Here is a 56171-nt window from a genome sequence, read left to right on the forward strand (position 1 = left end):
GCCGAAAAACCGTTACGGATACATCGCCAATCCTAAGGGGGCCGCGCAACCGAACACCGGCGCCCGCTTCGCATATCAGCTCACACTGGGACGAACATCACCGCTGGGCGACATCCGTCGGGCGGATCGGGGACGGCAGCGCCGTCTCGCCCTCGAGGAACTTGTCGACCGCGGACGCGCAGGCGCGACCCTCGGCGATGGCCCACACGATGAGCGACTGACCGCGGCCCATATCGCCGGCGACGAAGACGCCGGGAACCGTGGTGGCCCAGTCGTTATCGCGCTTGACGTTGCCGCGCTGGTCGTAGCCCACGCCCAGACCCTCGAGCAGACCGTTCTTCTGCGGTCCGACGAAGCCCATGGACAGCAGCACCAGATCGGCCTCGAGCGTGAAGTCGGTGCCCTCGACCTTCTCGAAACGGCCGTTCACCATCGACACCTCGTGCGCCTGCAACCCGGTGACCTTGCCGTCGGCGCCGACGAAACGCTCGGTGTTGACGGAGAACAGGCGCTCGCCGCCCTCCTCGTGCGCCGAGGCGACCCGGTACATGAGCGGGTAGGTCGGCCACGGGGTGGAACCGGCGCGCTCCTCGGGCGGGCGCGGCATGATCTCGAACTGGTGGACCGACTCCGCACCCTGACGGTGCGAGGTGCCCAGGCAGTCCGCGCCGGTGTCGCCGCCGCCGATGATGATGACCTTCTTACCGCGCGCGTTGATGCGCGGCAGGCCGTCCTCATCGGTGATCGGATCGCCCAGCTGCACGCGGTTGGCCAGCGGCAGGAACTCCATCGCCTGATGGATGCCGTCCAGATCGCGGCCCGGGATGGGCAGATCACGCGCGATGGTCGCGCCACCGGACAGCACCACGGCGTCGAAACGCTCGCGCAGCTGATCGGCGGTGATGTCCACGCCCACGTTCACGCTGGTCTTGAAGACGGTGCCTTCGGCTTCCATCTGCGCGATCCGGCGATCGATGAAGCGCTTCTCCATCTTGAATTCCGGGATGCCGTAGCGCATCAGGCCGCCGATGCGGTCGTCACGCTCGAACACGGTCACGGTGTGACCGGCGCGGGTCAGCTGCTGTGCGGCGGCCAGACCGGCCGGGCCGGAGCCGACGACGGCGACCTTCTTGCCGGTCAGACGGGTCGGGTACACCGGGGTGACCCAGCCCTCGTCGAAACCGTTCTCGATGATCTCGACCTCGACCTGCTTGATCGTCACCGGATCCTGGTTGATGCCCAGGACACAGGACGCCTCGCAGGGCGCGGGGCAGAGGCGGCCGGTGAACTCCGGGAAGTTGTTCGTGGCGTGCAGCCGGTCGAACGATTCCTTCCAGGAACCCTTGTACACCAGGTCATTCCATTCGGGAATCAGGTTCCCGAGCGGACAACCGTTGTGGCAGAAGGGGATACCGCAGTCCATGCAGCGGCTGGCCTGCTTCTGGAGCGTCTCGTGGGAGAACTTCTCCTCGTAGACCTCTTTCCAGTCCAGCAGGCGCAGTTCGACCGGACGGCGCTTCGGCAGTTCCCGACTCGTGTGCTTCAGGAAGCCCTGTGCGTCACCCATTTACGACTCCAACTTTCGCGCCGAACACGGCGCACCCAACAAATGCGGTGCAGGTCATGTCAGCCACGAGCGGCCTCCATGATCGCCGCGTCGACATCGCGGCCGGCCTTCTCGGCCTCCGAGATGGCCAGCAGGACCTTCTTGTAGTCCCGCGGCATGACCTTCACGAAATGGTTCACCTGCTGCGACCAGTCGCCCAGGATGCGTTCCGCGACAGCCGAACCGGTCTCGTCGCGGTGCTGGGAGATGGTGTCCCGCAGCCACGAGGTCTCCTCGGCGGAGAGCTGCTCGAGGTCGACCAGTTCACCGTTGAGGTTCTTCTCGAAGGTGCCGTTCGGGTTGTAGATGTAGGCGATACCGCCGGACATGCCCGCGCCGAAGTTACGGCCGGTCTCGCCGAGGATGACCACCTTGCCACCGGTCATGTACTCGCAGGCGTGGTCGCCCACACCCTCGACCACCGCGGTCGCGCCCGAGTTGCGGACGCTGAAGCGCTCGCCGGCCACACCGCGGATGAAGGCCTGACCGCTGGTCGCGCCGAACAGGATCACGTTGCCCGCGATGATGTTCCGCTCCGCGACGAACTCCTCCGGCACGTCCAGGGACGGCCGCACGATGATGCGCCCACCCGAAAGACCCTTGCCGACATAGTCATTGGTGTCGCCGTGCACGCGCAGGGTGATACCGGCCGGGACGAACGCACCGAACGAGTTACCGGCGGAACCGGTGAACGTGATGTCGATGGTGTTGTCCGGCAGGCCGACGCCGCCGTACAGCTTGGTCACCTCGTGGCCGAGCATGGTGCCGACGGTCCGGTTCACGTTGGTGATCTTGGTGTCGAACTTGACCGGCTTACCGCGCTCCAGCGCATCCGCGGCCTGCGCGATGAGCTGGTTGTCCAGGGCCTTGTCCAGACCGTGGTCCTGGCCCTTGGTGTTGCGGCGGTCCTGCATCATGAACGCCGTCTCGACATCGTCGAGGATCGGGGACAGATCCAGCTTGGCGGCCTTCCAGTGCTCCTTGGCCTGCGTGGTGTCGAGCAGGTCGACGCGGCCGATGGCCTCGTCGAGCGTGCGCAGCCCCAGCGAAGCGAGCAGTTCGCGCACCTCTTCGGCGATGTAGAGCATGAAGTTCTCGACGAACTCCGGCTTACCGGTGAAACGCTCACGGAGAACAGGGTTCTGGGTGGCGACGCCGACCGGGCAGGTGTCGAGGTGGCACACGCGCATCATGATGCAGCCCGAGACCACCAGCGGAGCGGTCGCGAAACCGTACTCCTCGGCGCCCAGCAGCGCGGCGATCATGACATCGCGGCCGGTCTTCATCTGACCGTCGACCTGCACCACGATGCGGTCGCGCAGACCGTTGAGCAGCAGCGTCTGCTGGGTCTCGGCCAGGCCGAGCTCCCAGGGACCGCCCGCGTGCTTGAGCGAGGTCAGCGGCGAAGCGCCGGTGCCGCCGTCGTGACCGGAGATCAGCACCACGTCCGCGTGCGCCTTGGACACACCCGCGGCGACGGTGCCGACGCCGGGCTCCGCGACAAGTTTCACGTGAATCCGCGCCTGCGGGTTCGCGTTCTTCAGGTCGTGGATCAGCTGCGCCAGATCCTCGATCGAGTAGATGTCGTGGTGCGGCGGCGGGGAAATGAGACCCACGCCCGGAGTCGAATGCCGGACCTCGGCGACCCACGGGTACACCTTGTGCGCGGGCAGCTGGCCGCCCTCGCCCGGCTTCGCGCCCTGGGCCATCTTGATCTGGATATCGGTGCAGTTGGTCAGGTAGTGCGCGGTCACGCCGAAGCGGCCCGAGGCCACCTGCTTGATCGCGGACCGACGCCAGTCGCCGTTCTCCTCCGGCTCGAAGCGGGCCGGATGCTCGCCGCCCTCACCGGAATTGGAGCGGCCGCCGAGCCGGTTCATGGCCACGGCCAGGGTCTCGTGCGCCTCGGCCGAGATGGAGCCGTAGCTCATCGCACCGGTCGAGAAACGCTTCACGATCGCGCTGGCGGGTTCGACCTCGTCCAGCGGAATCGGGTTGCGGCCCTTGGACTTGAACTGGAACAGGCCGCGCAGCGAGGCCAAGCGCTCCGACTGATCGTCGACGAGCTTGGTGTACTCCTTGAAGACCTTGTACTGGCCCGAGCGGGTGGCGTGCTGCAGCTTGAACACCGTGTCCGGGTTGAACAGGTGGTATTCGCCCTCGCGCCGCCACTGGTATTCGCCGCCGACCTCGAGCTCGCGGTGCGCGCGCTCATTGCGGTTCTCCAGGAACGCGACCTTGTGCCGGGTGGCGACCTCGGCCGCGATGTCGTCGAGGCCGATACCGTCCAGCGGCGAGCGCAGACCGGTGAAGTACTCGTCCACCAGTTCCTGCGACAGGCCCACGACCTGGAACAGCTGGGCGCCGCGGTAGGAGGCGATGGTGGAGATGCCCATCTTGGACATCACCTTCAGCACACCCTTGCCGGCGGCCTTGTTGTAGTTGTAGACGGCCTTCTTGAAGTCCTCGGCATGATCGCCGGTGCTGCCCGGCATCTGCAGCTGACCGCGCTCCAGCATGTCCTCGATGGACTCGAAGGCCATGTAGGGGTTGATGGCGGCCGCGCCGAAACCGACGAGCAGCGCCATGTGATGCACCTCGCGGGCGTCACCGGCCTCCACGACCAGGCCGACCTGGGTGCGGGTGCGCTCCTTCACCAGGTGGTGATGGACGGCCGCGGTGAGCAGCAGCGACGGGATCGGCGCCAGCTTCTCGTTGGATTCGCGGTCGGACAGGATGATGATGCGCGCGCCGCCGTCGATGGCGGTCGAAACCTGTTGCTGCACAGCCTCGATGGCCTTGCGCAGCCCCTTGCCGCCCTTCTTGACCGGGTACAGGCCGTGCACGACGACCGAACGCAGATCGGGGCGCGAGCCGTCATCGTTGATGTGCACGAGCTTGGAGAGCTCGTCGTTGTCCAGAATCGGCTGGGTCAGGGTGATCTGACGACAGGAGTCCGGGCCCGGGTTCAGCAGATCGTCCTCGGGGCCGATCATGCTGCGCAGCGAGGTGACCACCTCTTCGCGGATGGCATCCAGCGGCGGGTTGGTGACCTGCGCGAACAGCTGCGAGAAGTAGTCGAACAGCAGGCGCGGACGCGCCGACAGCACCGCGATCGGGGTGTCGGTGCCCATCGAGCCGAGCGCTTCGCCGCCGGTCTGCGCCATCGGCGAGATCAGCAGGTTCAGCTCTTCGATGGAGTATCCGAAGATCTGCTGGCGGATCAGCACGCGGTCGTGCGACATGTGCACGTGCGGGCGGTCCTGCAGGTCCGACAGCTTGGTCGGGCCGTTGTCCAGCCACTCCTGGTACGGGTGCTCGTTCGCCAGCGTCGACTTGACCTCGTCATCGCTGATGATGCGGCCCTGTTCGGTGTCGACCAGGAACATGCGGCCGGGCTGCAAACGGGTCTTCTGCACCACGGTGGACGGGTCGATGTCGAGCACGCCGACCTCGGAGGCCATCACGACCAGGCCGTCCTCGGTGACCCAGATGCGGCCGGGGCGCAGACCGTTGCGGTCCAGCACCGCGCCGACGAAGCGGCCGTCGGTGAAGGCCACCGAGGCCGGGCCGTCCCACGGCTCCATCAGGAACGAGTGGTAGCGGTAGAAGGCGCGCTGGGCCGGATCCATGGACTCGTGGCGTTCCCACGCCTCCGGGATCATCATGAGCACGGCGTGCGGGAGGCTGCGGCCGCCCAGGTGCAGCAGTTCGAGCACCTCGTCGAAGCGAGCGGTGTCGGACGCGCCGGGGGTGCAGACCGGGAAGATCTTCTCCAGGCGGTTGTTGCCCTCGGAGTCGATGCCGAAGGCGTTCGACTTCAGCAGCGCCTCGCGGGCCCGCATCCAGTTCTCGTTACCGGAGACGGTGTTGATCTCGCCGTTGTGGGCGACGCGGCGGAAGGGGTGCGCCAGCGGCCAGGACGGGAAGGTGTTGGTGGAGAAGCGCGAGTGCACGATGCCCAGCGCCGACTCCACGCGATCATCCTGGAGATCCAGGTAGAAGGCGCGCAGCTGCGGCGTGGTGAACATGCCCTTGTAGACGAAGGTCTGACCGGAAAGGCTCGGGAAGTACACCGATTCCTTGCCGACGCTGCCTTCACCGGCGCCCGCTTTGCCGAGCTGATGCTCGATGCGCTTGCGGATGACGTAGACGCGGCGCTCCAGATCCATACCGGAGAGCTGCTCGGCGGCGTCCTTCGGCGAGGCGATGAAGATCTGCCGGAAGGTGGGCATGGCGTCGCGGGACAGCGCACCGAGCGAGGATTCGTCGATCGGGACCTCGCGCCAGCCCAGGACCTCGAGGCCCTCTTCGCGCACGATCTTCTCGACGCCGTATCCGGCGCGAGCGGCCTCGCGGCGAGCCTGCGGAAGGAAGGCGATACCCGTGGCGTAGGAGCCTTCGGCGGGAAGGTCGAAGTCGACGATCGCACGGAAGAACTTGTCCGGGAGCTGAATCAGGATGCCCGCACCGTCACCGGAGTTGGGTTCGGCACCCGCGGCGCCGCGGTGCTCCAGGTTCAGCAGGGCGGTAATAGCCTTGTCGACGATGTCGCGGCTACGACGGCCGTGCATGTCGACGACGAATGCGACGCCACAGGCGTCGTGTTCATTCGCCGGGTCATAGAGCCCGCGGGGTCCGTGCCCATAGCCGGCACCGCCGGTGGGGGACCTGTGGCCGGGAAGTTGCGTCATGCCTCTGCCTTCACAAAAAACAGGCCTTCGAAGAATTGCGGCCTTCGTCGAACGCCTCCGTCAGACTGCGCCCAGGCGGTTCGGAGACCAGCGGCGCTGATGGTCGTCCCGTGCAGTCAACTCTCCAGTTGTTTTCACCCGTTTCGATTTTTCGTCGGGTGCTCGGCGGTAACCGAACGCTTACGTGTTAGCTACCAACCGCGCCGTTCTCGCCTATTACGCTGAGCACCGATCGGGCCTCTGGACGGTATGGGGCGATATGCCGAACTTGTCGCATCCGGCGTAAGAGCAAACGATAAGTCAGGACTCGAGCCCAACCAACTTAGGTTGCACTAATACCAGCGTCTAGCTGGGCTTCTTCATCGATCCTCCAGTACCTGCGCGTTGTCCAGTGTAAAGCAGGCATGCGGGGGACCCGCAGTTGACTTGCCCATAGTTCTCCGCGCGCGCGAGGGAGGTGGCCGGGCGCCCCGACGCGGCCCCGGGACAGCCTCCTACCTGCAATGAAACAGACTTCCCCACAAGGGCATCCGGCAAACCGGGCGTGCTGCGGCTAATTCTCCGGAGACCTCCGGGAAGCGGTTCGGAGGTCCGGGCGACAAGCCAATGCAATGATCCGACCGTACGGAATCTTTCTTAAACGTGGGATTTGGCACACGTCTGGCAAACAGTGAATATGCGGTAAGTCACTACTTCAGGGATTCTGCGGCCGATACCTGCGTGATCAATGCCACGTCACGGCTGGGAAGCCGTCAGATGTGAGGCTGGACACATCACAGCCACCACACTCGGTGTAACCGCCCCCTTCCTGTCACGCTGAAACAACGAATCAGCCACGGTTTAGAGAACCCGAATAAGCCTGGGACTTAGAGGATGTGAGCTCCCATGACCGTTCTGCTCACCTGGCTCGGCGGAGCGCACGCGGGGGTCACCGATCGGCACGAGCGCACGGGGTATTCGGTTACCGGTGCCGTGGTGGCGTTGTTCGCGCTGACAGCCGGGGTAATCACCGCACTGGCCACGAGCGCGGCGCAATGGCCCTTGGCCGCAGTGATCGTGGTCGCCCTGATCGCAACCCTGTTGGTGGGGGCGGTATCTCGCACGCTGGCCACCGCGTCGACACCCGCGCGCGGTGAAAGCCGCCGGGCACGAACCGAATTCGGCGCCCGCGCCGGAGTGGCCGTACTCGTCGGCATCGTCATCGCCGAATTGGCCTGCACCGTCCTGTTCGGCGGCACCGTGAACCGGCTACTCGACGAAACCTCCCGGCGCGGAGTCGAATCCGCGCCCGCCGTGATCACCGCGCGCACCGAACTCGACCAGGCCCGCGCCGATCGCAAGGACCTGGATCAGCAGATCGCCAAGGCACAGACCGATGTCGACACCGCACTGGTGATCGCGCGCTGCGAGACCAATCCGGACCCGCAGTGCCCGGCGACCCGCATCACCCGGGTGCCCGGATACGGCGCGGAGGCCCGCACCGCGCTGCAGATGCTCGACGATTCGCGGGCGCAGCTCACCGCCGCGCGCGCCAAGATCGACGGACTCGACACCAAGGTCGGCGATAAGGACAAGGCGCTCGGCACCGCCCGCGCCGACGCCTACACCGACGGCGATCGCGGACTCGGCGCGCGCTGGGTCGCCATGAACGACCACACCACCGATCACGCCGGGCCGTTCGTGCTGCGCCTGGCCGTGGCACTGCTGCTGATCGTGCTCGCGCTACTGCCGCTGCTGCTCCGATTCTGGCGCGGCGAAACGGCTTTCGACCGCGATATCGCCACCCGCACCGCCACCGACCGGGTCGAACAGGCCGCCGAGGTCGCCATCGCGGAAACCCAGGCGCAGGTCCGCGTCGAAGCCGAGAAACTGCGCGCCGAACAACAGCTCACCGCCGCGAAACTGGCGCTGCACGCCGATACCGCCATCGACCGGGAGCGCCAGCGCACCCGCATCATCGCGGCCATCGGCAATTTCCAGATCGGCATCACCGAACCCGCGCAACAGCGCGCCATCGACGAATTCGACCGGGCCGCACAGCATGAGCTTCCGGCCGCGGTCCGAAAGGACGACTCCGTGTCCCAGGAGGGGATTGTGACACCGACGCCGAACCTGCCCGCCCAGCTCGGCCAGGGCGGCGGACTCGCGCCGATCGGCCCGGGCGGGGCACTGGTGCCCGCACCCGCACCGCAGCCCGCACCCGCGAACAAGGGTGGCGGACTGGAACTTCCGATCATCGGGACGGTGCCGTTCACCGATACCGCCGCCCGCTGGATCCGGCCGCTGGTGCCGTCCTTCGTGGCCAATGCCATCGATACCGCCACGCATCCGCTGCGCACCGTGCGGCAGGCGTTCGAGGAGGCGGAGGAGATCACCTTCACGCTCAAGCGGACCCGCAAGGTGACGGTGGATTCCTCGGATTCCGCGGCGCAGGCGCAGCAGCAGATGTATCAGCAGCAACCGCAGTACGGGTACCAGTTGCCGCCGGGTGCGCCGCAGCAGGTGTACGCGCAGCGCGTCGCCTCGCAGGTGGTCGATCAGCCGTATCAGCAGCAGTACCCGAATTACGGTGCGCTGCCGCAGGGTCAGGTCGTCGAGCCCGGATATCCGCTGCCCGCCGCGCCGCATCAGGGCGCGATCCCCGGCCGGTACAACCCGGAACTGGAATATCGCGGCCCGCGCGAACTGCCGCCCGCCAAGGATCAGTAGGACCTGCGAACAGGGCTGTGGCCCGGCATGTTTCACGTTGAACACGGAAACAGCCGGGCCACAGCCTTTTTCAGTTGCTACGCGCCTTGCGCTTGCTCGTCGCGGCACGGTACGTGATGACCGCCGTGACCAACAGGATCAGCGTGGTGCCCGTGGCCGCGAGATGGATGCCGTCCACGAACGCGCCGTGCGCGGCCTCCAGCAGTGAGCTCGACGCCGGTTCGCCGAGGGAGCGTGCGGTTTCCACCGCACCGCCCAGGGATTCCCGCGCCGCATCGGTGTGCGCGGCCGGAACCGCGGACAGGTCCAGGCCGTGCCGGAACGCGGCCATCACACCGCTGCCCAGCACCGCGACGCCAAGCGCCACACCGGCTTCCAGCGCCGTCTCCGAAATGGCTGCGGCATTGCCCGCGCGCTCGGCCGGAGCGGTGGTGATGATCATGTCGGCCGAAACCGTCAGCGCCACACCGACACCCAGGCCGATCAACAGGAATCCGATCATGAACGGCAGCACCGACGCCGACGGATCGGCTTCCAGCAGCCAGAACAGGGACGCACCCGCCGCGGCCGTCACCAGCGCACCGCACAGCACGCTCACCGGACGCCAGCGACCGACCAGCCACGCCGCCAGCAATGAACCGGCCATACTGCCGAACGTGCCCGGGATCAACAGCAGACCCGCCTGCAACGGCGCGCGCCCCAGCACCAGCTGGAGATACTGCGAACCGAAGAACAGCACACCGGCCAGCGCGAAGATGGACAGCAGATTGGTCAGCACCGCGGCCCGGAACGGCGGCAGCCGGAACAGCTCCAGATCGATCAGCGGATCGGTCAGCCCGCGCTGGCGGCGAATGAACACCACACCCGCGACCACACCGATCACACCCGCGATCAGCTGATTCAGCGCCGGTCCGTGCGCGGCGAACTCCTTGACCGCGTACACGATCGGGATCAGGGCCAGCATGGACAGGCCCGCGCTCATCAGGTCGAAGCGGCCCGGATTCGGATCCTTCGACTCCGGCACCAGCAGCGGTCCGAGCACGATGAGCAGCGCCATCACCGGCAGGTTCACCAGGAACACCGAACCCCACCAGAAATGCTCCAGCAGCCAGCCGCCCAGCAGCGGACCCATGGCCGCACCCGAACCCGCCATCGCACCCCAGACCGAAATGGCGAGGGTGCGCTGGCGCGCGTTGGTGAACATGGATCGGATCAGACCCAGCGTGGCGGGCATCAGCGTCGCACCGGCGACACCCTGCAGAACGCGTGCGGCGATGAGCATTTCGGGGCTCACCGACCAGGCCGCGACCGCGGAGGCGAGACCGAATCCGGCCGCGCCGATCAGCAGCAGCCGCCGACGCCCGATGCGATCGCCGAGCGTGCCCATGGTGATGAGCAGACCGGCCAGCACGAACGAGTAGACGTCGATGATCCACAGCAGCTGCGGCGTGGTCGGCGCGAGATCGCCGGAAATGGCGGGCACCGCGAGATCGAGCACGGTGGCATCGACCGAGACCAGCAGCAGGGCCAGCGCGAGCACGCCGAGCCCGGCCCAATCGCGCAGGGACGCGCGATCCGAACCAATCTCGGCCGTGAGCGCCGCAGCCGAATCCGGGGTGGCGGGCATGCCGGAATCCCGGCGCGCGGTGGCGGGCCGGGGGTCGTTGACGCTGGGATCCGCCTCTGATCCGGGTCCGGATCGGGCGGAGGTGTGGGTGGCCATGGGAGCTTTCTCTTCCAGAGTTGAACCGTCTGGACGGTACAGTAACAGACTTACCGTCCGGACGGTACAGTTATGCAGCGTGAGTATGACCAATTCGCCGTACAGTGATGCACCGTGACAACCCCTCGCGATCCGGCGGGCACCCGCAACCGGATCCTCGACGCGCTCGAAACCCTGCTGCTCGACAAGGGCATGTCCCAGGTGACGCTGGAAAGCGTCGCGGCGGCGGCAGGCGTCTCCAAGGGCGGACTGCTCTATCACTTCAAAAGCAAGGACGCGCTGCTCGCCGGATTGGTCCGCCGCCTCGGCGAACGCGCCGACCAGCAGTTGAACAGTGCCGTCGCACAGGGCGAATCGGTCGCCGAGTGGTATCTGCAGACCCCGCACCCCGACAATGACTCCGACGCTCTGGAGCTCGCGCTGTACCGCTCCATGCTGGCCGCCATGCGCACCGTCGACGGCCCCCAGGACACCGCCGCCGACGAGGCGGATCGGGCGCTCGCCGAAATGATGAGCGGCTGGAAAACCGCGCTGGACAATGAAATACGCGATCCGGTCAAAGCGGAAATCGTCCGGCTCGTCGGCGACGGCGTCTACCTGCGCGCACTGCTCGGCATGCCGCCCGTCGACCCCGCCCTGTACCGCCAGGTCGTGGCACGGCTGCTCGGCGCATAAACATGGAGCGACCACGGGGCACCCGGCGGTTACAGTAGGTCCGTGTTGCCCGCCGCCGCCGATTCAGTCGGTCCGTCGGCCGGGTCGGTGGGGGAACCGCACACCGAACCGGCGACGGTCCCGATCCGACCCGTGCAGTTCCGTGAACTGCTGGATCTGCCATTCGCGGTGATCCAGGCGCGGATCGCCACCTTCGCCGCCGTCTTCGGGGTGGCCGTCGCGATCGCGGCCGCTATTTCGGTCGGCGTCACCGTCTTCGTCTCGGTCGCCACCGGTGATTCGGACAGCGGCACCTTCTGGGGCGCACTGCTGACCACCCTGATCGCCGCCTGGGTATTGCGCCTGTTCGTGCGCGGTTTCACCGTGCCGATGGGACTCGCGGTGGTGCACCGGCAGCCGCTGAGCTGGCGGGCGGCGCTGGGCCGGTTATCCGCCGAAGCCGGTCCGCTGCTGGGGTATTCGGCCATGTACACGCTCATCGGGGTCTGCGTGCTCGCGCTGGGCGCACCGCTGATGTTCACCGCGCCGTTCGCGGTGGTCTGGCTGCTGTGGCTGCGGGCCCGCCGATTCGCCACCGTCCCGGCCATTTTCGAGGAAAACACCACGTACCGGATCGCCACGCTGCGCTCGAAACTGCTGATATCCGGCACCGACTGGCAGCTGGTGGGCGTACTGCTCTATCTGCGCGGACTGCTGCTGGTGCTGATCGTGCCGCTGCTCGCGCTGCCGCAATTCGCGGCGGGCATCACCGGCACCCGGCGCTGGGCGGTCACCGTCCTGCTCATCACCGCCGGACTGCTCTTCGTCGCACTCGCCGAAATGGTGGAATCCTCCGCCCAGGTCGTCGCCTACGTCGACCGCCGCTGCCGCCGCGAGGGCTGGGATATCAAGATCCCCGGGGAGGCCCGGCCGTGAGCACTCCCCTGCCGCACAACCACTTCGGACCACCGCCGGAACCCGCGCTCGGGCCTGCTGCCGCGCATCTGGCCGCCGCGGAGGACGCCGCCCGGCGCGCGGATTTCGGCACCGCGCTGCGCGAGCGGTATCGCGCGGTCACCCGCGGTCTGGAACAGCGCGGCATTCTCGAGGAGCAGCGCGCCCGCACCGCCCGCGAGACCGCGCAGGCCGCGACCAGCGCGCTCCCCGGCGAGACCGTCGAATTGCCCGCGGCCGCACACAGTTTCGATGAGATCGTGTACGGCGGCCGCCCCGGCGCGGAGGCCGAGTATCGACGGCTGGAACAGGCCGATCAATTCTCGGTCGCGCCGCCGCCCAAGAACGCGCCCGCCGAGATCACCGAACAGCGCCGCAAGACCAGGAAGCAGCGGGGCGCGCGTGAGAAGAAGGAACGCGAACCCCTCGAATTGCCCGCGCTGCTGCGGGATTGGCGATTCTGGGCGGTGCTGGGCGCACTGCTCGGCATCGTGGTGCTGGTCTATCTGGTGACGCATATCAGTCCGCCGCCGCCCTCGCCGCCGGAGCATCACGACAACACGCCCTACACACCACCGCCGTCGACGTCGAAACCGCCGCCGACACCCCGGCATCCGCCGAACTTCGGCGAAGGCGACGACTCCATCTTCGAACGCCTGCCCGCGTGGGCGGCCTTCGGCGGTGCGCAGTTGCTCATCGCGTGGGGTGCGGTGCTGTGGTGGCGCGGCCGCCGCCGTGGCGCGGTGGTGCGCGAACCGCTGCCCGTGGAAGCGCCCGCCAACGAGGTGCTGGCCGGACAGGCCGGGCTGTACCGCAAATCCCGCGACCACGACCATGTGGCGGCGAAGCTGCGGGCGGCCACCCTGCGGCGGCTGCGCCCGACCCTCGGCATCACCGCCGAAACCCTGCCCGAGCTGGTGATCGCGCCCCTGGCCGCACGCCTGCACGCCGACCCGGCCATGCTGCGGGCCGCACTGTACGACCCGGTCCCGGACCGGGGCACGCTGGAACTCGTGGCCGCACAACTCGAATGGATCGAAGCGGAGGTCTTGTGACCGGATCAGAGCCCACAGCCGTCGTCGTGATGGACACCAATCACGCGCCGACGCCCGAACAGGCCCAGCAGGCGCTGCTCGCCCTGCGCGCCGAGATCGGCAAGGCTGTCGTCGGCAACGACCAGGCGGTCATGTACCTGGTGCTGGCACTGCTGTGCCAGGGTCACGTACTGCTGGAAGGCGTTCCGGGCGTGGCCAAGACGCTGCTGGTGCGCGCCCTGGCCAAGGCGCTGGACCTGCAGCACAGCCGCATCCAGTTCACCCCGGACCTGATGCCCGGCGATGTCACCGGATCACAGATCTACGATCCGCATTCGGCCGAGTTCACCTTCCGCAGCGGTCCCGTCTTCACGAACCTGCTGCTCGCCGACGAAATCAACCGCACCCCACCGAAAACCCAGTCCGCGCTGCTGGAATCGATGGAGGAGCGCCAGGTTTCGGTGGACGGCGTGCCCCGGCCGCTGCCCGATCCGTTCGTGGTGATCGCCACCCAGAACCCCATCGAACAGGAGGGCACCTATCCGCTGCCGGAGGCGCAGCTGGACCGGTTCCTGTTCAAGGTCGACGTCCAATTGCCCGGGCGCGAAGACGAATTCCGGATTCTGCAACGCCATGCGGCGGGCTTCGATCCGCGCGATCTGGACGCCGCCGGACTGCGGCCGGTCGCCGGACCCGAGCACATCGCCGCCGCCCGCAAGGCCGTCGCCCAGGTGACATTGAGTCCCGAAGTGCTCGCGTACACGGTCGACCTGTGCCGCGCCACGCGCACCTCCCCCGCCGTCGCGCACGGCGCGTCCACCCGCGGCGCGACCGCGCTGATGGCGGCGGCGCGCGCCTTCGCCTGGTTGAACGGGCGCGGTTACGTCACCCCCGACGATGTGAAAGCCGTTGCCACGACGGTGCTCCGGCATCGCCTGCAACTGCGGCCCGAACACGAGGTGGAGGGCGTCACCGCCGAAGGGGTGATGGCGTCCCTGCTGATGTCCGTCCCGGTTCCGGTGTAGTCGTGGTCGTCACCGGCCGGCTGGCCATCGCGGCGGGCGCCGCCGCACTCCTCGTCACCTTCGTCCTGCCCTCCTGGGCGGGACTGCTCGGCGCGACCGCGGTACTGGTGGCGCTGGTACTGCTGGACGTCCTGCTGCTGGGTTCGCCCGGGGCGCTGGAACTTTCGCGCGATCCCCTCACCACGGTGCGCACCGGGCGCACCGCCGAGGTGGAACTCACCGCGCTGAACACCGGCGACCGCACCCTGCGCGGCACGCTGTGGGACGACTGGCCGAACAGCGCACAGGCCCGCAATCGCACGCACGCGCTGAAACTGCCGCCCAACACCAGGATTCGGCTGCACACCGAACTCACCCCGGAGTATCGGGGCGATCGGGTGGCCGGTCCGGTCACCGTGCGCCTGCTCGGCCCGCTCGGCATCGCCGGACGCCAGACGCGCCGCACCGTCCCGGCCCGGTTGCGCGCACTGCCGCCGTTCCGGAGTGAGAAGCTGCTCGCCTCCAAAGTCCGTCAGCTGCAACATCTCGAGGGCCGCAACACCACCAACCGGCGCGGACAGGGCACCGAATTCGATTCCTTCCGCGAATACGTCGCGGGCGACGATGTGCGCACCATCGACTGGCGGGCCACCGCGCGCGCCAATGACGTGCTGGTGCGCACCTGGCGGCCCGAACGCAACCGGCACGTGGTCATGCTGCTCGATACCGGCCGGGTGAGCGCGGGCCGCGTCGGCGACGGCACCCGCCTGGACGCCACCATCGAGGCCGCGCTGCTGCTCGGCGGACTCGCCGCCGCGGGCGGCGATTCGGTGGATCTGCTCGCCTACGACAACGCGCTGCGCGCCGAAGTGCGCGGCATCGGCGGAAAACGCCTGCAGCTCAAGCTCATGCACGCGCTCGCGGGCGTCACACCGCAATTGGCAGATACCGACTATCAGGGTCTGCTGCGCACCACATTGCAGCGCGCCCGCCGCCGCAGCCTGGTCGTCTGGTTCACCCACCTCGATGCCGCCACCGTGCAGGAGGGCCTGCTCCCGGTGCTGCCGATCCTGGCCGACCGGCACCGCGTGCTGATCGTCGCGGTCACCGATCCGGATATCGCGGCCGCCGCCACCCGCCGCTCCGCACTGGACGACCTCTACACCGCGGCCGCCGCCGAGAACGTCATCGCCGAGCACGCGGTGGCCCGGGAAACCCTGCGCCGCATGGGCATCCGCGTCATCTCGGACTCCCCCGACCGGCTGCCGGGCGCGCTCGCCGACGAATACCTGGAGCTCAAGCAAACGGGCGCAATGTAATTCGCGCGCTGGTCAGGCCGCCCGCTGGAATGCCTTGGTGTCCGGCTTGGGCGGAGGCGGGAAGGAACGGCGCTGGCGCTCGGCGAGCACCGCGCCCAGAATCTGCACGGGCGGATAGCCATTGAGCGGCGGGGTGTGCAGCCGCGCGCAAACCGTGACCACCAGGGCACGGCCCAGCTGATCCTGCGCCACGGGCGTGAGGGTGCGGAAGCGAGTCAGATACTGGCGCACCGAGACCGCGAGCTCATCGGAGAGCCCGGTCAGATCGAGCTGGCGCGCCCAGCCCTGCAACCACGGCGGCGGCAGTACCAGCGCGGCGAACGGCAACCGACTGCGATCGTGCACCACCACGGTGCCCGCGAGCGCGTCGCCGATGCGGCGGGCGTTCGGCGAGCACAGCGACACCACGACCGCGATCAACCCGGTGCCCAGAATCCAGAAGTCCACGATGCCCGCCAGACCGCGGGTGACCGCGTGCCGGAAGTCGGTCGGACCGCCGTCCGCGCGCACCACCCGCAGGCCGAGCGCCATCTTGCCGAGCGACCTTCCGCGCGAGAGGGTTTCGCTGAGCACCGGATAGCCGATCAGCGTCAGCGTCAGCACGACCACCAGCATGGTGGAGATCCACGCCGAATCCGCGCCCCACAGGAACAGCACCCACAGGCAGAAGAAGAACACCGCGGTCCCGAAGATCAACTGGATCATCAGGTCGAGCAGGAACGCCGCGGCCCGGGTGGGGATGCGCGCGATGGGCAGTTCTACGGCGACGGCCTCGCCGGTGGTGAAAAGGGCCATGTCACTCCTGCTCGGGGGCGACTAGCATTCTTCCGAGCCGAGGCACAGGAAGGCAACCGATGGACCTGGACGCGTATACGTTCCTGCACAAACCTTCCTGGGATCGGCTGGACTATCTCGCGACGCGCCGTAAGAAACTCTCCGGCACGGAATCCGACGAACTGGTACGGCTGTACCGGCTCACCTCACAGCAGCTGGCCCGCCTGCAATCGCGTTCGGCCGACGCCGAATTGGTGGCCGGACTCTCCGCCGTGCTGACCCGGGCGCGCGGGCGCGTGCTGAGCGCCCGCACCGACACCCTCGCCGAGATCCTGCGCTTCGTCACCCATCGCTTCCCGGCCGCGCTGTACCGGTCCCGGCGCTGGTGGCTGTCGGTGGCGGCGGCGTTCATCGCGGCGTCGGCCGCCGTGGGCGCGTGGGTGGCGAATTCGGAGTCCGCGCGGCGGCATCTGGGCCTGGACACCGATACCGACCGCTTGACCAAGCCCGGCGGCGAATTCGAGACCTACTACTACGAACATCCGCACGATGCCTTCGCGGCCCAGGTGTGGACCAATAACGCCGCGGTGGCCGCGGTGGCCCTGTTCATGGGGGTACTCATCCTGCCCGCGGTCTACGCGCTGGCCATGAACGCGCTCAATGTGGGCGTGAGCGCGGGCCTGATGGCCGACGCGGGCCGCCTGGACGCCTTCTTCACCTACATCCTGCCGCACGGGATGCTGGAGCTGACCGCGATTTTCGTGGCCGGCGGCGCGGGAGTGAAACTGGGCTGGACACTGATCGATCCGGGCCGCGAGAGCCGTCCGCAGGCGCTGGCGCGACAGGGCCGTGCCACGGCCGTTATCGCGCTGGGCCTGGTGGGCGTGCTGCTGGTCTCCGGATTCATCGAGGGCTTCGTCACCCCGAGCGAGTTGCCGGACGCGGTGCGGATCGGGATCGGCGCGCTCGCCGAAATCGGTTTCCTGGCCTACGTCTTCGGCCTGGGCCGGCGGGCGGTGCTGGAGGAGGAGACGGCCGCGGCGCGGGAGCACATGTCCGGCAACTCGGCGGTCCGGAATCCGGAAGCGGTTGCGGGAGTGGTCGGTTCGACACTGGTGGCAACGGCCCGGAATTGATTTCCACTGGCCGCAGCGAGTCCGGCTCAGCTGCGGCCAGCGTTACCGTCGACTCTACACAATCGTTATGGCTACGCAACCTCCGACTTGCTGGGTGGGCGTATATGGCCACCAGGCGAAATGCCCTTTGTGCGAAGGCAACCCGAGAGGTCCGCTATTTACCGGCATACGCTTTGCGAGCGGTCTGCGGAGGTTAAGGAAACCACCCGCGCGGTACCGTTCGGCGACCGTGTTTCGACCCCTCGCTCGGACTTCCGGAACACCCCCGTCGCCCGGTTTGCCGATTTCTCTCGCGATAACCCTCCATCACCGGTTCAACCCGCGTTAAGCTGGAGTTTCGTGGCTGGTCGGCACCATTGCCAAGCGGTCGCCCGAGGGTAAACAAACCCCAAGTTTGTTTAACTCAGTTTTGACTAAACGAGCATCAGGCAATGGCCGCAGATAATCGGTCGCATACTCGAACCGACACCTTCCGGCAATCGATTTTCACCCCTCCGCGGACCGCCGGAGGCCATCCGGCAACGCCCCGGCCGAGGAGTCCCCGATATGCCTGCGATCTTCGTCACATCCGGTGTGACCTGCGGTGACCCCCGCCTACGCGGGACCGGGCCCCGAACGGGGTCACGGACAGCGAAAAGCGAAGAGCCCCATCCGATTCCGGATGGGGCTCTTCGTCTTGGTGGGCGAAGGGGGACTTGAACCCCCACGTCCTTACGGACACTGGCACCTGAAGCCAGCGCGTCTGCCATTCCGCCACTCGCCCGAGCGACTGAAAGAACGTATCACGGGGTATGCACCAAAAAGAAATCGCCTGGTTATCGGCTGTGACGGCGGCCGATGCCGGCACGGGAACCCCGACCCGTTTCCAGGAGTTACAGGTGTGGACGATCGTGGATATCATGCAAGGACCGTGTCCCAGCGGCGACACGCCATGTCCGCGTGTCGCACAGTAGGACCGCCGCAGACCACACGGCGCCACCAGGAGACCAAGACACGAAGCACGCTTCACTCGCGGGAGCGTCCTGACCCGAGAGGAGGGGCTCGATGGGGATCGTCTCGCGATTCGAACGTCGCCTCCAGGGTGCTGTCGGCGATGTGTTCGCCCGCGTCTTCGGTGGCAGTGTCGTTCCGCAGGAGGTCGAGGCAGCGCTCCAGCGCGAGGCCGCGGACCACGTTCAAGACCTCGGCAACGGGCATCTGCTCGCACCGAACAGCTACGTCATCACCATCAACGAGTCGGACCTGGGGCAGCTCGTCCAGGGCGAGGGACAGGCCGACCACGACCTCGCGGTACGCGCGTTCGCCAAACACTTACAGGACTACATCCGTGAGCAAGGCTGGCAGACGTACGGCGAAGTGCACGTGGAATTCGAGGCATCCCCTACGCTGCACACCGGACAGTTCAGGACACGCGGTCGAGTGGACCCGGACGCCGTCGGCGGTAGTGTCGACCGCCGGGCGGGTCCGGCGGTGGGACCTGAACGCACACCACGACCCAACCCGCAACCAGGAGCTGGCCCCATGACGCAGAACTCAGGCTACGACCCAAGCCGTGAGCCCGCGGAGTCCGATCCACGAAACCGCGGGTACGCGCCCCCGCCCGCGAGCCGACCCGCTCCGCAGGGCTACGGCGAATACGGCCGCGGCGGTGCTGCCCCGCAGTACCCGGATCAGCAGGGCTACGGCGCTGCCCCGGATCAGCAGGGCTATGGCGAGTACCAGAACGGCTACGACTACAACCAGCAGGGCGGCCAGGGCTACGGCGCTCAGCAGGGTGGTTACGGCGATCAGGCGTACGGCCAGCAGCAGGGCTATGCCGATCAGGCGTACGGGCAGCAGCCCGGATACGCCGATCAGGCCTACGGCCAGCAGGGCTATGCCGAACCCGGCTACGGCCAGCAGGGCGGCGGCTACGCCGAACAGGGCGGCCAGCAGGGCTACGGCCAGCAGGCGTACGACCAGGGCGGCTACGGCCAGCAGGGGTACGCGGAACCGGGTTACGGCCAGCAGCAGGGCTACGGCGACCAGCAGGGCTATGCCGATCCGGGCTACGGCCAGCAGGGGTACGCCGAGCAGGGCTACGGGCAGCCGCAGGGCTATGCCGAGCCCGCCGCCGGTGGTTACGGCGACGACCAGTACGGCCAGCAGGCCGGGTACGGCCAGCAGCCCGCCGCGGGCGGTTACGCCGCTCCCGCGCGCAGTGGCTCGGGCTACTCGGCCACGCTGCAGCTGGACGACGGCTCCGGTCGCACCTACCAGTTGCGCGAGGGTTCCAACATCATCGGCCGCGGCCAGGACGCGCACTTCCGGCTTCCCGACACCGGGGTTTCGCGGCGGCATATCGAGGTGCGCTGGGACGGCCAGACGGCCATGCTCTCGGACCTCGGTTCCACCAATGGCACGCTGGTCAACGGGTCGCCCGTCCAGGACTGGCAGCTCGCCGACGGCGATGTCATCCGCGCCGGGCATTCCGAGATCCTGATCAGGATCGTCTGATCCCGTAAGCTCGCGGTGCAGATCACGATATGGCTGGATTTTCCTGCGCCGTATCGTGATCGCAACCGGTCGACGGCCCTATGATGCTGCCATTACTCGCGGCTCAACAGGCCGCGCCGACCAGGCGCACCGGTTGGGGGTCGCGGAGCTTTCTCCGTACTGACAGCCCGTACCTACGACACGGTCGAACAGGAGGTGGAGCACCGTGCAGGGACTGATCCTGCAACTCACCCGGGCGGGGTTCCTGCTGTTGTTGTGGCTGTTCGTGTGGGCGGTGCTCCGGACCCTGCGCAGCGATATCTACGCGGCCTCCGGCATCCGGGTGCCGCCGCGGACCCAAGGTGGTTCCGCGGTGCTCCCCTCCTTGCGCCGAGGCCAGAAGGGCGCCAAATATCTCGTGGTGACTCAGGGTTCACTCGCCGGCACCCGCATCTCACTCGGCACGCAGCCGGTGTTGATCGGGCGCGCGGACGACTCCACGCTGGTCCTCACCGACGACTATGCCTCCACCCGGCATGCGCGCCTGTCGCCGCGCGGGGAGGATTGGTATGTCGAGGATCTCGGTTCCACCAATGGGACCTACCTCGACCGGTCGAAGGTCACCACCCCGGTCCGAGTTCCACTCGGCACCCCCGTCCGTGTCGGTAAGACAGTGATCGAGCTGCGATCGTGACTCTTGTTCTGCGCTACGCCGCCCGTAGCGACCGCGGTCTCGTACGAGCCAACAACGAGGACTCCGTCTACGCGGGCGCGCGCCTACTCGCGCTCGCGGACGGCATGGGCGGTCACGCCGCCGGTGAAGTCGCCTCCCAACTGATGATCGCGGCGCTCGCGCATCTCGACGACGACGAACCGGGCGATGATCTGCTCGGCAAGCTCGATCGCGCGGTGCACGAGGGCAATGCCGCCATCGCCGATCAGGTCGAGGAAGAGCCCGAACTCGACGGGATGGGCACCACGCTCACCGCCGTCCTGTTCGCCGGGCGCAAACTCGGCCTCGCCCATATCGGCGACTCCCGCGCCTACATGCTCCGCAATGGCGAACTCACCCAGATCACCCGCGACGACACCTTCGTGCAGTCGCTGGTGGACGAGGGCCGGATCACCCCGGAGCAGGCGCACACCCATCCGCAGCGTTCGCTCATCATGCGCGCGCTCACCGGCAACGAGATCGAGCCCACCCTGGTGGTGCGCGAGGCGCGCGCCGGGGACCGGTATCTGCTCTGCTCGGACGGCCTCTCCGATGTGGTGAGCGATGAGACCATCGCCAACACCATGCGCGAGGGCAGCACCGACGAGGCGGCCGACCGGCTCATCGAATTGGCTTTGCGCAGTGGCGGTCCCGACAATGTGACCGTCGTGGTCGCCGATGTCATCGACCTCGATTACGGGCAGAGTCATCCGATCGTGGCGGGCGCGGCCTCCGGCGAGGATGACGACACTCCCCCGCCGAATACCGCCGCCGGTCGCGCCGCCGCCATGCGGCCGCCGAGAGCCGCCCCGCGCCGGGCCGTACAGCAGCCCGAGCCGGAGCCGCCGCGCAAGAGCCACAAACTGCGCTGGATCGCGCTCTCGCTGGCCCTGCTGGTCGCCATCGGCGCGGGACTCACGGTCGGCTACAACATGATTCGCAGCAACTACTACGTGGGCACCCAGGACGACAAGGTCGTGGTGCTGCGCGGGCTGCCCGGTTCGGTGCTGGGCTATTCGATCCACGATGTGGATCAGATCGCCTGTGTCACCCGCACCGGTGAATTGCAGATCAGCGCGATCGGTTCCAGCTTCGGCGCGGGTTGCCGCGAACTGCGCCTGCTGGATCTCAAGCCGACCGGCCGCGATTCGGTCAACAAGGGTCTGCCGCCGGGCTCCCGCGAGGAAGCCGGCAAGCAGCTGCAGGCGCTGACCCGCAATGATCTGCTGCCGCCCTGCGAGAAGGCACAGCCGCAGCCGCAGCCGTCGACGACTCCGCCGAGCACCCCGGTCGATCCGAACGCGCCCGTCACCACCACCCCCGCCGTTCCCACCACCACCCCGGCCGCCGTGCCGGGTGGCGAGAACCATCCGCTGGAACCCCGCAAGACCGATCAGCCCACCCCCACCACTACGACCGCGCCGCAGCAGCCGGGGCAGAACTGCAGAGTGACGGACTGATGTCCGCACCGGCACCACCGTCCGCTGGGGCCTTTCCCAGTCCTCCGGGCGGATTCGCTCCCGCGCCCCCGCCGTCCACCCGGCGGAATGTGGAACTGCTGCTGCTCGGGCTCGCGGCGGTGGTCACCACGGTGTCGCTGGTGCTGGTGGAGGCCAGTCAGGAACAGGCGATCACCTGGGAGATCGCCAAACTGGGCGCGGCCTATCTGGCGTTGTTCGGTGTCGCGCATCTGGCGGTGCGCCGTTTCGCGGCGTTCGCGGACCCTTTGCTACTACCGATCGTGGCGCTGCTGAACGGTCTCGGCCTGGTGCTCATCCACCGGCTGGACCTGGCCGAGAAGCAGGATGCGATCTTCGCCTCGCAGCCCATCCCCTCCCCCGATGCGAACCAGCAGGTGCTGTGGACGGGGTTGGGGATGGTGGTTTTCACGGGCCTGTTGCTGCTGCTGCGCGACTACCGGACGCTGGCGCGGTACGCGTACACGCTCGGACTGGTCGGCCTGGTGCTGCTCGCCATCCCGGCCATCCTGCCGGATCGGTTCTCACAGGTGAACGGCGCGAAGATCTGGATTCGACTGCCCGGCTTCAGTGTTCAGCCCGGTGAGTTCGCCAAGATCCTGCTCATCATCTTCTTCGCCGGGGTGCTGGTCGCCAAGCGCGACCTGTTCACCGCCGCCGGTAAGCACGTGTTCGGGATGGAACTGCCCCGCGCCCGCGATCTCGGCCCGATGCTGGTGGTCTGGATCGTCTGCGTCGGCGTGCTGGTGCTGGAGAAGGACCTCGGCACCTCGCTGCTGATCTTCTGCACGGTGCTGTGCATGCTCTACATCGCCACCGAGCGAGTCGGCTGGGTGGCGGTCGGCGCACTGCTGCTCGGTATCGGATTCGTGTTCGCGTACAACGTCTTCGGACATGTGCGGGTGCGCGTGGAGACCTGGCTGCACCCGTTCGCGGATTACAACAACACCGGCTATCAGATCTCGCAGTCGCTGTTCGGGCTCGCCACCGGCGGGCTGGCCGGCACCGGGCTCGGCAGCGGACGGCCCTCGCAGGTGCCGTTCGCCAAGACCGACTTCATCATCTCCGCCATCGGCGAGGAACTCGGCCTGATCGGCCTGGCCGCGGTGCTGATGCTGTTCTGCGTCTTCGTGATTCGCGGTCTGCGCACCGCCATCGCGGTGCGCGACAGTTTCGGCAAGCTGCTGGCGGCGGGTCTGGCGTTCACCATCGCCATCCAGCTGTTCGTGGTCGTCGGCGGTGTCACCAAACTGATTCCACTGACCGGTCTGACCACGCCGTTCGTCTCCTACGGCGGCTCCTCGCTGCTCGCCAACTACGCACTGCTGGCACTCTTGATCAAGGTGTCCGATGCGGCGCGCGCCCCGGCCCCCGTCCGTAAGCGGGCGCCGGAGCCGCTCGCGGACGCGCCCACCGAACTGGTACGGCGACCGAAGGGTGGTACCGCGTGAACACACCCCTGCGCCGGGTGGCGATGGCGGTCATGCTGATGATCGTCGCGCTGCTGATCAACGCCACCTACATCCAGGTGCAATTCGGGCCGATCGGCAAGGCGGACAGCCTGCGCAACGATCCGCGCAACGGCCGCGTCCTGCTCGACGAGTACGCCCGCCAGCGCGGCCAGATCTCCGCGCAGGGCACGGTGCTGGCGAGTTCGGTGTCCACCGACGACCGGTACAAGTACCTGCGCACCTATCCGACCGATCCGCTGGCGTACGCGCCCGCGACCGGTTTCTACTCCATGCAGTACGGCAGCACCGGGCTGGAGCACGCCGAGGATTCGGTGCTGAACGGTTCGGACAATCAGCTGTTCGGGCGGCGCTTCATCGATATGGTGTCGGGCCGGGATCCGCGCGGCGGCAATGTGATCACCACGATCAACCCCGCTATGCAGAAGGTCGCGTACGAGCAGCTGACCGCCAAGGGCTACACCGGTTCGGTGGTGGCGATCGAGCCGAGCACCGGGCGCATCCTCACCATGGTGTCGACGCCGTCCTACGATCCGAACCTGCTCTCCGGCCACGACGGCGCGGCCGCCGCGCAGGCGTGGCAGAACCTGCAGTCCGATCCGCGCCAGCCGATGCTGAATCGCGCTGTGTCGCAGACGTATCCGCCGGGCTCCACCTTCAAGGTGATCGTGACCGCCGCGGCGCTGTCCAACGGCATCGCCAAGCCCGAGGATCAGCTGACCGCGCAGTCGCGAATCACGTTGCCGGACACCACGACCACGCTGGAGAACTACAACGGCAGCCACTGCGGTCCCGGCGACGCGCCGACCGCATCGCTGACCGACGCGTTCAAGTTCTCCTGTAACACCGCTTTCGTGGACCTAGGTATCAAGGTGGGGGCCGCGAAACTCAAGGACGAGGCCGCCGCGTTCGGCATCGGAACCCATCCGAACATTCCGATTCCGTGGGCGGACAGCACCGTCGGGACCATTCCCGACGCACCGGCCCTCGGCCAGAGCAGTATCGGACAGCGCGATGTGGCGCTGACTCCGCTCGACAACGCCGTCATCGCCGCGACCGTCGCCAACGGCGGCGTGCGGATGCAGCCGCATCTGGTCGATCAGTTGCAGGCCCCGGACCTGAGCACCCTGGAGACCGTGAAACCCATGTCGGTCGGCCAGGCGATCAGCGCACCGGTGGCCACCCAGCTGACCAATCTGATGATCGAGTCGGAGAAGAACACCCAGGGAGGCACCCAGCAGCGGGGCTACCAGATCGCGTCCAAGACCGGCACCGCCGAACACGGCAACGATCCCCGCAATACCCCGCCGCACGCCTGGTACATCGCCTTCGCGCCCGCGCAGAACCCGAAGATCGCCATCGCGGTGATCGTCGAGAACGGTGGCGACCGCGCCCTGGCCGCCACCGGCGGTTCGGTGGCCGCGCCCGTCGCGCGGGCGGTGCTCGACGCCGGGCTGGGGGGCTGAACGGACATGACAGGGCAAGGTAGACAGGGTCGGAAATGCTGAACAACGGTGCGATGATCGCGGACCGCTACCGGCTGCATCGGCTGATCGCCACCGGTGGCATGGGCCAGGTCTGGGAAGCTCTCGACACCCGGCTGGATCGCCGGGTCGCGGTGAAGGTGCTCAAGGCGGAGTTCTCCGCCGATCCCACCTTCCGGCACCGCTTCCGCACCGAGGCCCGCACCACCGCGCAGCTCAATCATCCGGGTATCGCGGGAATCTACGACTACGGCGAGACCATGGATCCCTCCGGCGGCGAAACCGCCTATCTGGTCATGGAACTCGTACAGGGTGAACCGCTGAACGCGGTGCTCAGCCGGCTCGGGCGACTGTCCGTGCATCAGGGTCTGGACATGCTCGAGCAGACCGGTCGCGCGCTTCAGGTCGCGCACGCGGCGGGCGTGGTGCATCGGGATGTGAAGCCCGGCAATATCCTCGTGACGCCGACCGGTCAGGTGAAGATCACCGACTTCGGCATCGCGAAGGCCGTGGACGCCTCCCCGGTCACCAAGACCGGCATGGTGATGGGCACCGCCCAGTACATCGCCCCCGAACAGGCCACCGGCGAGGACGCCACCTCCGCCTCGGACGTGTACGCGCTCGGCGTGGTCGGCTACGAGGCGCTCGCCGGGGAACGCCCGTTCACCGGTGACGGCGCGCTGACCGTCGCCATGAAGCATGTGCGCGAAGCGCCGCCGCCGCTGCCCGCGGATCTGCCGCCGAACGTGCGCGAGCTCATCGAGATCACCATGGCGAAGGATCCGACCCAAAGATTCGCCACCGGAGGCGAATTCGCCGATGCGGTGGCCGCGGTGCGATCCGGTCGCAGAGCGCACACCCCCGGCGGCGGCAATCCCGCCATCCCCACCGGTGCGACCAGAATCCTGCCGCCCGGCCCCACCATGATGATTCCGGGCGGCCGCGCCGATCAGGCCACCACCCGCTACGCCACCCCGCCGCAGTCGATGCGGCAGCCGCAGCAGCCGCCGATGACCGGTTCCACGGTCATGATGTCGGGTCCGCAGACGCCACCACCGGGTCCGCCGAGACCGATGCACGTCGGCGCGCCGGACGGCGACGGTGACGGCGGGCGTTTCACCAACTCACAGAAGGCCATGGCCGGACTCGGTGTCGGCGCGCTCATCCTGGGCGCGGCCGCCGCGGTGGTGCTGCTCAACGGCTCCCCGTCGGATTCCACCCCGACCACCCGCACCAGCGCCGTCGTCGCGCCGCCTCCCGTGGCGACCACCACCACGACGGTGCCACCCACCACCACCCGGGAGAAGCCGGTTCCGCCGCCGCCCACCTACGATCCGACCACCGAACCGCCGGTCACCACGGTGCCGCCCACCACCACGCCGCCGCCGACCACGACGCCGCCGGTGACGACGACACCGCAGACCACCACGGTCCCCAAGACCACGACCGCGCCGACGACCACCAGTCGCGGTGCGCGTCCGCCGTGGGACCTACCATCATGGCCAGCGGTTCCCGGTGGCGCCCGGGGCTACTACGGAACGACGGAACCCAGTGCTCCCGCCCTCCCCCAAGGACAGTCATGACGACCCCGAAGAATCTCTCCTCCCGCTATGAGCTGGGTGAGATCATCGGCTTCGGCGGCATGTCGGAGGTGCACAAGGCGCGGGATCTGCGGCTCGGGCGCGATGTGGCGATCAAGGTGCTGCGCGCGGACCTGGCCCGCGACCCCACGTTCTATCTGCGCTTCAAGCGTGAGGCGCAGAACGCGGCGGCGCTGAATCATCCGGCCATCGTCGCGGTGTACGACACCGGCGAGGCCGAGATCGACGGCGGGCCGCTGCCCTACATCGTGATGGAGTACGTCGACGGCGATACGCTGCGCGATATCGTGCGCGGCAAGGGTCCGATGGCGCCCCGGCGCGCGATGGAGATCATCGCGGATGTGTGTGCGGCACTGGACTTCTCGCACCGCAACGGCATCGTGCACCGGGATATGAAGCCCGCCAACATCATGATCAATCGCGCGGGCGCGGTGAAGGTGATGGACTTCGGCATCGCGCGAGCGCTGGCCGACAGCTCCAACCCCATGACGCAGACCGCCGCGGTCATCGGCACCGCCCAGTACCTGTCCCCCGAACAGGCCCGCGGCGAACAGGTCGACGCGCGCTCGGACGTGTACTCGGTCGGCTGCGTACTCTTCGAAATCCTCACCGGCGAACCGCCTTTCACCGGTGACTCACCGGTCGCGGTCGCCTATCAGCATGTGCGCGAGGACCCCCGGCTGCCCTCGCATGTGCATCCGGGCGTGCCCCGCGAACTCGATTCCGTCGTGCTCAAGGCCATGAGCAAGAACCCGGCCAACCGGTATCAGACCGCCGCCGAGATGCGCGCCGACCTGATCCGGGTGCTGGGCGGGCAGAAGCCCACCGCGCCCATGGTGATGAACGACGAGGACCGCAACAGCTTCCTCGACGACGATCTGCCGCCGCCGCGCTCCTACCGGACCGTCGAGCGCCGCGATGACACCACCGAACAGGAACTGGTCGCACCCGCCGACGGCGGCGGCCGCCGCATCGGATTGATCGCGGCGCTCGCGGTCGGCATCCTCGCGGTCGCCGGTGTCGCCATCTGGCTGCTCCTCGGACCCGGCAGCAAGCCCGATCAGGTGGCGGTGCCGGAACTGTCGAATCACAATTCCCAGCTCGCACAACGCGATCTGGAGAAGCTCGGCTTCAGCGTCGCCGTGCAGGACAAGGCGGACAGCAAGATCGCGCCCGGCAATGTGATCGCCACCCAGCCGCTCGGCGGCTCGCGCATCGACAAGGGCAGCACCGTCACCCTGCAGGTCTCCACCGGGCCCTCCCAGGTCGCGGTGCCGCGCCTGGCCGGACTCACCCAGCAGCAGGCCGAACAACAGTTGAATTCGGTGGGGCTGCGGCTGAATTCGGATGTGAAGCGGGAAGCGTCCAGTGTCGACGAGAAGGACAAGGTCACCAGCCAGAGTCCGGGCGAGGCGCAGAAGGTCGATTCCGGCGGTCAGGTCACCATCACCCTCGGTTCCGGGCCGGAGAAGGTCCGCGTCCCCGATGTGGTCGGGCAGCAGATCGATGTGGCGCAACCGAATCTGACCGACAGCGCGGGCTTCAAGGTCAGCGTGCAGGAAGTCCCCAACAATCTGCCCAAGGGCACCGTGATCGGCACCAATCCGGCCGCGGGCACCATGGCGGACAAGGGCTCCACCGTCACCGTGCAGGTCTCCACCGGCGATAACGTGCAGATGCCGAGCCTGATCGGGCTCACCCCCGCACAGGCTGTGGATATCCTGCGGCAGCGCGGCTGGAACGGGCAGATCACCCAGAACACGCAGAGCACCCTGGATGCCAGCAGCGTCGGCCGGGTCATCGCCCAGCAGCCGACCGCGGGATCCTCGATCGCCAAGAATCAGACGGTGACCATCACGACCGGCGTCATCTCGCTCGGCCCGCCGTGACGGACATCCTGGACTAACCGAAATCGGGTTGTGGAGAAGTTATCCACAACCCGATTTTCTTGTCGAAAAGCTGTCTACAGGCGCAGATGCCGGTTCATCGACATGGCTTCCTCGGCGAGATCGGCCAGTTCGACCACCTCGACACCGTGCTCCCGCAGTTTCTCCACACCCTGGCAGTTGTCCACAAACGTGCCGGGCTCACGCCAGGCGATGACCACGCGCCGAATGCCCGCGGCCAGAATGCGATCCGTACAGGGCGCGCGATCCTTGCTGCTGCGCAGTGAACAGGGCTCGAGCGTGCTGTAGATGGTCGACGACGACAGTCGATCGTCATCGGGTTCCAATTTGTTCAGCGCGGATTCCTCCGCGTGCACCTTGTCATCGGTTTCGCGGGACCAGCCGTGGATGACCTCCACCCCGTCCGCGCCGACGATGACCGCGCCCACCGAGAACGCGGTCGCACTCGGCGGGCACAGTCGCGCCAGGCCGATGGCGTGCCGCATCCAGCCGCGATCCGAGCGAGCCTCATCCGACATCGGAATCCTCCTTCGGCAGATAGCGCAGTACCGCGATATCACCGATGCGGCCGACCTCGGCCAGTCGCATGCGGTGCCCGGGACCGCCCGGGAAATCGGCGGGCCCGAGAAAACGGGGTGCGTCCGGATCACCGACCACGATCGGCGCGACGGCCATGCTGATCTCGTCCACCAGATCGGCGGCCAGGAACGCGGTGTGGATGGCACCGCCGCCCTCCACCATCAGGCGGCCGACACCCTGGCTACCGAGGTCGTCCAGCAGCGCGGCGAAATCCACTGTCGCGCCCAGGGATACGACCTTGGCCAGCCCATCCAGCCCGTGCCCGATGCGTGCGGCCCCGGAATCGGTTGTGTAGACGATTCTTTCGCCGCCGCAGTGCCACAGCCGGCGCGCGGGATCGAGATCGCCTGTCGCCGTGACGATCACCCGCAGCGGATACTCCGGTTTCCCGGCCGCGACCCGCGAAATCCGGCGATCCTCGCTGTTGACCAGCAGGCGCGGATCATCGCTGCGCAGGGTGCCCGCGCCGATCAGAATCGCGTCCGACTCCGCGCGCAGCGCGTCCACCCGATCGAAATCGGCTGCGTTGGAGAGCAACAGCCGATCCGGTCCCGCATCGTCGATATAACCGTCGATGCTGACCGCGACCGACAGCAGCACATGAGGCCGATCCGCACCGGCACTCATACCAGCGCCGCGACCTCCGCCTCGAGCGTGCGCACCAGACCCTCCGCCGGGCGCTCCCCAACCTGACCCAGCCAGTTCGCGAGCATGCGATGCCCGCCCTGGGTGAGCACGGATTCGGGATGGAACTGCACGCCCTGGATCGGCAGGGTGCGATGCCGCATGGCCATCACGATCCCGGATTCGGTGCGGCCCAGCACTTCCAGCTCGGGCGGCATGGTCTCTTCCAGCACGGTCAGCGAGTGATAGCGGGTGGCGGTGAACGGATCGGGCAGTCCGGCCAGCACGCCCGCGCCGACGTGGAAGACCTCGCTGGTCTTACCGTGCAGCAGTTCGGGGGCGCGGGTCACGGTCGCGCCGAACGCGACACCGATGGCCTGATGACCCAGGCACACCCCGAGCAGCGGGCGCTCATGCCGGGCGGCGGCCTTGACCAGATCGATGCTGACGCCCGCGCGCTCCGGCGTGCCCGGGCCGGGACTGATCAGAACTCCGTCGAAGTCCTGTACGACGGCGTCCACATCGGCGAGTTGGGGATCGTCATTACGCCAGACGACCGCGTCCACGCCCAACTGTCCGAGATACTGGACCAGGTTGAAAACGAAGCTGTCGTAATTGTCGACGACCAGTACACGCATGATTCGAGAGTAGTCACCCGGCTCGCTCGCGTCGCACGCAATACCATCGTTTATTCCCCAAGGGCGGCTCGCGCCGGGAGCGCTCGAGTGACCTGGGATAATGTCTACCAAGACCTGCACGCCGAAACTGAGGACGTCATGCCCAAGTCGAAGGTCCGGAAGAAGACCGACTACACGATCAACCCGGCCAGCCGCACGCCTGTGAAGGTGAAGTCGGCCGGCCCGTCGCCGGTCTGGTACGTGTCCATCATGCTGGGCTTCATGCTCGCGGGCCTGGTGTGGCTGCTGGTGTACTACCTGGCGGCGGACCACATCGGCTGGATGAGCGATCTGGGCGCATGGAACTTCCTGATCGGGTTCGGCCTCATGGTCGTCGGCCTGATCATGACCATGCGCTGGCGATGAGCTCCTTACACGATTGTTATTCATACACACCTGTGGATGACCTTGTGGACAACTCGAGGACAGAGTGGGGAAAGTGACCACCGATCCCCAACTCTCCTGGTCCACACCCCCGGCGGCGCTGGTCGTCTGCGGTCTCGGCGGCCTCGTCATGGCCGTGGCGGCCGTCGTCACCAGCGATAACGCGGGCCGGTTGCTGATCGGCCTGGCCGCCCTCGGCCTGCTGTTCCTGGCCGCGATGGGACTGCGGCAGCGACCGCGCCTGGCCGTCGAAACCGGGCCCGTCCCCAAGATCGTGGTGCGCGGCCTCACCGGGCCGCGGTTCTACACACCCGATCAGGTGCTGCGCGCCCGCGTCGTGCAGTACCGCCGTCTCGGCCGGCGCATGCCCATGCTGGAAATGGATGTGCGGCACGACGGCGAAGAGCGGCTCATCATCTTCGGCCGCTGGGATCTGGGCGCGCGCCCCGAGAACGTGCTCGACTCGCTGCGCCCGTACCTGGTGAATCAGTGAGCGCCGCGACCCCGCGTCGGTACAGGACCCGGCGCTAGTACAGCGTCGGCGCGCCCAGCACCGTCACCAGGACCGCGATCACACCCACCACCGCCACCGCGATCCAGCCGATCCGCATGGCCGTCGCCGGTGTGCTCGCCTTCAGCCAGCGCGGCAGATACAGGATTCCGCCCGTCGCCGCGGTACCGGCCAGCAGCCCGCCCAGATGCGCCCAGATCGAGATCCCCGGCACCGCGAACGTGATGATCAGGTTGATCACCAGCAGCACCAGGATCTGGGTCAGGTTCTGCCGCGTCCGCAGCATCACCACCGCCACCGCGCCGAAGATGCCGAAGATCGCGCCCGATGCGCCCGCCGACGCCTGCAGCGGATCGGACAGCAGCGTCACCGCCGCCGAACCGCCGAGCAGCGACACCAGATACACGCTGATGAACCGCGCCCGGCCCAGCGCGACCTCGCAGTAGGGGCCGAGCACGTACAGCGCGAACATATTGGTCAACAGGTGAATCGGGCCGATGTGCAGGAAGCCGGAGCCGATCACCCGCACCCATTCGCCGTGCCCGACCAGCGCGGGCACCAGCATCCAGTCCCGGAACAGCGCGGAGAACTTGTTGTCCACCACGCTGTGCGCCTGAATCGCGGTGACCGCGAAGACGATCACGTTCGCGGCGATGAGCGCCCAGGTGACATACGGTTCCGGGCGTTTACCCTGCACCGCGCCCGCCTGATTGCGCACCGGCCGCACATCGGCGCGGCCCTGCTGCACACATTCGACGCAGTGCTGTCCGACCGCGGCCGGGGTCAGGCATTCCGGGCAGGCGGGACGCCCGCAGCGGCTGCATCCCAGACCGCCGGTGGGCCGATCGGGATGCCGGTAACAGGTCGGGGCGGGCTGCTGCGGTTGCATGTCGAATTCTCTTCGGCTCGGACCGGATTCAGGCGATGCTGATCTTCTCGATCACGATCTCGTCCTTGGGACGGTCATTGCGATCGGTGGCGGCGTTGGCGATCAGGTCGACGATCTTGCGCGACTCCGGATCCACCACCTCGCCGAAGATGGTGTGCTTGCGGTTCAGGTGCGGCTGCGGGCCGACGGTGATGAAGAACTGCGAACCATTGGTCGCCGGACCGGCATTCGCCATGGCCAGCAGGTAACCGCGGTCGAAGCGCAGTTCCGGATGGAACTCGTCCTTGAACTCGTAGCCCGGGCCGCCGCGGCCGGTGCCGGTCGGATCGCCACCCTGGATCATGAAACCGTCGATGATCCGGTGGAAGACCGAGCCGTCGTAGAACGGGCCCTCGGTGCCGCCGGAGGCGTTCTTGGTCTTGTACGGGGCGGTGCCGTCGGCCAGGCCCAGGAAGTTCCGCACGGTCGCGGGAGCGTGGTTACCGAAAAGCGCGACCTTGATGTCGCCCTGATTGGTGTGCAGCGTCGCAACAGCAGTCTGATTCGGTGAGGTCACGCGACCAGCCTAGAGCCCGGGGCGAGAGGGGCTCCGGCGCGGCACACCCAGCGGCGGCCGGCGGCCGCTTCCTGTGATTCCCTGCCCGAATTCGGGCACATATGTTGGCGAAACAAGATCCATCAGGCAAGCTCGGACCGTGACTGACGGGGTTCCGGCCGATCTGGTCCGCCATGTGGCGGCATCCACCGGGCTGCCCGAGGCCGTCGCGGCCCGGGTGGTCGCCGACGTCACCGGATACTTCGGCGAGACCGCGGAGGAATTCGTGCGCCGCAGGCACGCCGAACTACAGCGCCGCCAGGTCCGCAATGCCGAGATCTGGCAGCGCATCGCGACCGAGCTCACGCAGCGCCCGGTCGCCGCCCCCGAATTCACCGAACGGCAACTGCGCCGCATCGTCTACGGCTAGTCGGCGGCTACCGCCGCAGCATCCCATTGACCACGTCATATACCTGATCGAGGAGAGCCTCGCGCAATGTGTGGAATCGTCGGATACATCGGACACCGCGAATCGGTCCCGGTCCTGCTGGAGGGCCTGCACCGGCTGGAGTACCGGGGCTACGACTCCGCCGGATTGGCCGTCCCGCACCGCGGACGGCTGCGGATCACCAAAACCCAGGGGCGCGTACAGGATCTGCGCAACCGGGTGGACGCCGAAGGCACCCGGTTGCGCGGCACCGTCGGCATCGCGCACACCCGCTGGGCCACGCACGGCGAACCCAGTGACGCCAACGCGCACCCGCACACCGACGGCTCCGGCCGAATCGCCGTGGTGCACAACGGCATCGTCGAGAACGCCGAGAAACTGCGCGCCGCCCTCATCGCCGACGGCGTCGAATTCCTCTCCGACACCGACACCGAGGCCATCGCACACCTGATCGCCGCCACCCTGGACAGCACCGACACCCTCGAGGACGCCGTGCGCAGCGCACTGGCTCACGTCGAGGGCACTTTCGGTCTGCTGGTACTGGATTCGCGCCGCCCCGACGAACTGGTGGTCGCCCGCAACGGCAGCCCCATCGTGCTCGGCGTCGGCGACGGCGAGATGTTCGTCGCCTCCGATGTGGCCGCGCTGGTGCACCACACCCAGCGCGTGGTCTTCCTCGACGACGGCGAGCTGGCCACCGTGCGCGCGGACGAATTCCGCACCAGCACACTCGGATTGGATGCCAGCCGCACCGACAAGACGCCCACCACCATCGATATGGCGGCCGAGGACTACGCGCTCGGCGGCTACCCGGACTTCATGCGCAAGGAAATGGCGGAACAGCCGGACGCGGTACGCCGCGCGCTGCGCGGGCGGCTCGACGAGCGTTTCGCCACCGCCATTCTCGGCGGCCTGAACATGGACGCGCGCGAACTGCGCGGGATTCGCAAGGTCGTCTTCCTGGGTTGCGGCTCCGCCTATTACGCCGGACAGCTCGGCGCACAGCTCATCGAGGAACTCGCGCGCATTCCCGCCACCGCGGAACCCGCCTCGGAATTCCGCTACCGCAATCCCGTGGTGGATCCGGACGCGCTGTACATCGCCATCAGCCAGTCCGGGGAAACCCTGGATACCCTTGCGGCCGTTCAGGAATTGCAGCGCAAGGGCGGGCGCGTCATCGGCGCGGTCAACGCGGTCGGCAGCGCCATCGCGCGCGAATGCGGTGCGGGCATGTTCCTGCATGCCGGGCCCGAGGTCTCGGTGGCCTCCACCAAGGCGCTCACCAATATGACCGTGTCCTTCGCCATGCTGGCGTTGCTGCTGGGCCGGGTCCGCGATCTGTCCGCCGCAGGGGGTGAGCGCATTGTCACCGGCCTGCGCGCGCTACCCGACGCCATCGAGGCGGTGCTGGAACAGGATCGGGAGATCGCGGAGGTCGCCACCCGTTTCGCCAAGGCGCGCAGCATGTTCTTCGTCGGGCGGGTGCGCGGCTGGCCGGTGGCCCGCGAGGGTGCGCAGAAGCTCAAGGAGATCTCCTACATTCACGCCGAGGCGTATCAGGGCTCCGAACTCAAGCACGGCCCGCTCGCGCTGATCGATCCGGAAATGCCCAGCGTGGTGTTGATTCCCGGTGATGAATTGCTCGCCAAGAACATCACCACCATCGAGCAGATCAAGGCGCGCGGCGGCCCGGTCATCGCCATCACCAACACCGATCTGCCGGACGGCCTGGCCGACGCCGTGATCCGCGTCCCCGCGGTGGCGACCGAACTCGACCCGATCATCCTGACCATCCCGCTGCAACTGCTGGCCTACCACATGGCCATCGCCCTGAACCGGGATGTGGACAAGCCCCGCAACCTCGCCAAGAGCGTGACGGTCGAGTAACCCGATTCGCCCCTTCGCCCACCCCTCCTGTGCACCCTTGGGTGCGCGAAGTCTTGCGCTGTGCCAGAGTGGTCGGATGGGCCTGGGGCGTTTTCGGAATCGGATCATCGTTGCGGCTGTCTTCGCGATCGCGGGTGGTGTCGCCGCGATCTTCGCGAGTCGCCGTCCGCAGCCGCCGGCCCCGGCGGCGGAGCCGCCGCGCCTGGGTTATTCGCGCAACGGCTCCTCCCCCACTCAGATCGCGGAATCCGCGCGCTGAGTGGGTAATTCACACTTTTCGGGCTAGCGGCTCACCGACCGCTTGTACTGCTTCAGTGCCAGCGGCACGAAGATCACCAGGATCACCACCACCCACATGAGCGTGGTGATCTCCGGATGCCGCATCGGCCAGACATCGGCGCTCGGCCCCATCGGGCTGGTATTGCCGAAGAGATTGCGGCTGGCCTGCGTCACCGCCGACACCGGATTCCATTCCGCGATCACCCGTAGCACCGTGGGCAACGTCGCGGTCGGCACGAAGGTGTTGGCGATGAAGGTGAGCGGGAAGATCACCATGAAACTCGCGTTGTTGTAGACCTCCGGCGCGCGCACCAGCAGGCCGACCACCGCCATGATCCACGAGATGGCGTAGGCGAACAGCAACAGCAGCACATAGGCGAACACCGCGTCCAGGAACGATCCGCGAATCCGCCAGCCCACCGCCAGACCGGTCAGCGACATGACCACCAGGCTCACCACATTGATGCACACATCGGCGAGCGTGCGCCCGATGAGCACCGCCGACGGCGCCATGGGTAGCGACCGGAAGCGGTCGATAATGCCCTTCTGCATATCCTCGGCCAGGCTCAGACCGGTGAACGTGGCACCGAACACCACGGTCTGCGCGAAGATGCCCGCGATGAGGAATTCGCGATATGAGGTGCCCTGCAACTGAATCGCCGATCCGAAGACGTAGGCGAACAAGAGCACGAACATGATCGGCGACAGCGTCGAGAAGATCAGCACATCGGGCACGCGCCGAATCTTGATGACATTGCGTTTGGTGATGGTCACGCTGTCGGTGAAGACCATGCTCAAACGTTCTGCGAGCGAAGGCTTTCCGGCGGTGAGCACGGCGGCGGTCATCGATTGCCTCCTGCGGAATCCGCGGCGGTCTTGCCGCCATTGACCAATTCGTCTGCTTCATGACCGGTGAGCGACAGGAATACGTCATCGAGCGAAGGCCGCCGCAGGCCGACATCATGAATGGTCACTTCATGTTTCGCGAGTTGGCCGATGGCATCGACCAACGCCTGCGAACCGTCGTTCACCGGCACGATGATGCGCCGCAGACTCGGTTCGAGCCGAATCTCGCCCTGCGCCAAGCCTTCCAGCGCGCGCTGCGCGATCGGGAGACTGTCCACATGGTCCACGACCAGTTCGATGCGGTCGCCGCCCACCATGGCCTTGAGCTGATCGGCGGTGCCCTCGGCGATCACCTTGCCGTGATCGATGACGGCGATGGAATCGGCCAGCCGATCGGCCTCCTCCATGTACTGGGTGGTCAACAGCAGCGTGGTGCCGCCCGCCACCAACTCCTCGATGACATCCCAGAGATCCTGGCGCGCACGGGGATCCAGACCGGTGGTCGGTTCGTCCAGGAACAGCACAGGCGGATTGGCGACCAGCGCGCCCGCCAGGTCGAGCCGACGGCGCATACCGCCGGAGTAGCCCTTGACCGGACGATCGGCCGCGTCGGCGAGCCGGAAACGCTCCAGTAGTTCGCGGGCGCGATCCTTACTGCGTTGCGTCCCCATGTGATACAGCCGCCCCACCATCTCGAGATTCTCGAAACCGGTGAGATATTCGTCAACCGCGGCGTACTGCCCGGACGCGCCGATGCGGGAGCGCAACAGCTGTGGATCCTTGAGCACATCCACCCCGGCGACGGTGGCGCGGCCGGAATCGGGGATGAGCAGCGTGGTGAAAACACGGACGGTGGTGGTCTTGCCCGCGCCGTTCGGGCCGAGCAGGGCGGTGACGGTGCCCTCGGGCACCGATAAATCGAGTCCGTCAAGAGCGACCAGTTTGCCGTACTTCTTGACCAGACCCTCGGCGACTATTGCGTCGGGCATGATTCTCCTGATGTCTCGCGATGTGGCAGCCGCAGGGGCTCTGAACTGCAAATATGCTGCTGAACAAGACCGGACATTTGGGACTGAGTATGCCTGGGACGCAGACCGGATGCCATGACTTTTTCCTCGCGAACCACGGCGAGTGAACAAGACGAGGGCCGCATCCCGCTGGGGGTCCGGCGGTGCTCGGGGTTGCCGGTGCGGGATGCGGCCACCTCGATGATCGCCCCGCGAGCGAGCCCGGATCGCGAGTAGCGCGCTACTCGAATCCGACAGGCCGACACCGCTTTCCCGGGCACGAACGTATGTTCGCACAGGGGTATGACACTTTTTCCTCGAAAAAAATCTCCGGAACGCGCCCCCGATTTCCACGCAATCCGCCGGTGTCGCGTAGGATCGATCGCGTCGGCCCCTCCCCCCCGGGCCGACCTACGCGGGCCTCGGCTAACTCCCCCCCTTCGCCGAGGCCCGCCCCCATGTCTGCACCCCCTCTCGGCGTATTTCAGCCGGACTCGAGTGCCACTCCGGTGGCGTCGGCCGCCGACGGTCCGCGAGTGGTCGAGTCAGCCCGTCCCCGGCGAGTTACCCCAATCGGAACCAAATCAGTTGTCGCCTAGACCAACGGTCGAATTTCATTGCGGCGCAGCACATGCCCGTGCAGACGGTTGATACCGCGCACGCGGACGGTGCGCAGATTGCGCAGATCGAATTGCGGATCGCCGCCGATCGCATAGGACGCGCCCTCATCGATGAGCACGGTGCCGGGACGCGCCACACCCGTCAGGCGCGCGGCCACATTCACCACGGAGCCGTAGAGGTCGCCGAAGCGCTGCAGGACCTCGCCGTAGGCCAGACCCACCCGCAGCTCCTGTGTGACGCCGTGCGAGGCCGTGGCGGCCTCCTGGATGGCCAGGGCGATGCGCGCGCCCTGTTCGGCGGTATTGGCGGCGAACATGACTTCGTCACCGACGTTCTTGATCACCCAGCCGCCGTGCGCGGTGATGGCATTGCTGGTGGCGGTTTCGAACGCCTCCAGTAGCGCGGAGAGCTCATCGGGCTCCAGATGCCGGGTCAGGCGGGTGTAGCCGACCATATCGGCGAAGCCGACCGCCAGCACCCGCAGCGTGTCCCCCGCGACCGCGCCATTGTCCAGTGAGCGGGCCAGTGCCGCGTCCAGATGACGCCGGAATGCGTAGCGCTGCAACGCTTCGAACTCCTCGACCACCTCCGCGGTGACCTCGCGCGCCAGCTCGGTGCGATCGGCCTCGGGCTCCGCGGCGGCCCGCGCCGCGATACGCGCCAGAATCTCCTCGGTGACCAGATCCACCTGCCATTCGGCCAGCCGCGCCATGGACCGGCCCAGCGTGCGCGCCGCGGTGGTCTGACGGTGAATGTCCGCGGACGCCAGCACATTCAGGCGACTGAACGCCTGCGCCGCCTCGATATCGGCATCGGTGTATTCGATGGCGTCGTCATTGGGATCGGCGGGAAATCCGAGCGACACCCACAACCGGCGGGTCAGCGACGAGGGCACCCCGGTGCGCTCGGCGACCTCACGGCGGTTGTATTTGCGCGGCCCGTTCAGCAGGTACGGCTCCACCACCGATTGGACCAGCTTGGACAGATTCGGGGACGCCATGCCGCCACCTTACGGGGCGAACGCAATGGGCTTCGCGCCGATGTTGTGTGTCACAACACGGAACGAGAAGAAGTGGAGCCTAGGGGAATCGAACCCCTAACCCCTGCCTTGCAAAGGCAGTGCTCTGCCAATTGAGCTAAGGCCCCGAGCCGGGATCAGCGCGTGGTGACCTCGTGCCAGAGATCCGCGTCATTGCGCTGGCGCAATTTGCTGATTCCGAAGATCACCGCGGCGATGACGCCGATCGTGAGGAGAAATTTCATGAATCCCACCCTACTGTGATGTTCGAGAGTGGGCCTAGGAGGACTTGAACCTCCGACCTCTTCGTTATCAGCGAAGCGCTCTAACCGCCTGAGCTATAGGCCCTCATCCGGTTCCGAGTGTGTCACTCGAACCGAGGCTGAAGATTACCCGAAGGTTGTGCGGATAAGCAAAACGGCCGGTCACAGCCCTGTTCTGCGGGGTGTGACCGGCCGTTGCGAGACTGCTTCTAGTCGGGGTCCGCCAGGGTCACCTGGATGCCGCCGACCAGATCGGTGCACTGGTTGTAGACGAACACGCCGACCGTCGAAAGCGCTGTCAGCAACACCACATTGATCATGCCGATGACACCCGCGTAGCCGAACACCGTGCCCGCGTCGATCAGCCCGGACGCCGAGGAGTCCGAAACCATATCGGTGAACGTGGAATTCAGCCGCTCCCACACACCCATGCCCTCGAGCACCAGGTACAGCAGGCCGACCGCCAGCATCCACACGAAGAACAATGCGACGCTGATGACCAGCGACACCTTCAACGTCGACCACGGATCGATATGGCGCACCTGCACGGTCGCGCGCAGCGGCTCACCGGTGGCAGCGGCGGCGGCCACCGCCGCGGGGGCGGACGGCGATACCGGACCGGACGGCGGAATCGGCTCCGGCGGCGGCAGCGGATGCCGCATCTCCGACAGATCCGGCAGATCCTTCACCAGTTCCGGACGGGCGATGCTGCGGGTGGGCCCGTCGATACCGACGGACTTCACCATGGCGGCCTCCTTGCGCGCCGCCTTGGCCGCCAGGTCGGCGGTGGTGCGCGCATTGGAGACACCCGCGTTCAGGCCCACGCCGCCGGGACGACCGGTGGTGGGGGCCTGACCCGGGCGGTACAGGTTGGACTGCGGTTCCCGCTGCGGCAGCTGCGACCACCCGCCGTCCTGGTAGGGGTTACCGGCGGACTGACCGTCCACGGCTTCGGGGGCGGTCACCTCCGTCGGATCGCTGATTCGGCCCGTGACATCCGAGGCGAAATCACCTGAGTTGTCGGGGATTTCATTGGACACCTGCGGCGTACCTCCCTCGTTCCCCGAACCCGGCCGTGGAATCGGCCGCGGCGGAATCGGAGACGGGGCGATTCTCTCGGTCACGCCATTGGCATGACCGCGCTGGTCATTCGGCTGATTGGTCAATGGTGAATCCTTCGATCCGTTGTGCCGCCGCTGCTGGGGTGAAACTACTGCTACGCCGAACCGCTGGTGTCATCTTCGGCAACCTGGTCGGGCTCGTCCGCGTTACGCGCGATCGCAAGCAAGGTATCGCCCTCACCGAGGTTCATCAATCGCACACCCTTGGTCTGGCGTCCGGCCTTGCGAACCTGATTGGCCGCAGTCCGGATAACGCCGCCGCCCGATGTGATGGCGTACAGCTCATCATCGTCATTGACGATGAGCGCTCCGACCAGACTGCCACGTTTTTCGTCGTATTGAATGGTCAATACGCCCTTTCCACCGCGACCCTGCGCGGTGTACTCACCGAGCGCCGTCCGCTTGGAATACCCGCCCGCGGTCGCGACAAGCAGGTACGTCTGATCGTCGTCGCGAACCACGTTGAGCGACAACAGTTCATCGGACTGGTTGAAGCGCATGCCCTGCACACCGGAGGTGGCGCGGCCCATCGGGCGCAGCACCTCGTCATTGGCGGAGAACCGGATGGACTGGCCGTGCGCGGAGACGAGCAGCAGATCGTCCTCACCCGAACACAGTGCCGCACCGACCAATTCGTCCCCATCGCGCAGATTGACCGCCACGATGCCGCCGGTGCGGTTGGAGTCGAAATCGGTCAGACGGGACTTCTTGACCAGGCCGTTGCGGGTCGCCAGCACCAGGTAAGGGGCGTCCTCATAGGTGGTCAGCTGAATGACCTGGGCGATCTTCTCGTCCGGCTGGAACGCCAGCAGGTTCGCCACATGCTGACCGCGCGCGGTCCGGCTCGCCTCGGGCAGCTCGTACGCCTTGGTGCGGTAGACGCGGCCCTTATTGGTGAAGAACAGCAGCCAGTCGTGCGTGGAGGTGATGAAGAAGTGCCGGACCAGATCGTCCTGCTTGAGACCCGCGCCCTGCACGCCCTTGCCGCCGCGCTTCTGCGAACGGTAGAGATCGGTCTTGGTGCGCTTGGCGTACCCGGTCTCGGTGATGGTGACCACCACGTCCTCGCGGGCGATCAGATCCTCATCGGTGACATCGCCGTCCGCGGCGATGATCCGGGTGCGGCGATCATCGCCGTACTTGTCGACGATCTCGGCCAGCTCATCGCGCACGATGGCGCGCTGCCGCTCCGGCTTCTCCAGAATGTCCTTCAGATCGGCGATCTCGAGCTCGATCTTCGCCAATTCGTCGATCAGCTTCTGGCGCTCCAGAGCCGACAGGCGGCGCAGCTGCATATCGAGGATGGCGGTCGCCTGGATCTCGTCGATCTCCAGCAACTGCATCAGGCCGGTGCGCGCGGTATCGGTATCGGCCGACCGGCGGATCAACGCGATCACGGCGTCGAGCTGATCGAGCGCCTTGACCAGGCCGCGCAGGATATGGGCCCGCTCCTCGGCCTTGCGCAACAGGTACTTGGTGCGCCGGACGATGACGTCCAACTGGTGGTTCACGTACAGCCGGATCATCTGATCCAGGCGCAGCGTGCGCGGCACCCCGTCCACGATCGACAGCATGTTCGCGCCGAACGAGGTCTGCAGCTGGGTGTGCTTGTAGAGGTTGTTCAGCACCACCTTCGCGATCGCGTCACGCTTGACGGTGACCACGATGCGCATGCCGACACGGTCCGAGGACTCGTCGTGGATATCCGAGACACCCGCGATCTTGCCGTCCTTGACCTGCTCGGCGATCGCGTTGATGAAATTGTCGGTATTGACCTGGTACGGCAGTTCGGTGATGACGATCGTGGTGCGCCCGCGGGCGTCCTCCTCGATCTCGACCACACCGCGCATGCGGATCGAACCGCGACCGGTGCGGTACGCGTCATTGATGCCCTGGGTGCCCACGATCAGGCCCGAGGTCGGGAAATCCGGACCCTTGACCCGCTCGATGCACGCCTCGAGGGTGGTCTCCTCATCCGCCAGGTGATTGTCCAGCGCCCAGAAGATGGCCTGCGCCAGCTCGGTCAGATTGTGCGGCGGGATATTGGTGGCCATACCGACGGCGATGCCGTTGGAGCCGTTCATCAACAGCGCCGGCACCCGCGCCGGGAGCACCATCGGCTCCTGCGTCTTACCGTCGTAGTTCGGGGTGAAATCGACCGTCTCATGGTCGATTTCGCGCAGCATCTCCATGGCCAGCGGGGTCAGGCGGCACTCGGTGTAGCGCATGGCGGCCGCGCCGTCATTACCGCGCGAACCGAAGTTGCCCTGGCCGTCGACCAGCGGATAGCGCAGCGACCACGGCTGGGCCATACGCACGAGGGTGTCGTAGATCGCCGTGTCACCGTGCGGGTGGTAGTTACCCATGGTGTCGGCGACCGGGCGCGCGGACTTCACATAGCTGCGATCCGGGCGGTAGCCGTTGTCGTACATCGCGTACAGAATCCGGCGGTGCACCGGCTTCATACCGTCGCGCACCTCGGGCAGCGCGCGCCCGACGATGACGCTCATGGCGTAGTCGATGTAGGAGTTCTGCATCTCCTGCTGGATGTCGACCGGTTCGATGCGGTCGCCGCCCGAAGGCGGAAGCGAAGTCTCAGTCATGAATTGGTCTCCGTAGGAAGTCTTTTCGAGGGGTTCCGGACGCAAGGGGGACCCGGGGGAATGAACTCCCGGGTCCTACTTCGCTAGACGTCGAGGAACCGAACGTCCTTGGCATTGCGAGTGATGAAGCTGCGCCGAGCCTCCACGTCCTCACCCATGAGGATCGAGAACAGCTCGTCCGCGGCCGCCGCGTCGTCCAGCGTCACCAGACGCAGGACACGCACGCTCGGATCCATGGTGGTTTCCCACAGCTCCTTCGGGTTCATCTCGCCGAGACCCTTGTAGCGCTGGATGCCGTCGTCCTTGTTGATCTTCTTGCCCGAGGCCAGACCGGCCTCCAGCAGACCGTCGCGCTCACGATCGGAGTAGGCGAACTCCGGCTCGGTGCGCTGCCACTTGAGCTTGTACAGCGGCGGCTGCGCGAGGTACACGTGCCCCTGCTCGACCAGCGGCCGCATGAAACGGAACAGCAGCGTGAGCAGCAGCGTCGAAATGTGCTGACCGTCCACGTCGGCGTCGGCCATCAGCACGATCTTGTGATAGCGCAGCTTGGCGATATCGAACTCGTCGTGGATACCGGTGCCGAAGGCGGTGATGATCGCCTGGACCTCGTTGTTCTTGAGCACCTTGTCGATACGCGACTTCTCGACATTGATGATCTTGCCGCGCAGCGGCAGGATCGCCTGGTACATCGAATCGCGGCCGGACTTGGCCGAACCACCGGCGGAGTCGCCCTCCACGATGTAGATCTCGGACTTCACCGGATCCTTGGAGCGGCAGTCGGCCAGCTTGCCCGGCAGACCACCCAGGTCGGTGGCGGACTTGCGGCGCACCAACTCTCGCGCCTTACGCGCGGCCACCCGCGCCTGCGCCGACGACACCGCCTTGGTGACAATGGTCTTCGCATCGGCCGGATTCGCCTCGAACCAGTGCGCCAGATGCTCATTGCAGGTGCGCTGCACGAACGACTTGACCTCGGTATTGCCGAGCTTGGTCTTGGTCTGGCCCTCGAACTGCGGGTCCGAGATCTTCACCGAGACGATCGCGGCCAGGCCCTCACGGATGTCGTCACCGGTGAGGTTGCCGTCCTTCTCCTTGAGGAGCTTCTTATCCTTCGCGTACTTGTTCACCACCGTGGTGAGCGCGGCGCGGAAACCCTCTTCGTGGGTGCCGCCCTCATGGGTGTTGATGGTGTTGGCGAAGGTGTGCACGGATTCGGAGTAACCCGAATTCCACTGCATGGCGACCTCGAGCTCATGCCCGGTGCCCTTACCGGTGAAGCCCACCACCGAATTGTGGATCGGCGACTTGGTCCGGTTGATGTGCTTGACGAAGTCCTCGAGCCCACCCGGGTAGTGGTAGGTGCGGGTCTTCACCTTCGGCGTCGCGGCCGGGGCGTTCTCGTCCAGATGCTTGGGCGCCTCGGCGGTATCGCCGACCACCTCGTCGGTGACATCGCTGTCGGACACCCGCTGATCGGTCAGCGTGATGGTGAGTCCCTTGTTCAGGAACGCCATCTCCTGCAGGCGGCGCGCGACCGTCTCGAAGTTGTAGACCGTGGTCTCGAAGATATTCGGATCGGCCCAGAACCGGATGGTGGTACCGGTGCGCTTGGTGGCATCGCCCTGGAACAGCTTGCCCGGCTTGGAATCCTTGTACTCCTGGGTCCAGTGGAATCCGTCGGTGTCGACCTCCGCCTCGAGGCGGGTGGACAGCGCGTTCACCACCGAGATGCCGACACCGTGCAGACCACCGGAGACGGCGTACGCGTCGGAGTCGAACTTGCCGCCCGCGTGCAGCTGGGTCATGACCACCTCGATGGTGGGCACACCCTGCGCGTGCATGGCGACCGGGATACCGCGGCCGTCGTCGACGACCTCGACGCCACCGTCGGCCAGGATGGTCACATCGACGCGGGAGGCATAACCGGCCATCGCCTCATCGACGGAGTTGTCCACAACCTCCCAGATGAGGTGGTGCAGGCCGCGCTCGCCGGTGGAGCCGATGTACATACCGGGGCGTTTGCGGACCGCTTCGAGGCCCTCGAGAACAGTGATGGAGTCGGCACCGTAGCCCGGGTTGCCTGACTTGGGCTTGGTCGAGCCGTCTGCGTTGGAGTCCATGGCAGCCACTGGTCGGTAGCTCTCCTTACTTGCTGATCCTCCGGGCGCCGGACGGTGAGCACACGTGGAGCCCCGGAGCAGGTCTGCTCGAGGGTTACGGATCCACGCGCAAGCTGTCGCCGAACGCGCCGGGAGGTATCGCCGCTAGTTACTCCCCCATCCTACTGGTACGACCGACACAGAATGCACCTATGACACCCCTGAGTGCCTCATACGTGCGTGAAATCGACCATCAATATGTCCGGTCATGGGTGAGAGGGGTTCCGGGACCTTCAGCGGGCGATGACAGCGAGCCGCCGGGAGAGTTAGCGACAGGGTTCGCCGCGATCGAGATCCAGACACTCCCAGCCTAGTGCGCGGCACCGACAATTTCCGCGCACGTTCCACGTGAAACGATCGTTTGACCAGCGAAGGAGTCAGCCGCGCAAGCGATTCCGCGCGTCTATCCGTACGTGTCGCGCGGGCCGCGACCCTTGATATGCCGCTCACCCTTACGCCAACTCGGGGCCGTCGGGCCATTGATGCGCAACTGTTTGACCACCCCGTGACCCACCGCGGCCGCGATCTTCGCGAGGATCTGCGACTGGAACATGCGCAGCTGCGTCGCCCACGCGGTCGACTCCGCCTGAATGCTCAGCACATTGTTCTCCAGCGAAACCGGCTGCGCGTGCGCGGCGATGTCCTCCCCCACCACCTTCGCCCACTGGCCGAACACCATGCCCTCGGCCACCTTGCCCGACCAGCCGCGCCCCTTGGCCAGCTGACCGGTCAGCGCACCGAGCAACTGCGGATCGCGATCATCGGGCCCGGACCCGGACCAACCGCGCCGCTTACCGCGCAATGCGCGGATCCCGCCCTTGCGCGGCGGCGACGCCCGGCCCTGACCCACCGATTTACCCGCGGCACGAGCCGCGGCCCTGGCCTCTTCCAGCGCCCGGCGGGCGAGATCCACACCCCGCAACTCACCATCGGGCCCGGTGGCGGACTCCCCCGCCGCCGATCGCGCGGGATCGAAGGCTTCCGGCTGCTCGGCCATGCACAGGTCCCTTCGGTCGCGATCGGTTCGAGATCTCGGTTCCAAGATCTGCAGCTTCCCGGCGATTCTGCCGCATACCGCCGACAGCCACGCCGTGGCCAGGGGTGATGTCGCACTCGCGCCACCGGCACGGCGGCCGGGTAACAATCCCGCACCTGGGGAGAAACCTGGGGAATTGGGGATAACTCCGCGCAGGTCACCGGCCGTACACCCACCGGCGACCTCGCCGTCATCCCGCCGCGATCCGGCTGTCACCCCCGGCTGGACCCGTTCGCCATCCCGGCGCGTTTCGGCCGGGCGTCCGCGCCGACGGGCGGGCTACACCGCGATTCGCGAGGTGCGGCTGTCCGCCTCCCCCGTGGTCTCCACCCGCATCGGGGTGGCCTCGAGTTCGGGCGGAACGTCCTCGACCACCGCGGCGGTGATGAACACCTGCTCCGCCTCGGCGGCGACGGCGGCCAGCGCGGTGCGGCGGCGGCGATCCAATTCGGCGAACACGTCATCGAGGATCAGCACCGGATCGGTCCCCGCCGTGCGCAGCAATTCGAATGCGCCAAGCCGCAAAGCCAGTGCGAACGACCAGGATTCACCGTGACTGGCGAAACCCTTCGCGGGCGCGGAACCCAGCATCAATTCCAGATCGTCGCGATGCGGGCCGACCAGGCAGACGCCGCGCTCGAGTTCCTTCTGCCGGGCATCGGCCAACTCGCGCAACAGGATCGCCTCGAGATCGGCGTCGTCGTCGAGCTGTGGAGTACGCGCGGGATCGAGCAATTCCGGTGGCAGATAACCACTTCGGTACGCGATGGACGCGGGCCGCGATTCCGGCGCGATCGATCCGTAGGCCTGTGCGAGATGTGGATAAAGTTCGTGCACCAGTCGCAGCCGCTGCGCCAGCAGCACCGCACCGTGCGCCGCGAGATGTCCGTCCCACACGTCCAGGGTGCTCAGTTCCGCACCGCGCCCACCGGAACGAGCAAGTCGCCCAGCGGTTTTCAACAGCGCCGAGCGCTGGCGCAGCACCTTGTCGTAATCCGCGCGCACACCCGCCAGACGCGGCAGCCGCGCGGTGGCGAGCTCGTCCAGGAAACGCCTGCGCTCCCCCGGATCACCGCGCACCAGCGACAGATCCTCCGGCGCGAACAACACCGTCTGGAGAATCCCCAGGATCTCGCGCGGCCGCCGCACCGGTGAGCGATTGATCTGCGCGCGATTGGCGACGCCCTGATTGAGCTCCATATCCACCCGCAACTCACGACCGGTGTTCACCACGGTCGCCCCGATGCGAGCCTTCTGCGCGCCCATGCGGATCAGTGGGGCGTCCGCGGACACCCGATGCGAGCCGAGTGTGGACAGATACCCGACCGCCTCGATCAGATTCGTCTTGCCATTGCCGTTGGAGCCCAGGAAAACCGTTCGGCCCGGCGGTAATTCGAGTTCGGCGGCTTCCCAGGACCGGAAATCACGCAGCGACAGGGTGCGCACATACATCCGGCTAGCCACCCTGCCCTTCGACCTGGGGAAATGTTGATGGAACTGGGGATATCCACCCCGTGCAGCGAAAAAACCCGGCGGCGCGGGGTGAAACCCCAACGCGCACCGAGTTTTTCACAGGTTTACCCACACTGTGCACAGTGTTCGGGCGATCGATCGCCGATCAGCCCGGCAGTCGCACCGGCATCAGCAGGTAGATGTAGCTGCTGGCCAGAGCCGCGAACGCACCCGAATCCAGCTGTGCCGGATCCTCTTCCGGTGCGGGCACGAAGACGGCCGGACGGCTGGGGGTGGTGAATCCGAAGGTCACCTTATCGGTGCGCAGCGCACCGAGCCCGTCGACCAGGTAGCCGGGATTGAAGGCGATGGTGAGCCCCTCACCGCGGAAGTCGGCCTCCAGCCATTCCTCGGCGCGACCGGCGTCATCCCCACCGGCCGACAGCAGCAGGCCCTCCTCGGAGAACTCCATCCGCACCTGAGCGCCGCGCTCGGCCACCAAGGCCACGCGCTTGATGGCCTCGACCAGGGCGCTCACCGAGAGCGTGGCCACCGAGGTGTGCTCCTTGGGGAGCAACTGGCGGAACTTGGGGAATTCGGCGTCGAGCAGGCGCGTGGTGGTGCGGCGACCGCCGTTGACGATGCCGAGCAGGCCATCGCTGCCGGTGCCGAACGCCAGCTGCACCGGCTGATCCGAGGAGCCGAGCGTCTTACCGGCCTCGGACAGCGTGCGAGCCGGGACCAGCACCGCGGTCTCCACATCGGCGCGACCCGGATTCCACTCCAGCTCGCGCACGGCGAGCCGGAAACGGTCGGTGGCGGCCAATACGACCTTCGGGCCCTCGATCTCGACCCGGATGCCGGTGAGCATGGGAAGGGTGTCATCGCGGCCGGCGGCGACGGCGACCTGACCGACCGCCTCGGCGAACAGATCCACCGCGAGATCACCGGTCTGGGGAGGAAGTTCGGGAAGCTGGGGATAATCCTCAACCGGCATGGTGGGCAGCGAGAACTTGGCGCTGCCGCAGGCGATCAGCACGCGGGTGCCGTCCACCGATACGTCCACCGGCTTGTTGGGCAGTGATTTGGTGATGTCGGCCAGCAGGCGGCCCGAGACCAGTACCTGCCCGGGACCGGCGACCTCGGCGGCCACGCGCATCTGCGCGGAGACCTCGTAGTCGAAGCCGGACACCGTAAGACCATCTTCATCGGCCACGAGGAGCACACCGCCGAGCACAGGCACCGGAGGCCGCGACGGCAGGCTGCGGGCCACCCAGGCTACGGATTCGGCGAAGTCCTCGCGAGCGACCCGAAACTTCATGCTTGCAAGCTCCATCGCCCGGTCTGTTCCTCTCCCAGTCTCGATCAGTAGTGATCAGTGAATTCGTCAGGGGCTGCTTCCCCCTGGAACCCATGCAGTCTCGCACAGGGGGCCGACATCAAACCGTACCCGCGATCTGCGCGCGCCGGGGCGGAGGGTCCAACTGAGTCCGGGGTGTCCGTTCTTCTCCAGGCGTCCTTGTGCACGAGCCGGGAACCGCTCCCGGCGAACCGTTCGCTCCCAAGCCGAGTTTCCACACACCTGTTTTAGAAGAGAATTCTAATTAGAGAGAAATGAAGTAGTAGTAGGCACTGTGGAATCTGTGGACTTCCCCCCTTTCCGCAGGTCCGAGGGTGCGGCGGCGTGTGGATGTCTCGAGGGTGTCTCGAGGATGAACAGCCGATGGCTGTGGAGTCACCGCCAGTTTCCACATCCATCCTCGAGCCATCCTCGAGTTGCTCCACGGTTTCCGGCCTACCTGCGCACATGGGGGCGAATCGGTGGACAACTACGAGTTTCCTCGAGGACTCCCATGGGACTCCTCGAGGAATCCACAGGGCATAACTCGCATCCGCCCAGGTCAGACCTCGAGGATGAAGCAACCTGTGGGAACTGTGCACTACCGGTTGTGCACCCCTGTTAGTAGAGCCCTGTGGGTAAACCGGTGCACAACTCGAGGATTCCACACAGTTTCCTCGAGGATTCCTCGAGGAATCCACACCCCCGAAAACACAAGACCCCCACGTCAGACGACGTGGGGGCCTGTTAGCTGTGGATCAGCGGGAACGCTGTTTAATCCGGGCTGTGAGTTCTTGAACCTGGTCGTACACCCGGCGCCGCTCGGTCATCTCCTTGCGCACTTTCTTGTCGGCGTACATGACCGTGGTGTGGTCGCGGCCGAACGCCTGGCCGATCTTGGGCAGCGATAGGTCCGTCAGTTCACGGCACAGGTACATGGCGATCTGCCGGGCCTGCGCGAGCGGGCGGGCCTTACCGGGACCGGTCAGCTCCTCGAGCGTGGTGTTGAAGTACTCCGCGGTCACGGCCATGATCGTGGACGCCGTGATCTCCATGGTGGTGGCGTCGGGCATGAGATCGCGCAGCACCACCTCGGCCAGCGACAGATCCAGCGGCTGCCCGTTCAGCGACGCGAACGCGGTCACCCGGATGAGCGCGCCCTCCAGCTCGCGGATATTGCGCTCCACCCGGCTGGCGATGAGTTCCAGCACGTCATGCGGCACATCCAGGCGATCCATCCGCGCCTTCTTGCGCAGGATCGCGATGCGCGTCTCCAGCTCGGGCGGCTGCACATCGGTGATGAGGCCCCATTCGAAGCGGGTGCGCAGCCGCTCCTCCAGGGTGGCCAGCTGCTTGGGCGGCCGGTCCGAGGACACCACGATCTGCTTGTTCGCGTTGTGCAGGGTGTTGAAGGTGTGGAAGAACTCCTCCTGGATGCCTTCCTTGCCCTCGATGAACTGGATGTCGTCCACCAGCAGGATGTCGGTCTCGCGGTAGCGGCGCTTGAACGCGACCTTGCGGTCGTCGCGCAGCGAGTTGATGAAGTCGTTGGTGAATTCCTCGGTGGACACGTACTTCACCCGCATGCCCGGGAACAGCCGCTGGGCGTAGTGCCCGGCCGCGTGCAACAGGTGGGTTTTTCCCAAACCCGAAGCGCCCCAAACGAATAGCGGATTGTAGGCGCGCGCGGGCGCCTCCGCGATGGCCACCGCCGCCGCGTGTGCGAAGCGGTTGGACGCGCCGATGACGAAGGTCTCGAAGGTGTATTTGGCGTTCAGGCTGTTGGCCGAGGACGGCTGCGGCGTCTCGCGCTCGGGCGACTTGTTGAAATAGGTCGGCCACGAATTGCGCGCGTTCACGACCGGTTCGTCGTCCTCGTGATCCTCGTCCACCGGCCTGCGCGCGGGCTGCGACGGCATGGGCGGGGGTGGCGGTGCGGGCATATGGGCGGGTTGCGCCGCCATATGCGCCGGTTCCGGGTCGGCCTCGGGCGAGAACAGCGACTCCTGGCCGGGCGGCAGGTTCGGCGCGCGATGGTTTTCCCGGCGTCGCGGCGGTTGCTGCGGCTCCGGAACGGGTACCGGCAACTCTTCGGCCATCTGTGGCTGACCGAATTCCACCGGTGGATAAGATTCGCGCTCGCCGTACTCGGCGGGGTAGTCCTGTGCAGGGGCGTAGCGGGGCTGTGGATAGTCCGGCTGTGCCTGGTAGTGCGGCTGCTGACGCTCGGCCGGAGCCGGTGCCGGGGGTGCCGGCTGGTAGCTCATCGGGGCGTGATCGGGCTCACGCGGGCGTTCCGGCCGGGAGGTCATGCGGGCGTGCCGGGGTGCGTTGGGCGAGCGGTCGACCGGGGAGTTCTGCTGTGCCCTTATCCGCACGCCGAGGCCCTCGACCTGAAGTCCGCGCCGGGCCAGCGAGCGCAGGATCGGCTCGCGGAGATCGCGTTCCACCACCTCTTGCGCCATGGTTCCGGGCACCGAGAGCAGGGCGAATCCCTGCGCGAAGGTGATCGGTTCGATGATGCCGAGCCAGGCTTTGTGCGCCTTGCTGACCGGCTGGATCTCTCCGTCCGCGGAGCCGCTCGCGAGTTCCGCGATCACCTCGGGCCAGACAGCTGTCAGCACATTCTGCTCGTCGTTCACGAACGGAGTCCTCCCCGGAGCAAGGTCGATTGGAGCAGACGGGCGGCGACTGCTCGATTCCCCCAGGTAACCGGGTGTCGGCGAGCACCGTCAGCCCCACGAATATGCCACTCCAAGGGTGTTTCCACACAATTATCCACAGATGTGGACAACCTGGGGATGCGTGTCGCATCCCGTCGAATCCCCCTATTCGGGCGCAGACCTGCGGTTCTTCAGCAATCAGCTGGCAACTACACGCTAGGTCGCTCCAACGCCTCGAAGGACGGTACATGAAGCGGGGCCATTCGGTCGAACCGGCTTTTCAGCCCCGGAAAGTGCGCTCTTACCCCGAGTTTGACCCTCGTCCAGCAGATAAGTACCCTTCTACAGTCACCCTATGGTGCGGTGGCGGCTGTCTGCTGCCCGTGCCGATAAGGGTATTTGCGTCCGTGGATCTCAGATTCGCCGGATCGCAGACCGTTTCACCGATAAAGCTTCGGGCGTCAACCGACGCCCGCCACCTATGAGGAGTGTTGACCGTGGCCAAGGGCAAGCGGACGTTCCAGCCGAACAACCGTCGTCGGGCGCGCGTCCACGGCTTCCGTCTCCGGATGCGTACCCGTGCGGGCCGCGCCATCGTTTCGGCGCGCCGTGGCAAGGGCCGTAAGTCTCTGACGGCCTGATTCGAGATCAGTGCTGCCTGAGCCGTATCGGCTGCACCGTCGTACCGATTTTTCCCGGACGGTGCGCCAGGGCCGGCGGATCGGGAGACGGGATCTCGTTGTGCACGTACTGCTACACGACGATCTGTCGAGCGGACCGGAACCATCCATTCGGGTGGGCGGTCCGCGTTTCGGCTTGATCGTCAGCAAGGCGGTGGGTCCGGCGGTGGTACGCCACCGGGTGGCCCGCCGCCTGCGTCATATCTGTGCGAGCGTCGCGGTGGATCTACCCGCGGGCGCCGATATCGTTCTGCGCGCCCTGCCGGGCGCGGCGAACGCCGCTTCCGTCGATCTCGAACGTCAGATCCGGAGCGGCCTGCGCAAACTCGGCACCCTCAGCGAATCCGGTCCGGCCGGTGGCGAATCGGGAACAGCTGGCAGCGACTCATGAACGTCCTGCGCGCCGCTGCCCGTCTCCCGGCCAAAGCTCTGATATTCCTCATCGAGCTGTATCGGACCTATGTCTCCCCCACCCGCATGCCGGTGTGCCGCTTCACTCCCACCTGTAGTGAGTACGCGGTGACCGCGCTGCGCACCCGCGGTCTGTTCGTCGGACTCGGACTGGCAGCCGTGCGAATCGTGAAATGCGCACCCTGGCACCCTGGTGGGTGGGACCCCGTACCGGAACGTTCACGTCACCGGCACGCGGCAGCAGCCAAACAAGGGTCACCGTCCGCGGTGACCGGCGAGACGAACGACGGGAGTACATAACGCCGTGCTCGATTTCATCTATTACCCGGTGTCGGGAATCCTCTGGTTCTGGCACCGCGTCTTCGGGTGGGCGCTGGGCGATGACAGCGGTTTCGCCTGGGCGCTGGCCGTGGTGTTCCTCGTGTTCACATTGCGGTTGGTGCTGTACAAGCCGTTCGTGAAGCAGGTCCGCACCACCAAGCAGATGCAGGAACTGCAGCCGCAGATCAAGGAACTGCAGAAGAAGTACAAGAACGATCGTCAGCAGATGACGGTCGAGATGCAGAAGCTGCAGAAGGAACACGGCTTCAATCCGCTCATGGGCTGTCTGCCCGTGCTGCTGCAGGTTCCGGTGTTCCTGGGTCTGTTCCATGTGCTGCGCTCGTTCAACCGGACCGGCACCGGTATCGGCCAGTTGGGCATGACGCCGTACGACAACGCGCATACCGCGAACTACTTCTTCAGCGCGGGCGACGTCCAGTCCTTCCTGACCGCACGGCTTTTCGGTGCTCCCCTCTCGGGCTTCATCACCGAGAAGAACGCGGTGCTGGAATCCTTCGCCGAGTACGGCGGTATGCCGAGCAAGGTCGCCATCATCGCGGTCTCGGTACCGCTGATGATCATCGCGGGCCTGGCGACGCACTTCAACGCGCGCGCCTCGGTGGAGCGGCAGAGCGAGGCGGCCGCCGCCAACCCGCAGGCCGCCATGATGAACAAGCTGGCGCTGTACGTGTTCCCGCTGGGCGTGCTCGTCGGTGGCCCGTTCCTGCCGATCGCCATCCTCATCTACTGGGTGTCCAACAACATCTGGACCTACGCGCAGCAGCATCTCGTCTTCGGCCGCATGGAGAAGGAAGAGAAGGAGAAGAAGGACGCCGCTATCGAGCGTCGCGCCCAGAACGCTCCGAAGCCGGGCGCGAAGCCGGTCGACACTCGTAAGAAGCCGGTCGTCGACGCACCCGCGCAGGCCGACACCAATGGCGTCGATATGGCCAAGACCGATGCGCCGCAGGCCGGCCAGAACGGTTCCGCCAAGTCGAATCAACAGTCGAACCAGCAGAAGAAGCGGTCCGGCAATCGCGGGCGTGCCAACCAGAAGCGCCGTCGCTGATCTTCTCTACAACTCCAGATGAAGGAAACAACCATGACTGTTGAAACCGACGGAGGGGACCCCACAGTGACGGCTGCGACGGCGGCGGCACCGGATACCGAGACCGCGGCGGCGGCCGAGCCCGTGGTGGATGCCGAGGAAGCGCTCATCGAAGAGGGCGAGATCGCCGGTGACTACCTCGAACAGCTACTGGATGTGCTCGACTTCGACGGTGACATCGACCTCGATGTCGAAGGCGATCGGGCCGTGGTGAGCATCGACGGCGGTAAGGATCTGGCGAAGCTGGTCGGCCGCCGCGGTGAGGTTCTCGACGCTCTCCAGGAGCTGACCCGCCTCGCCGTGCAGCAGGCGACCGGCGTGCGCAGTCGCCTCATGCTCGATGTCGCGGGCTGGCGCGCGGGCCGTCGCAGCGAGTTGAGCGCGCTCGGCACCGAGGCCGCCAAGCGCGTACTGGAGTCCGGCGAGCGCGAGGCGCTCACCCCGATGACTCCGTTCGAGCGCAAGATCGTGCACGACGCGGTCGCCGCCGTCGATGGTGTCGTCAGCGAAAGCGAAGGCGTGGAGCCGAGCCGACGGGTCGTCGTCCTCCCCGCGTGACACGCACACCGCACCGAAGCCGGGGCCCCCGCGTCGAACAGACCGGGGGCCCTACGCTTGTCCCGAGTTCGAATCGCCCCGGCCCATGCTTGCCGGGGTTCGGGGGCGCAGCCCCTGAGAGTCCCGAGAGTTGGTTAATCGGAAGGATGTTTCACGTGGAACCTGGCACCGAGTCGACCGATCTCGCTGTCGAGCCGCCCGCCGCAGCCGCGGTGATTTTCGGCGATCGATTGGAGATCGCGCGCCGGTACTACACCGTGCTCGCGAGTGCGGGAGTCGAGCGCGGGTTGATCGGACCTCGCGAGGTGCCCCGGCTATGGGATCGGCACATCCTCAATTGCGCGGTGATCGGTGAGCTCATCCCCGAGGGCGCGACCGTCGTCGACATCGGTTCCGGCGCGGGCCTCCCCGGTATCCCGCTCGCCATCGCGCGCCCGGATCTCCGAATCACCTTGGTGGAGCCGCTGCTGCGCCGGACCGTTTTCCTGGCGGAGTTCATCGAGGCCGCCGGGCTCGGGGTGACCGTGGTGCGCGGGCGCGCGGAGCAGCCGGGCGTGAAGAAGGAGGCGGGCGGCGCGGATGTCGTGACCTCCCGCGCGGTCGCTCCCCTGGCGAAGCTGGCGGGTTGGTCCATGCCGCTGGTGCGCGATCACGGACGCATGCTGGCGCTCAAGGGAATCAGCGCGGTCGAGGAGTTGGAGCGCGATCGCGATGATCTCGCCAAGGCCGGTGCTGGCAAGACCGAGGTGCTGGAATGCGGTGTGGGAGTGCTGGAGACGCCGACGATGGTGATCAGTGCGGAGAAGCTTCCCCGGGCCGATCGTCGTAAAGCGCGCCCGAAGAAATAGTTGAAACACTATTCTTTCAAAACCCCTGTGCGCCGCGCCCCGGCTCGGTACTGTCCGGGTCACCCACACCGAGGTGGGATCGGAGCACAGGAGTTTTCATGAAGACCACACGGCGTGCCGGTTTCGGCGTCGCACTGCTGGGCGCACTGGCCACGACCGCGCTGGTGACCGCGCCCCAGGCCAACGCTCTCGTCAACGGCATCAGCGTTTCGGACACCACCCTGTATGTCGGCCAGACCTACACCATCACCGCGGACGTCACCTTCACCTCGATGCTGTTCCAGGTGACCTTCACCGATAACGGCACCGAGATCGGCAAGGCGAACGTGAGCAATAGCAAGGCGACCATCCAGTGGACGCCCAGCACCACCGGTTCGCATGAGCTGAAGGCGACCCAGGAGATCATCAGCAGTAAGTCGACCACCGTCACTGTGACGACTCAGCCGACTACCCCGGGTGGGGGCACCGGCTCCTCCGGGAGCAACCCGCTCGCCGGATTGCTGAGCTCGCTCTCCGCCAAGTAGTCACTCCCCCACCGCGTCCCGGGAACGGGCGCGACGGCCGGCCC

General features: G+C 66.8%; 46 protein-coding genes and 3 tRNA genes. 26 read left to right on the plus strand and 23 right to left on the minus strand.

The window, feature by feature from the left end; translation table 11 throughout:
* Positions 1-97: 97 nt before the first annotated feature.
* Positions 98-1567: a glutamate synthase subunit beta gene (locus ACFC4D_RS45680; RefSeq protein WP_376073160.1), complete on the minus strand. Its 1470-nt coding sequence runs from the start codon at positions 1565-1567 to the stop codon at positions 98-100.
* A gap of 59 nt (positions 1568-1626) precedes the next feature.
* Positions 1627-6300, minus strand: coding sequence for a glutamate synthase large subunit (gltB, locus tag ACFC4D_RS45685; RefSeq protein ID WP_375961575.1), 4674 nt, complete (start codon positions 6298-6300; stop codon positions 1627-1629).
* A gap of 885 nt (positions 6301-7185) precedes the next feature.
* On the opposite strand from gltB, the gene ACFC4D_RS45690 reads away from it, so the two are divergent.
* A complete protein-coding gene (locus tag ACFC4D_RS45690) occupies positions 7186-9009 on the plus strand; it encodes a DUF4407 domain-containing protein (protein WP_376073162.1) in 1824 nt (607 codons plus the stop codon).
* Positions 9010-9079: 70 nt separating this feature from the next.
* On the opposite strand, the gene ACFC4D_RS45695 is transcribed toward ACFC4D_RS45690, so the two are convergent.
* Positions 9080-10636, minus strand: coding sequence for an MFS transporter (locus ACFC4D_RS45695; protein WP_376073192.1), 1557 nt, complete (start codon positions 10634-10636; stop codon positions 9080-9082).
* 210 nt (positions 10637-10846) lie between these two features.
* Here ACFC4D_RS45695 and ACFC4D_RS45700 point away from each other — a divergent pair, with 210 nt between their 5' ends.
* Genes ACFC4D_RS45700 through ACFC4D_RS45720 form a run of 5 tightly spaced genes read left to right on the plus strand, consistent with a single transcriptional unit; the run spans position 10847 to position 15697 of the window.
* On the plus strand, positions 10847-11407 hold the full coding sequence (locus ACFC4D_RS45700) for a TetR/AcrR family transcriptional regulator (RefSeq protein ID WP_376073165.1): 561 nt from the start codon (positions 10847-10849) through the stop codon (positions 11405-11407).
* Between the two features lie 42 nt (positions 11408-11449).
* A complete protein-coding gene (locus tag ACFC4D_RS45705) occupies positions 11450-12322 on the plus strand; it encodes a hypothetical protein (RefSeq protein ID WP_375961567.1) in 873 nt (290 codons plus the stop codon).
* Positions 12319-13395 (plus strand): DUF4129 domain-containing protein, encoded by a 1077-nt coding sequence (locus ACFC4D_RS45710; RefSeq protein WP_376073167.1) that lies wholly within the window; start codon positions 12319-12321, stop codon positions 13393-13395. Before ACFC4D_RS45705 ends, ACFC4D_RS45710 begins: the two co-directional genes overlap by 4 nt.
* A gap of 29 nt (positions 13396-13424) precedes the next feature.
* Positions 13425-14399 (plus strand): AAA family ATPase, encoded by a 975-nt coding sequence (locus ACFC4D_RS45715; protein ID WP_376073195.1) that lies wholly within the window; start codon positions 13425-13427, stop codon positions 14397-14399.
* A 2-nt stretch (positions 14400-14401) separates the two neighbouring features.
* Positions 14402-15697 carry a DUF58 domain-containing protein gene (locus tag ACFC4D_RS45720; RefSeq protein ID WP_376073170.1) on the plus strand — a complete coding sequence of 432 codons (1296 nt, stop codon included), beginning with the start codon at positions 14402-14404 and terminating at the stop codon, positions 15695-15697.
* Between the two features lie 12 nt (positions 15698-15709).
* On the opposite strand, the gene ACFC4D_RS45725 is transcribed toward ACFC4D_RS45720, so the two are convergent.
* Positions 15710-16492, minus strand: coding sequence for an RDD family protein (locus ACFC4D_RS45725; RefSeq protein WP_375961561.1), 783 nt, complete (start codon positions 16490-16492; stop codon positions 15710-15712).
* A gap of 59 nt (positions 16493-16551) precedes the next feature.
* On the opposite strand from ACFC4D_RS45725, the gene ACFC4D_RS45730 reads away from it, so the two are divergent.
* Positions 16552-17607 carry a stage II sporulation protein M gene (locus ACFC4D_RS45730; protein WP_375961559.1) on the plus strand — a complete coding sequence of 352 codons (1056 nt, stop codon included), beginning with the start codon at positions 16552-16554 and terminating at the stop codon, positions 17605-17607.
* Between the two features lie 677 nt (positions 17608-18284).
* On the opposite strand, the gene ACFC4D_RS45735 is transcribed toward ACFC4D_RS45730, so the two are convergent.
* Positions 18285-18370 (minus strand) — tRNA-Leu (locus ACFC4D_RS45735).
* Positions 18371-18651: 281 nt separating this feature from the next.
* Between ACFC4D_RS45735 and ACFC4D_RS45740 the strand changes: the two genes are divergently transcribed.
* From ACFC4D_RS45740 to pknB, 7 genes are all read left to right on the plus strand, one after another.
* Entirely contained in the window at positions 18652-20103 is a 1452-nt protein-coding gene (locus ACFC4D_RS45740) for a DUF3662 and FHA domain-containing protein (RefSeq protein ID WP_376073172.1), read from the plus strand.
* A 205-nt stretch (positions 20104-20308) separates the two neighbouring features.
* Positions 20309-20776, plus strand: a complete 468-nt coding sequence (locus ACFC4D_RS45745; protein WP_364636871.1) for an FHA domain-containing protein — start codon at positions 20309-20311, stop codon at positions 20774-20776.
* A complete protein-coding gene (locus ACFC4D_RS45750) occupies positions 20773-22254 on the plus strand; it encodes a PP2C family protein-serine/threonine phosphatase (protein WP_375961555.1) in 1482 nt (493 codons plus the stop codon). The genes ACFC4D_RS45745 and ACFC4D_RS45750 overlap by 4 nt, the downstream gene beginning before the upstream one ends.
* Positions 22254-23723, plus strand: a complete 1470-nt coding sequence (locus ACFC4D_RS45755; RefSeq protein WP_375961552.1) for an FtsW/RodA/SpoVE family cell cycle protein — start codon at positions 22254-22256, stop codon at positions 23721-23723. The genes ACFC4D_RS45750 and ACFC4D_RS45755 overlap by 1 nt, the downstream gene beginning before the upstream one ends.
* Positions 23720-25207: a penicillin-binding protein 2 gene (locus ACFC4D_RS45760; protein WP_364636865.1), complete on the plus strand. Its 1488-nt coding sequence runs from the start codon at positions 23720-23722 to the stop codon at positions 25205-25207. Before ACFC4D_RS45755 ends, ACFC4D_RS45760 begins: the two co-directional genes overlap by 4 nt.
* 35 nt (positions 25208-25242) lie before the next feature.
* Positions 25243-26808, plus strand: a complete 1566-nt coding sequence (locus ACFC4D_RS45765; protein ID WP_375961549.1) for a protein kinase — start codon at positions 25243-25245, stop codon at positions 26806-26808.
* A complete protein-coding gene (pknB, locus tag ACFC4D_RS45770; protein WP_375961546.1) occupies positions 26805-28715 on the plus strand; it encodes a Stk1 family PASTA domain-containing Ser/Thr kinase in 1911 nt (636 codons plus the stop codon). Before ACFC4D_RS45765 ends, pknB begins: the two co-directional genes overlap by 4 nt.
* Positions 28716-28789: 74 nt before the next feature.
* Here the strand turns inward: pknB and ACFC4D_RS45775 are convergent, their stop codons facing one another.
* From ACFC4D_RS45775 to ACFC4D_RS45785, 3 genes are read right to left on the minus strand one after another with little or no spacing between them, the layout of a single operon-like run.
* Entirely contained in the window at positions 28790-29251 is a 462-nt protein-coding gene (locus tag ACFC4D_RS45775) for a dCMP deaminase (protein ID WP_375961544.1), read from the minus strand.
* Positions 29241-29939, minus strand: coding sequence for a RibD family protein (locus ACFC4D_RS45780; RefSeq protein ID WP_376073175.1), 699 nt, complete (start codon positions 29937-29939; stop codon positions 29241-29243). The genes ACFC4D_RS45775 and ACFC4D_RS45780 overlap by 11 nt, the downstream gene beginning before the upstream one ends.
* A complete protein-coding gene (locus tag ACFC4D_RS45785) occupies positions 29936-30574 on the minus strand; it encodes an aminodeoxychorismate/anthranilate synthase component II (RefSeq protein WP_364636855.1) in 639 nt (212 codons plus the stop codon). Before ACFC4D_RS45785 ends, ACFC4D_RS45780 begins: the two co-directional genes overlap by 4 nt.
* 138 nt (positions 30575-30712) lie before the next feature.
* Here ACFC4D_RS45785 and crgA point away from each other — a divergent pair, with 138 nt between their 5' ends.
* Positions 30713-30979 (plus strand): cell division protein CrgA, encoded by a 267-nt coding sequence (gene crgA / locus ACFC4D_RS45790; protein WP_364637946.1) that lies wholly within the window; start codon positions 30713-30715, stop codon positions 30977-30979.
* Between the two features lie 73 nt (positions 30980-31052).
* Positions 31053-31490, plus strand: coding sequence for a PH domain-containing protein (locus tag ACFC4D_RS45795; RefSeq protein ID WP_376073178.1), 438 nt, complete (start codon positions 31053-31055; stop codon positions 31488-31490).
* A gap of 34 nt (positions 31491-31524) precedes the next feature.
* Here ACFC4D_RS45795 and ACFC4D_RS45800 read toward each other — a convergent pair whose 3' ends face one another.
* Together ACFC4D_RS45800 and ACFC4D_RS45805 are read right to left on the minus strand one after the other, a co-directional pair.
* Positions 31525-32397, minus strand: coding sequence for a rhomboid family intramembrane serine protease (locus ACFC4D_RS45800; RefSeq protein ID WP_375961538.1), 873 nt, complete (start codon positions 32395-32397; stop codon positions 31525-31527).
* 28 nt (positions 32398-32425) lie between these two features.
* A complete protein-coding gene (locus tag ACFC4D_RS45805) occupies positions 32426-32953 on the minus strand; it encodes a peptidylprolyl isomerase (protein WP_364636849.1) in 528 nt (175 codons plus the stop codon).
* Between the two features lie 139 nt (positions 32954-33092).
* Here ACFC4D_RS45805 and ACFC4D_RS45810 point away from each other — a divergent pair, with 139 nt between their 5' ends.
* The 3 genes from ACFC4D_RS45810 to ACFC4D_RS45820 all read left to right on the plus strand — a co-directional run bounded on the left by ACFC4D_RS45810 (position 33093) and on the right by ACFC4D_RS45820 (position 35526).
* Positions 33093-33362 carry a hypothetical protein gene (locus ACFC4D_RS45810; protein WP_364636847.1) on the plus strand — a complete coding sequence of 90 codons (270 nt, stop codon included), beginning with the start codon at positions 33093-33095 and terminating at the stop codon, positions 33360-33362.
* Between the two features lie 66 nt (positions 33363-33428).
* Positions 33429-35267 (plus strand): glutamine--fructose-6-phosphate transaminase (isomerizing), encoded by a 1839-nt coding sequence (glmS, locus tag ACFC4D_RS45815; protein WP_376073181.1) that lies wholly within the window; start codon positions 33429-33431, stop codon positions 35265-35267.
* Between the two features lie 76 nt (positions 35268-35343).
* Positions 35344-35526, plus strand: a complete 183-nt coding sequence (locus ACFC4D_RS45820) for a hypothetical protein (RefSeq protein ID WP_375961532.1) — start codon at positions 35344-35346, stop codon at positions 35524-35526.
* A 23-nt stretch (positions 35527-35549) separates the two neighbouring features.
* On the opposite strand, the gene ACFC4D_RS45825 is transcribed toward ACFC4D_RS45820, so the two are convergent.
* The 13 genes from ACFC4D_RS45825 to dnaA all read right to left on the minus strand — a co-directional run bounded on the left by ACFC4D_RS45825 (position 35550) and on the right by dnaA (position 51656).
* The gene (locus tag ACFC4D_RS45825) at positions 35550-36338 is read right to left on the minus strand and encodes an ABC transporter permease (RefSeq protein ID WP_364637944.1); all 789 of its coding nucleotides are present in this window, start codon (positions 36336-36338) and stop codon (positions 35550-35552) included.
* 50 nt (positions 36339-36388) lie between these two features.
* Positions 36389-37381, minus strand: coding sequence for an ATP-binding cassette domain-containing protein (locus ACFC4D_RS45830; protein ID WP_364636843.1), 993 nt, complete (start codon positions 37379-37381; stop codon positions 36389-36391).
* 613 nt (positions 37382-37994) lie between these two features.
* Positions 37995-39020, minus strand: a complete 1026-nt coding sequence (locus tag ACFC4D_RS45835) for an adenylate/guanylate cyclase domain-containing protein (protein WP_375961529.1) — start codon at positions 39018-39020, stop codon at positions 37995-37997.
* A gap of 73 nt (positions 39021-39093) precedes the next feature.
* A tRNA-Ala gene (locus tag ACFC4D_RS45840) sits at positions 39094-39166 on the minus strand.
* Between the two features lie 9 nt (positions 39167-39175).
* Positions 39176-39283 (minus strand): DLW-39 family protein, encoded by a 108-nt coding sequence (locus ACFC4D_RS45845; protein ID WP_364636839.1) that lies wholly within the window; start codon positions 39281-39283, stop codon positions 39176-39178.
* A 29-nt stretch (positions 39284-39312) separates the two neighbouring features.
* Positions 39313-39386: transfer RNA gene (locus ACFC4D_RS45850), tRNA-Ile, on the minus strand.
* 124 nt (positions 39387-39510) lie between these two features.
* Complete coding sequence (locus ACFC4D_RS45855; RefSeq protein WP_364636837.1) at positions 39511-40341, minus strand: DUF3566 domain-containing protein; 831 nt, start codon at positions 40339-40341, stop codon at positions 39511-39513.
* Between the two features lie 176 nt (positions 40342-40517).
* The gene (gene gyrA, locus ACFC4D_RS45860; RefSeq protein WP_364636835.1) at positions 40518-43025 is read right to left on the minus strand and encodes a DNA gyrase subunit A; all 2508 of its coding nucleotides are present in this window, start codon (positions 43023-43025) and stop codon (positions 40518-40520) included.
* A gap of 83 nt (positions 43026-43108) precedes the next feature.
* Positions 43109-45148, minus strand: a complete 2040-nt coding sequence (gene gyrB, locus ACFC4D_RS45865; protein WP_364636833.1) for a DNA topoisomerase (ATP-hydrolyzing) subunit B — start codon at positions 45146-45148, stop codon at positions 43109-43111.
* 442 nt (positions 45149-45590) lie between these two features.
* Positions 45591-46184, minus strand: a complete 594-nt coding sequence (locus tag ACFC4D_RS45870) for a DUF721 family protein (protein WP_375961526.1) — start codon at positions 46182-46184, stop codon at positions 45591-45593.
* 318 nt (positions 46185-46502) lie between these two features.
* Positions 46503-47675, minus strand: a complete 1173-nt coding sequence (gene recF / locus ACFC4D_RS45875; RefSeq protein ID WP_375961523.1) for a DNA replication/repair protein RecF — start codon at positions 47673-47675, stop codon at positions 46503-46505.
* A 166-nt stretch (positions 47676-47841) separates the two neighbouring features.
* The gene (gene dnaN / locus ACFC4D_RS45880; RefSeq protein WP_364636827.1) at positions 47842-49011 is read right to left on the minus strand and encodes a DNA polymerase III subunit beta; all 1170 of its coding nucleotides are present in this window, start codon (positions 49009-49011) and stop codon (positions 47842-47844) included.
* 761 nt (positions 49012-49772) lie between these two features.
* Positions 49773-51656, minus strand: a complete 1884-nt coding sequence (gene dnaA, locus ACFC4D_RS45885) for a chromosomal replication initiator protein DnaA (protein WP_376073184.1) — start codon at positions 51654-51656, stop codon at positions 49773-49775.
* 518 nt (positions 51657-52174) lie between these two features.
* Here dnaA and rpmH point away from each other — a divergent pair.
* The 7 genes from rpmH (at position 52175) to ACFC4D_RS45920 (ending at position 56127) form a co-directional block, all read left to right on the plus strand.
* Positions 52175-52318 (plus strand): 50S ribosomal protein L34, encoded by a 144-nt coding sequence (rpmH, locus tag ACFC4D_RS45890; protein ID WP_083898281.1) that lies wholly within the window; start codon positions 52175-52177, stop codon positions 52316-52318.
* Between the two features lie 10 nt (positions 52319-52328).
* Positions 52329-52748: a ribonuclease P protein component gene (gene rnpA / locus ACFC4D_RS45895; protein WP_364636823.1), complete on the plus strand. Its 420-nt coding sequence runs from the start codon at positions 52329-52331 to the stop codon at positions 52746-52748.
* Positions 52745-53068, plus strand: a complete 324-nt coding sequence (gene yidD, locus ACFC4D_RS45900; protein ID WP_364636821.1) for a membrane protein insertion efficiency factor YidD — start codon at positions 52745-52747, stop codon at positions 53066-53068. The genes rnpA and yidD overlap by 4 nt, the downstream gene beginning before the upstream one ends.
* A 4-nt stretch (positions 53069-53072) precedes the next feature.
* On the plus strand, positions 53073-54158 hold the full coding sequence (gene yidC, locus ACFC4D_RS45905) for a membrane protein insertase YidC (protein WP_375961516.1): 1086 nt from the start codon (positions 53073-53075) through the stop codon (positions 54156-54158).
* Between the two features lie 33 nt (positions 54159-54191).
* A complete protein-coding gene (locus ACFC4D_RS45910; protein ID WP_376073186.1) occupies positions 54192-54755 on the plus strand; it encodes a protein jag in 564 nt (187 codons plus the stop codon).
* A 146-nt stretch (positions 54756-54901) separates the two neighbouring features.
* Entirely contained in the window at positions 54902-55603 is a 702-nt protein-coding gene (gene rsmG / locus ACFC4D_RS45915) for a 16S rRNA (guanine(527)-N(7))-methyltransferase RsmG (protein WP_376073189.1), read from the plus strand.
* Between the two features lie 98 nt (positions 55604-55701).
* Positions 55702-56127, plus strand: coding sequence for a hypothetical protein (locus ACFC4D_RS45920; RefSeq protein WP_375961508.1), 426 nt, complete (start codon positions 55702-55704; stop codon positions 56125-56127).
* The last annotated feature ends 44 nt before the right edge of the window (positions 56128-56171 follow it).

The organism is Nocardia sp. NPDC056000, from assembly GCF_042269265.1.
Taxonomy (GTDB): Bacteria; Actinomycetota; Actinomycetes; order Mycobacteriales; family Mycobacteriaceae; genus Nocardia.

What these genes read in the sequence shown, in the direction of transcription:
- ACFC4D_RS45680 (WP_376073160.1), bottom strand. Translation starts at nt 1,567, where the DNA reads ATGGGTGACGCACAGGGCTTCCTGAAGCACACGAGTCGGGAACTGCCG.
- gltB (WP_375961575.1), bottom strand. Translation starts at nt 6,300, where the DNA reads ATGACGCAACTTCCCGGCCACAGGTCCCCCACCGGCGGTGCCGGCTAT.
- ACFC4D_RS45690 (WP_376073162.1), top strand. Translation starts at nt 7,186, where the DNA reads ATGACCGTTCTGCTCACCTGGCTCGGCGGAGCGCACGCGGGGGTCACC.
- ACFC4D_RS45695 (WP_376073192.1), bottom strand. Translation starts at nt 10,636, where the DNA reads ATGCCCGCCACCCCGGATTCGGCTGCGGCGCTCACGGCCGAGATTGGT.
- ACFC4D_RS45715 (WP_376073195.1), top strand. Translation starts at nt 13,425, where the DNA reads ATGGACACCAATCACGCGCCGACGCCCGAACAGGCCCAGCAGGCGCTG.
- ACFC4D_RS45725 (WP_375961561.1), bottom strand. Translation starts at nt 16,492, where the DNA reads ATGGCCCTTTTCACCACCGGCGAGGCCGTCGCCGTAGAACTGCCCATC.
- ACFC4D_RS45730 (WP_375961559.1), top strand. Translation starts at nt 16,552, where the DNA reads ATGGACCTGGACGCGTATACGTTCCTGCACAAACCTTCCTGGGATCGG.
- ACFC4D_RS45740 (WP_376073172.1), top strand. Translation starts at nt 18,652, where the DNA reads ATGGGGATCGTCTCGCGATTCGAACGTCGCCTCCAGGGTGCTGTCGGC.
- ACFC4D_RS45755 (WP_375961552.1), top strand. Translation starts at nt 22,254, where the DNA reads ATGTCCGCACCGGCACCACCGTCCGCTGGGGCCTTTCCCAGTCCTCCG.
- ACFC4D_RS45765 (WP_375961549.1), top strand. Translation starts at nt 25,243, where the DNA reads ATGCTGAACAACGGTGCGATGATCGCGGACCGCTACCGGCTGCATCGG.
- pknB (WP_375961546.1), top strand. Translation starts at nt 26,805, where the DNA reads ATGACGACCCCGAAGAATCTCTCCTCCCGCTATGAGCTGGGTGAGATC.
- ACFC4D_RS45775 (WP_375961544.1), bottom strand. Translation starts at nt 29,251, where the DNA reads ATGTCGGATGAGGCTCGCTCGGATCGCGGCTGGATGCGGCACGCCATC.
- ACFC4D_RS45780 (WP_376073175.1), bottom strand. Translation starts at nt 29,939, where the DNA reads ATGAGTGCCGGTGCGGATCGGCCTCATGTGCTGCTGTCGGTCGCGGTC.
- ACFC4D_RS45785 (WP_364636855.1), bottom strand. Translation starts at nt 30,574, where the DNA reads ATGCGTGTACTGGTCGTCGACAATTACGACAGCTTCGTTTTCAACCTG.
- crgA (WP_364637946.1), top strand. Translation starts at nt 30,713, where the DNA reads ATGCCCAAGTCGAAGGTCCGGAAGAAGACCGACTACACGATCAACCCG.
- ACFC4D_RS45800 (WP_375961538.1), bottom strand. Translation starts at nt 32,397, where the DNA reads ATGCAACCGCAGCAGCCCGCCCCGACCTGTTACCGGCATCCCGATCGG.
- glmS (WP_376073181.1), top strand. Translation starts at nt 33,429, where the DNA reads ATGTGTGGAATCGTCGGATACATCGGACACCGCGAATCGGTCCCGGTC.
- ACFC4D_RS45820 (WP_375961532.1), top strand. Translation starts at nt 35,344, where the DNA reads ATGGGCCTGGGGCGTTTTCGGAATCGGATCATCGTTGCGGCTGTCTTC.
- ACFC4D_RS45825 (WP_364637944.1), bottom strand. Translation starts at nt 36,338, where the DNA reads ATGGTCTTCACCGACAGCGTGACCATCACCAAACGCAATGTCATCAAG.
- ACFC4D_RS45830 (WP_364636843.1), bottom strand. Translation starts at nt 37,381, where the DNA reads ATGCCCGACGCAATAGTCGCCGAGGGTCTGGTCAAGAAGTACGGCAAA.
- ACFC4D_RS45835 (WP_375961529.1), bottom strand. Translation starts at nt 39,020, where the DNA reads ATGGCGTCCCCGAATCTGTCCAAGCTGGTCCAATCGGTGGTGGAGCCG.
- ACFC4D_RS45845 (WP_364636839.1), bottom strand. Translation starts at nt 39,283, where the DNA reads ATGAAATTTCTCCTCACGATCGGCGTCATCGCCGCGGTGATCTTCGGA.
- gyrA (WP_364636835.1), bottom strand. Translation starts at nt 43,025, where the DNA reads ATGACTGAGACTTCGCTTCCGCCTTCGGGCGGCGACCGCATCGAACCG.
- gyrB (WP_364636833.1), bottom strand. Translation starts at nt 45,148, where the DNA reads ATGGACTCCAACGCAGACGGCTCGACCAAGCCCAAGTCAGGCAACCCG.
- ACFC4D_RS45870 (WP_375961526.1), bottom strand. Translation starts at nt 46,184, where the DNA reads ATGGCCGAGCAGCCGGAAGCCTTCGATCCCGCGCGATCGGCGGCGGGG.
- recF (WP_375961523.1), bottom strand. Translation starts at nt 47,675, where the DNA reads ATGTATGTGCGCACCCTGTCGCTGCGTGATTTCCGGTCCTGGGAAGCC.
- dnaN (WP_364636827.1), bottom strand. Translation starts at nt 49,011, where the DNA reads ATGGAGCTTGCAAGCATGAAGTTTCGGGTCGCTCGCGAGGACTTCGCC.
- yidD (WP_364636821.1), top strand. Translation starts at nt 52,745, where the DNA reads ATGAACGTCCTGCGCGCCGCTGCCCGTCTCCCGGCCAAAGCTCTGATA.
- ACFC4D_RS45910 (WP_376073186.1), top strand. Translation starts at nt 54,192, where the DNA reads ATGACTGTTGAAACCGACGGAGGGGACCCCACAGTGACGGCTGCGACG.
- rsmG (WP_376073189.1), top strand. Translation starts at nt 54,902, where the DNA reads ATGTTTCACGTGGAACCTGGCACCGAGTCGACCGATCTCGCTGTCGAG.
- ACFC4D_RS45920 (WP_375961508.1), top strand. Translation starts at nt 55,702, where the DNA reads ATGAAGACCACACGGCGTGCCGGTTTCGGCGTCGCACTGCTGGGCGCA.